Source organism: Bacteroidota bacterium (genome assembly GCA_013360915.1).
Classification (GTDB): Bacteria; Bacteroidota; JABWAT01; order JABWAT01; family JABWAT01; genus JABWAT01.
Map to the genome: position 1 here is coordinate 1 of JABWAT010000020.1, position 43380 is coordinate 43380.

At 50.4% G+C, this 43380-nt stretch carries 33 protein-coding genes; 19 read left to right on the top strand and 14 right to left on the bottom strand.

The genetic code is table 11. The features are described from left to right. Positions 1-596 precede the first annotated feature (596 nt). Both HUU10_13855 and HUU10_13860 read right to left on the bottom strand, forming a co-directional pair. Positions 597-1931 carry a hypothetical protein gene (locus HUU10_13855; protein NUQ82690.1) on the bottom strand — a complete coding sequence of 445 codons (1335 nt, stop codon included), beginning with the start codon at positions 1929-1931 and terminating at the stop codon, positions 597-599. A gap of 1 nt (position 1932) precedes the next feature. After that, complete coding sequence (locus HUU10_13860; protein ID NUQ82691.1) at positions 1933-3123, bottom strand: MFS transporter; 1191 nt, start codon at positions 3121-3123, stop codon at positions 1933-1935. Between the two features lie 113 nt (positions 3124-3236). Here HUU10_13860 and HUU10_13865 point away from each other — a divergent pair, with 113 nt between their 5' ends. Continuing rightward, a complete protein-coding gene (locus HUU10_13865) occupies positions 3237-6047 on the top strand; it encodes a T9SS type A sorting domain-containing protein (GenBank protein ID NUQ82692.1) in 2811 nt (936 codons plus the stop codon). Between the two features lie 39 nt (positions 6048-6086). On the opposite strand, the gene HUU10_13870 is transcribed toward HUU10_13865, so the two are convergent. The 4 genes from HUU10_13870 to HUU10_13885 all read right to left on the bottom strand — a co-directional run bounded on the left by HUU10_13870 (position 6087) and on the right by HUU10_13885 (position 12095). Next, complete coding sequence (locus tag HUU10_13870; GenBank protein ID NUQ82693.1) at positions 6087-6983, bottom strand: T9SS type A sorting domain-containing protein; 897 nt, start codon at positions 6981-6983, stop codon at positions 6087-6089. A 561-nt stretch (positions 6984-7544) separates the two neighbouring features. Next, on the bottom strand, positions 7545-8174 hold the full coding sequence (locus HUU10_13875) for a response regulator transcription factor (protein ID NUQ82694.1): 630 nt from the start codon (positions 8172-8174) through the stop codon (positions 7545-7547). Between the two features lie 43 nt (positions 8175-8217). Beyond that, on the bottom strand, positions 8218-11160 hold the full coding sequence (locus HUU10_13880; protein NUQ82695.1) for a hypothetical protein: 2943 nt from the start codon (positions 11158-11160) through the stop codon (positions 8218-8220). A 2-nt stretch (positions 11161-11162) separates the two neighbouring features. After that, positions 11163-12095, bottom strand: a complete 933-nt coding sequence (locus tag HUU10_13885; protein NUQ82696.1) for a DNA-3-methyladenine glycosylase 2 family protein — start codon at positions 12093-12095, stop codon at positions 11163-11165. A gap of 158 nt (positions 12096-12253) precedes the next feature. Here HUU10_13885 and HUU10_13890 point away from each other — a divergent pair, with 158 nt between their 5' ends. Both HUU10_13890 and HUU10_13895 read left to right on the top strand, forming a co-directional pair. After that, on the top strand, positions 12254-13903 hold the full coding sequence (locus HUU10_13890) for a hypothetical protein (protein NUQ82697.1): 1650 nt from the start codon (positions 12254-12256) through the stop codon (positions 13901-13903). Positions 13904-13991: 88 nt separating this feature from the next. Beyond that, positions 13992-14807 carry a glutamate racemase gene (locus HUU10_13895; GenBank protein ID NUQ82698.1) on the top strand — a complete coding sequence of 272 codons (816 nt, stop codon included), beginning with the start codon at positions 13992-13994 and terminating at the stop codon, positions 14805-14807. 1 nt (position 14808) lies between these two features. Here the strand turns inward: HUU10_13895 and HUU10_13900 are convergent, their stop codons facing one another. The 4 genes from HUU10_13900 to HUU10_13915 form a co-directional block, all read right to left on the bottom strand. Continuing rightward, positions 14809-15192 carry a hypothetical protein gene (locus HUU10_13900; GenBank protein ID NUQ82699.1) on the bottom strand — a complete coding sequence of 128 codons (384 nt, stop codon included), beginning with the start codon at positions 15190-15192 and terminating at the stop codon, positions 14809-14811. Then, positions 15186-15998, bottom strand: a complete 813-nt coding sequence (locus tag HUU10_13905; protein ID NUQ82700.1) for a 2-oxo acid dehydrogenase subunit E2 — start codon at positions 15996-15998, stop codon at positions 15186-15188. Before HUU10_13905 ends, HUU10_13900 begins: the two co-directional genes overlap by 7 nt. A 67-nt stretch (positions 15999-16065) precedes the next feature. Further along, the gene (locus tag HUU10_13910; protein NUQ82701.1) at positions 16066-17454 is read right to left on the bottom strand and encodes an oligosaccharide flippase family protein; all 1389 of its coding nucleotides are present in this window, start codon (positions 17452-17454) and stop codon (positions 16066-16068) included. Beyond that, entirely contained in the window at positions 17451-18038 is a 588-nt protein-coding gene (locus HUU10_13915; GenBank protein NUQ82702.1) for an acyltransferase, read from the bottom strand. Before HUU10_13915 ends, HUU10_13910 begins: the two co-directional genes overlap by 4 nt. Before the next feature lie 341 nt (positions 18039-18379). On the opposite strand from HUU10_13915, the gene HUU10_13920 reads away from it, so the two are divergent. The 8 genes from HUU10_13920 to HUU10_13955 all read left to right on the top strand — a co-directional run bounded on the left by HUU10_13920 (position 18380) and on the right by HUU10_13955 (position 29406). Beyond that, a complete protein-coding gene (locus HUU10_13920) occupies positions 18380-19291 on the top strand; it encodes a hypothetical protein (GenBank protein ID NUQ82703.1) in 912 nt (303 codons plus the stop codon). A 9-nt stretch (positions 19292-19300) separates the two neighbouring features. Then, positions 19301-20917, top strand: a complete 1617-nt coding sequence (locus HUU10_13925) for an alpha/beta hydrolase (GenBank protein ID NUQ82704.1) — start codon at positions 19301-19303, stop codon at positions 20915-20917. Then, a complete protein-coding gene (locus HUU10_13930; GenBank protein ID NUQ82705.1) occupies positions 20910-22121 on the top strand; it encodes a PQQ-binding-like beta-propeller repeat protein in 1212 nt (403 codons plus the stop codon). The genes HUU10_13925 and HUU10_13930 overlap by 8 nt, the downstream gene beginning before the upstream one ends. A gap of 450 nt (positions 22122-22571) precedes the next feature. Continuing rightward, positions 22572-23660: a PQQ-binding-like beta-propeller repeat protein gene (locus HUU10_13935; protein ID NUQ82706.1), complete on the top strand. Its 1089-nt coding sequence runs from the start codon at positions 22572-22574 to the stop codon at positions 23658-23660. Positions 23661-23888: 228 nt separating this feature from the next. Beyond that, positions 23889-25085, top strand: coding sequence for a PQQ-binding-like beta-propeller repeat protein (locus HUU10_13940; GenBank protein NUQ82707.1), 1197 nt, complete (start codon positions 23889-23891; stop codon positions 25083-25085). A gap of 425 nt (positions 25086-25510) precedes the next feature. Continuing rightward, positions 25511-28105, top strand: a complete 2595-nt coding sequence (locus HUU10_13945; GenBank protein NUQ82708.1) for a T9SS type A sorting domain-containing protein — start codon at positions 25511-25513, stop codon at positions 28103-28105. 217 nt (positions 28106-28322) lie between these two features. After that, positions 28323-28952: a hypothetical protein gene (locus HUU10_13950; GenBank protein NUQ82709.1), complete on the top strand. Its 630-nt coding sequence runs from the start codon at positions 28323-28325 to the stop codon at positions 28950-28952. Positions 28953-29061: 109 nt separating this feature from the next. Continuing rightward, positions 29062-29406 (top strand): DoxX family membrane protein, encoded by a 345-nt coding sequence (locus tag HUU10_13955; protein ID NUQ82710.1) that lies wholly within the window; start codon positions 29062-29064, stop codon positions 29404-29406. Positions 29407-29636: 230 nt separating this feature from the next. Here HUU10_13955 and HUU10_13960 read toward each other — a convergent pair whose 3' ends face one another. Next, positions 29637-30302 (bottom strand): hypothetical protein, encoded by a 666-nt coding sequence (locus HUU10_13960; GenBank protein NUQ82711.1) that lies wholly within the window; start codon positions 30300-30302, stop codon positions 29637-29639. Then, a complete protein-coding gene (locus tag HUU10_13965) occupies positions 30302-31834 on the bottom strand; it encodes an AbgT family transporter (GenBank protein NUQ82712.1) in 1533 nt (510 codons plus the stop codon). The genes HUU10_13960 and HUU10_13965 overlap by 1 nt, the downstream gene beginning before the upstream one ends. A 116-nt stretch (positions 31835-31950) precedes the next feature. Here HUU10_13965 and HUU10_13970 point away from each other — a divergent pair, with 116 nt between their 5' ends. Genes HUU10_13970 through hemN form a run of 7 tightly spaced genes read left to right on the top strand, consistent with a single transcriptional unit; the run spans position 31951 to position 38902 of the window. After that, a complete protein-coding gene (locus tag HUU10_13970; protein NUQ82713.1) occupies positions 31951-32697 on the top strand; it encodes a DUF1211 domain-containing protein in 747 nt (248 codons plus the stop codon). 25 nt (positions 32698-32722) lie between these two features. Beyond that, positions 32723-33151: a DUF4870 domain-containing protein gene (locus HUU10_13975; GenBank protein NUQ82714.1), complete on the top strand. Its 429-nt coding sequence runs from the start codon at positions 32723-32725 to the stop codon at positions 33149-33151. After that, positions 33148-34446, top strand: coding sequence for a glutamate-1-semialdehyde 2,1-aminomutase (gene hemL, locus HUU10_13980; protein ID NUQ82715.1), 1299 nt, complete (start codon positions 33148-33150; stop codon positions 34444-34446). Before HUU10_13975 ends, hemL begins: the two co-directional genes overlap by 4 nt. Beyond that, the gene (locus tag HUU10_13985; protein NUQ82716.1) at positions 34443-35771 is read left to right on the top strand and encodes a HAMP domain-containing histidine kinase; all 1329 of its coding nucleotides are present in this window, start codon (positions 34443-34445) and stop codon (positions 35769-35771) included. Before hemL ends, HUU10_13985 begins: the two co-directional genes overlap by 4 nt. Beyond that, on the top strand, positions 35764-36471 hold the full coding sequence (locus HUU10_13990; GenBank protein NUQ82717.1) for a response regulator transcription factor: 708 nt from the start codon (positions 35764-35766) through the stop codon (positions 36469-36471). The genes HUU10_13985 and HUU10_13990 overlap by 8 nt, the downstream gene beginning before the upstream one ends. Next, entirely contained in the window at positions 36468-37514 is a 1047-nt protein-coding gene (locus tag HUU10_13995; protein NUQ82718.1) for a uroporphyrinogen decarboxylase, read from the top strand. The genes HUU10_13990 and HUU10_13995 overlap by 4 nt, the downstream gene beginning before the upstream one ends. After that, positions 37514-38902: an oxygen-independent coproporphyrinogen III oxidase gene (hemN, locus tag HUU10_14000; GenBank protein NUQ82719.1), complete on the top strand. Its 1389-nt coding sequence runs from the start codon at positions 37514-37516 to the stop codon at positions 38900-38902. Before HUU10_13995 ends, hemN begins: the two co-directional genes overlap by 1 nt. A gap of 105 nt (positions 38903-39007) precedes the next feature. Here hemN and HUU10_14005 read toward each other — a convergent pair whose 3' ends face one another. Then, positions 39008-39448: a DedA family protein gene (locus HUU10_14005; GenBank protein ID NUQ82720.1), complete on the bottom strand. Its 441-nt coding sequence runs from the start codon at positions 39446-39448 to the stop codon at positions 39008-39010. Positions 39449-39453: 5 nt separating this feature from the next. After that, a complete protein-coding gene (locus tag HUU10_14010) occupies positions 39454-40710 on the bottom strand; it encodes a M48 family metallopeptidase (GenBank protein ID NUQ82721.1) in 1257 nt (418 codons plus the stop codon). A gap of 216 nt (positions 40711-40926) precedes the next feature. Between HUU10_14010 and HUU10_14015 the strand changes: the two genes are divergently transcribed. Further along, a complete protein-coding gene (locus HUU10_14015; GenBank protein ID NUQ82722.1) occupies positions 40927-42411 on the top strand; it encodes an amino acid permease in 1485 nt (494 codons plus the stop codon). The last annotated feature ends 969 nt before the right edge of the window (positions 42412-43380 follow it).

Below are 43380 nucleotides of genomic sequence, written 5' to 3' on the forward strand. Positions count from 1 at the left end.
TTGCATTCGCGGGTGGCCACCGGCATCGGTGGGCGGTGTGGGTGGCAAGGATCGCAGCTTTCAGATATTTTGTGAATCACTCATGGTTTTCTGTCTTCAAAGTACCCTGCGCATCAAAATATCTGGTAAGTGGGATGGGGGCGATCGTGCGTTTCGATGCCGGAAAGTTCTTTGCTACTTTCTTTTGAAGAAAGTTGATCACCACCAAGTGGAAAACAAACGGTTCCTGCCAGTTTGGGTTTGCTCCGCAAGGTAACTTTTTTCACAAAAAAGTCACCAAAAAACTGGGCCGACCGCCCGCCCTTAGGCTTCTTGTTATCGCTACGACCCTAACCGAATCTGAACTCGTCCCGTTTACGGGCCTCAAACAGCAGATTCGGTCTTAACGGGATCTCCGCTCACAAGGGCGCCGGGCGGCCGATGTCGGCGAAGACTACCAATTCAAAATTGCAGTGTTCAATGGGTTATTTTCCTTTGACTCCGAATGGGGTCGAACCATGAACTGCTCCCGATGTGGTCCCCGGGTGCCGAATTCGTAAAGTCTGCAGAAACCTGCAGGTTGATATGCTTCGCAGGGTTACTTTTGACGGCCTACCCTACAAATACCACGTCAGCCGGGCGATGGGGAGCGTAACAGGTGGTTCCGATTCCGGTTGTTTGAACCGGCTGGCCAGCAGCCAGTTTTCGGGCATGATCTGCACATCCCACTGTAGTTGACTGGTTGAGGCGGATCGTGAAACCATCCGCTTCCCGACCATGTAACCCGTCCAAAGACCGGCAGTGGCCAACGAGGGAGTCCATTTGTCGGCGGATACCGCAGCCGCAAATCCGAGTCCAACCAAACCGCCCCCGTAAATATATCGTTTGATCAGCCGGGCATCGTTGTAGGTGTATCCCTGATTGTCATTATCGGTGGTTCCCATCATCAGACCGATGGCGCTGCTGACACCCAATGCAGGTAAAAACCATTTTTCCTCGAAAGACTGTGAAGCTGCACCAAAACTGAAAACGGTGGAAATGACATTCAGATGGAAGTCTTCAACCAGCATGGCATCACCCAGACTCATGTTCCGTTCGTTGTACTTAAGAATTGACGGGGACCAGAACCGGGAAGTCAGGCTGAGAGCAAGTCCGGTGGCGGCCGCCGATTGTGCGCCCCGTTTGGAATCGGGCCACAGGGGATTCAGGATCAGGGCGGGCCAGAAAAGGGAGTACGTTTCTGCTTTCAGTTTTACGTAGCTGACAGAGGCTGGTTCTTTTGCGGCTTTAAAGGTCTTGAAGGAAGATACCGCGTGCAGAATTCCACCTGCGCTGGTGGCTCCGAGAATGAGGCGTTCATTATCCGGATTAAGGGCAAATCCGGCAAAGAGTCCCTGTCCCAGTCCGGCCAGATGACCATCGAAGGTGCCGGCGACAATGGAACGGTTAAGGGGTTCATCTTTTATCAGATGAGAGAGCAGGAAATAGCTGCCACCAGTGATCAGAAGCGGGGCTGCCACGCTGTTCATGCGGAACACGCCATTGGGAACGGCCACGGAATGGTAGCCAACAAAACTGACCTGTCCGATGATGAAGTCAAACTCCAGATCGGAACGGTCTTCTGTTTCAGCCAGTTCGGATTCTGAAGGTGAAATCGTAAGAAGCGAGTCAATCAGTTGACGGTTGGTCTTGAAAACCGATGGACTAACCAGCAGAAAATACCGTTGACCGGGATCGGTATACACATCGAGCACAAGGGTGGAATCGGGTTTCAGAAAAGCTTCAATTTTATAAAATCCGCCGACCGTCGGGGTCCAGACGGGTGCAAACCGGGAATTGTCATGGATGACCAGGATTTTTCCGTGTGAATCGAAGGATTGTTTACGATCGGATTGAGCAAATCCGATGATGACTGTGAGTAACAGAATGAGAAAACACAAGAGGCGTTTCATATCATCTCCTTAAACCGGGAAGCCGGTAAAACAGAAAGAGCAGCGGGATCAGCAGGATCGAGCAGGCGATCCAGAGTGAGTGAAAACCGGCCTGATCGGCCAGTGTGGTACCGGCCAGAGGTGCCAGAATCAGAGACACCCCATAGGCCATGGTGTAGAGAGCCATATATGACCCCAATCCGTTGCCGCCAGCCCGTTTGGTAATCCAGGCTGCCATAAAGGGCATGGCGAGCATTTCAGCGAAGGAAAGCAGAATTACCGACAGAAGCAAAAAGACCCAGACCGGTGGTGGCAGCAGAAACAGAAAGGCCAGAATCAGCAGAAAAATGCCACCGGGTATCAGCAGATGGTCTTTTCCTGATCCTTCCAGCCGGTTCACCAGAACCATTTCGAACAGGAAGACGAGAAATCCGTTTAAAGCAAGCAAGCCGCCAATCATGGGTTCGGTAAGATGGGCTTCGGTGCGGAAGAACAAAGGCATGGTGGAGAACAATTGGAAAAAGGCGACGGCAAAAATGATTACCAGCAGGATGAATCCCCAGTAAACGGCATCGCGGTAGGCTGGTCCGATCAGGGGAGGCCGGCCCGGGGCCGGAGCCGGTTGGCGGTGACGGAAAGCCCGGTAAAACACAAAGGCCGCGACCAGACTGGTGAGTCCGTCGGCCACGAAAATCAGACGGAAATCAATGACGGTGAGCAGGCCACCCAACGCCGGACCAATGGCGAAGCCAAGATTGGCGGCCATCCGGTTGAGAGAAAAAGCCCGTGCCACCGATTCGGGAGGTGAATACACCGCAACAGACGAGGCATTGGCTGGCCGGAACATATCCGAAAAAAAAGTGACAGTGAACAGTCCGATGGCCAGACTTTGGAAAGTCTGCAGCGGAATCAGACAGAAAAATCCGATGCCGGCGGCAGTCAGCGACACCACCTGAATTTTAAACACCCCGAACCGATCGACCAGCGCTCCGCCGGTGAGAGCGCCTGCAATGGATCCGGCACCAAACAGACTGACGAGGAGGCCGGCTTCGGTGAGGGAAAAATGCAGTTCACGGGTGACATACAGACTCATGAACGGCAGAACCATGGCCCCACTCCGGTTGATCAGCATGACGACCGCAAGCAGCCACGAGTCGCGGCTGAGGCCCGAGTAAGCAGATCGGTATTCCTGGATGATGTGTCGGAAGGGCATGTGATTGATTCCACAAAAATACTGCATGGTACTGCCACCTACATTTTCATGGGATACAGACAATCCGGGAAAAGCCGGAGTTTTGTTTCCGGAGTTTACAAAAAGGGGGTTACATGAAACAGGTCGTTACTGCAGGAATTCTTCTTTTCATTCTGGCATCAGCCGGTTTTACGCAGACCGATTCAGATTGGAGTTCAGCTTTTAATCTGTCCGGCGTTACCAATGGGGTGGTGTATGCCATTGCGGAAGACAGTTCTGGCAATGTCTGGATTGGTGGCAGTTTTTCGGGAGTGGATGGCATTCCATCAAAAAACCTGGCGTATTGGGATGGATCGAAATGGAATGGTTTTACGACGGGAGCCAATAACACGGTATTTGATATTGAAGTGGATGGAACCGGAACTGTGTTCATTGGCGGGGCTTTTTCCTCGGTGGAAGGGGTATCGGCGAATCTGGTTGCCAGATGGAACGGCGTTTCATGGTCGGCCTTGCCGGGCGGGCTTTCGGGTACCGGTGGACCGCAGGTGTGGTCGCTGGCCATCGACGAAAATGATGATTTATGGATTGGGGGATTTTTCCAATCACCCGATTCGAACCTGGTGAAATTTGACGGAACTTCCTTTACCGGATTTACATACTCACCCAATTCCACCGTGCGGGCTTTGCATCACAACGGATCATTCTTGTTTGCATCGGGGGCTTTTACTTCGGTGGGCGGACTTTCCACCGGCAGGCTTGCCAGTTATGATGGAAGCGTCTGGCGTGATTTAGGCGCTAACGCGGCATCCATGTCTGTAAACAGCATCACCTCGGTTTCCTCGGGCACCATTTATGTCGGGGGGACTTTTACTTCCATCGGTGGAGTTTCCACCACCTATCTCGCTAAAGCAGTCGTCGGAAAATCATCGGTTACCTGGAGTGGCTTTGGTTTTTCGGTGAATGGTTCCGTTCAGATGGTAGATTACAATGAAAGCCTTGGGTTGATTTTTCTCGGAGGGACTTTCAGCACGCCATCTTCCTATCTGGCCACGCTGAACACATCGGGAACCTTTAATCCAACCGGAACACCTGCTGCGCCCGATCTGGCCGTTTACTCGCTGAAAGCTTTGGAAAGTGGTGTTACCACCATCGGCGGAACCTTCTATGAAGTGGGAGGGAACGAATCGCCCGGCATTGCCCAAATCAAAACCAATCTGTCTTCCCGTGCCATGACGGCCGTGACCGGTGGCTGGGGTGCCAACAGCACCGTTGCGAAAATCGTGAAGCATCCGGTAACCGGATCGATCATCGTTGCCGGCAGCTTTACCCGGATCGGTGGAATTGAAGCGCCGTATCTCGCCAGTTTTAATGGCACTTCCTGGAGTGGGTACGGATCCGGACCCAATGGAACGGTGAATGACATCGATTTCATGTCGGATGGGGACATGATTATTGGTGGTCAGTTCACAGAAGTGAATGGGGTGTCTGCAAACCGTGTAGCCCGGCTGAACGGGAAAAACTGGGAGGCTGTTGCAGCGGATGGACCCAATAACACCGTTTACGCCGTAACTGTTACTCAACAGGATTCTGTTTTTATTGGTGGTGTGTTTACCCAAACTGCCGGATTTTTCTCTTTGCAGCGGTTTGCAAAATTGCACAATGGTGTCTGGGTGAACCGGGGTGCTTCGGGAACACCAACCGTTTTCGACCTGACGACCGGCCCCGATACCTCGGTGTATGTGGCCATGTCATCAACACTGGGACCTTTTTCCGGTGGAACGTTTAACCGGGTTGGAAACTATAAAAATGGGGTATATAACAATCTGCTGAATGGAACCACTGCCGGGATCGCCTATACCTGGGGTCGATCGCCCGACAATACCATGCTCGTGGGCGGAACATTTGGTACCATGTTTACCAGTGTTGGCAAAATTGCCGAATGGACCGGTTCCACCTGGGCGGCTGTTTCGATGAATTCCTCAACCGGATTTACCGGAATTTCCGATGAGGTTCGGGCCATTGCTGCACACTCCGATGGTCGCTTGTTTATTGGGGGATTGTTCACTGCTGGCTGGACTCAATCAGCTTCCAATCTGCTGATGGTATTTAATGATGTGGTGTACCCGATGGGATCGGGAACCAACTCGACCGTTTATACCGTCTGTGTGGATGAGGAGAACAATGAAATCTGGGTGGGAGGTACCTTTCTCACCGCGGGAAATAAACCGGCCGTCCGGCTCTCCCGCATGAGCCTGGCCAATACGGTGCCTGTTGAATTGGTTTCATTTACCGGAATCATTGCCGGTGATCAGTTCATCCTGAATTGGTCCACCAAATCGGAAACGACTAATTTTGGATGGGAAGTACAGAGGTTTCTTCCGGACCCTGAGGTTCTCGAAGGGACAGGAAGAAACCTTTCAGAAACAGACCCTTCGGACCCGGTCATTGAGCGAAGTCGAAATGCAGGGTCCGGAATTCAGAATTCGGAAGAGTGGGAGACCGTTGGATTTGTGGCAGGAAGCGGTACTACCAATTCTCCAAAATCGTATTCCTTCCAATCACCAATCATGGACCCTGAGCGGAGTCGAAGTGCTGCTCGCCAGTCACTGTTTCGTCTGAAGCAACTCGATCTCGATGGAACCGTGTCTTACAGTCAGATCCTTACCATTGACGCTTCACCTACCGGGTTCCACTTGCTGGGGAATTATCCGAATCCGTTCAACCCAACGACGGTAATCCGTTATCAGCTATCTGCAATCAGTGAAGTGAAGCTGCAGGTTTTTGATGTGACAGGACGACTGGTATCCACGTTGGTGAATGGAAAAGCAGAACCGGGAACGCATGCTGTTCCTTTCCGGGCGACCGGTCTGGCAAGCGGGGTGTATTACTATCAACTAACGGCAGGGAACCAGAAAGTGACCGGTAAAATGATGCTTATCCGATAACACGTCTTCGTAAACCTCCCGTTCAATGTCGGGAGGTTTTTATTTACTTAATATCACCACCTGAGAAGAAGCATACTTTCCGGCTTGTAACCGGACGATATAGGCACCCGAAGATAAACCCGATGCATTAAAGATTTGGGTGTAAATCCCGGGTGGCATGTAACCCGACCGGAGCACTGATACTTCCTTTCCCGTCATATCGAATACAGAAAGCCGGATAGTTGTACCAAAGGGAAGGGAAAAGGGAATTTTGGTAACCGGGTTAAACGGATTCGGATAGTTTTTCAACAACGATGGTGCAATGGGAACCGGTGATTCATCCTCTGTATCCAGGTACCAACCCGTGGTATCACCATAGGCGGTGCCGTCTATTATACAGCCTTTTAAAACGATCGATCCTCCACCTTCAGATTCTGTTTCCTGGAGTAAACCAAATTTTTCAGAATATAATTGTGTATGTGAAATTAATCCTATAGAACTCACACGAATTTCCACAGAATCATTTATGCCGAAAACATTTAATTGTTCGTTTCGAGAGTAGTAAAAGTCAATTGGCCATATTGATACAATTGTATCACCAGTTTCCTGGGTAATATACCTCGTAGTATCATTAAATGATATTATTTCAGAGATGTTTTGATTTCCATAAAAAAAAGGTATCCATCTGGAGTTGAGTGAATCAATGGGATCGTCAATATATGACCAGTATACATTTTGAGAATCAACTCTAATTGGTTGAAAAAAGGGGAGTGTTTTGATTTTATTATCAAATAAAAAGTATTCTGATCCATCATTGTGATAACTATCTATTATTTTACTACCCCATTTTTGAGTAAGGTTTGAGTAAAACCAGCCATTCCCAACTTTGTACGGTAATCTGGATTGGGAATAACAAAAAAACGGAATTATGAGAAAAATTGTTAAAATCGCTTTCATAAAGACTCCTTGAATACTAAAAAGCCTGATTTAGAAATAAATCCGGCTTTTTAGAATTATTTGGATAAAAGAAGTTTACCAGTTTTGGTAATCTGTTCAAATTGAACCTTATAGTAATAAACACCGGATGACAAACCTTGAGCATTAAACTCCAAAAGGTTGGAACCCTCAACACCATGTCCATCAAATAAATCACGGACTTTTAAGTTGGTTTGATAATTGGAAACATCACAATCTGAATCAATTTTAAATTCATATTTCCGAATGAAGAACCGCAGCAATTTACTTCATCAGTAGCGTTGACACGGTCATAATTTATCCAGTTTTTAAATGAAAGAAAAGATACAAACAAGTACCAAAATCCATTTACCAGCAATTTAATACCAGCTCAAGGTTTAGTGGTTAATTCAGAAAAACATATTACGAAAATAATCAAGCAATAATTGGTTGGGTGCTTAAAATATGTAACCAAAATAACTCTTAAAGGTTTAACCTCCGGCAGGCTGTTCGGGAAACCGGGTAGCCTTCTTTTTTTGCGAAACGGAAAAGAAAAACGGGGAATTAAATCTCGCGGTTCAGTTTCATCCGGATGATGTCGGCTTTGTTATCCACCCGGCATTTCCGGTAAATGTTCTTGATATGATGACGGACGGTTTCCAGTGAAATCTGATGCTGGTTGGCAATTTCCTGATAGGTCTGGCCATTGACCAACCCGTTTACAATATCCATTTCACGCGGTGTCAGCGGCTCGGTTTGTGTGGACTGCGCCGGTTTGCCAATAAAAGCAAGCACCTTTCTGGCGACAGAAGGTGACATGACCGATCCGCCTGCTGCCATCTGCTCCAGTGCGCGGCGGATCTCGGGAAACGGGGTGGATTTAAGCAGATACCCGGTCGCACCACGTTGAATCGCGGTGAAAATAGAATCGGCCTCTTCATGTACCGTCAGCATGACGATGGCGGAGTCGGGAAACTTAGAAGTCAGAACGGGCAGATAGTCCAGACCCGACATGCCGGGAAGTCCGATATCGAGTAAAATAACCTGTGGAATACCGATATCACCCGACTGTTTTTCAAAGGCTTCTGCCGAGGAAACCGACAACAGGCAGACCAGATCGGGCTGACTGTCGATGAATAATTCCAGTCCGTCGGAAATGACAGGATCGTCTTCAATTAATGCAATGGTAATCATACGGTGAAGGTCCGGGTTTTGCTGGCTATCCTCAATCCCATTTTCATGGGAAACGGTCCCCGGCAATGACCACATGAGTTCCATTTTGCCGGATAAACGTCAGGGTGGCGCCAATGGCCTGTGCCCGCCGGGTCATGTTCTTCAATCCGTTTCCGCGGCCTGGTGACTCAGGAAGTCCTTTTCCTTCATCGGCAACCAGAATGCTCCAGCGGTTGCCCTGCCTGATCAGGTGAACCCGGATGACCGGACTACCCGAGTGCTTTACCGCATTATTCACCGCCTCCTTCACCAGCAGATACAGATTCTGCCGTAACCTGATATCCATTTTATCGGAATGAGTCCAGCCTTCCTCCCGAAAATCGAGATGAATCCCGACGGGTCCGGTGAGGGATTCGGCAGCCGACCGGATTCGCCCGATCCAGTCGCCAACGGTATCCTTCCCGGCATCGATACTCCAGATCACATCGCTCATGGTTCGAAGCACGGCCTGACTGTCATCAATCAGTCGCTGGGCTTGTTGTTCCCGCTGATCAGGCTGAACCTGAGCTGCCAGCAGATTGGCCTGCATGTTTACACGGGTCAGTTGAGCTCCCACATCGTCGTGAAGATCCCTTGCAATCTGCATTCGTAACTGTTCCACCGCTTTCAGTTTTTGTAACCGGTTCAGAAGCAAAAGAAACGGAATTCCAATGATGAGCAGGACGGCCAGCAACCGGAACCACCAGGTCATGTAAAAAGGGGGCAAAACCCTGAACCGCAGGTCAACCGGTTTTACAGACCATTGACCGGCATGGTCGGCGCCGCGGATTTGTAAAGTGTAGTCGCCCGGGTCGAGATTGGTAAACACAAACCTGCTTTCGGATGAAGGAACCGACCACCCGGATTGAAATCCTTCCAGTCGCCAGGAAAACCGATGTCGTTCAGGATGGTTGTACCGCAAAACAGCGGCCCGCACATCCAGAATTTTATCGAGATACCCGATGGTCAGTCCGTCCTTTTCGCGCAGATTTACCGGCCGGTTACCAACCAGCACCGAAACCAGACCAACGGAAGGCGGTTGGGTGGGTTCATTGAACCGGGAGGGGTCGAAGGATACCGGACCGGTGATCGTTCCAAACAGAAGCGTTCCATTGGCACGAACCAGTGCTGCGGCTGTGTTGAATTCATCAGAAGGAAGTCCGTCAGTATGGTCAAAAACGGTTACCAGGAGAGGTCTTTTATTATCACTTTCCGGCCGGAACCGGACCAGCCCGAGATTGGTACCCGCCCAGAACCAGCCAAACCGGTCCTGACGAAGCGAATAAATGACTTCATTGGGTAAACCGGCATCGGACCCAAACCGGGTAAATCCGTTCAGTTCCTGATCAAAGCGGTTTAATCCCGATGTAGTCGCCACCCAGATATGATCCGAGGCGTCCTTTATCAGATCGAGGACTGTGTTGGCAGACAGGCTGCTCAGGTCATCCGGCCGGTAGGTAAAGGTCTGTGTTGGTTTCCAGCCGGCGGGTCGTCTGATCAGTTCAGTGATACCTTCATTCCTGAAGGCCATCCAAACCGTTGAATCGTTGATGAACAGCAGGTGCTCGGCATTCCGGCTTTTCAGACCAGCTTGTTCTCCTGAATTTATCAGGGTTCCTGTGGAAGGTTGCCAGGTGTACCAGCCGGAATTGGAGAGAATCCAGAGCTGATCTGCCGATACCCAGACGAGTTTCCGTATGGCGCCGGGAATCCGGGAAGAAAGCGGCCAGGGTGTTTCCTTTCGCGTAACCGGATCGATCGTTGCAACACCCTGATTACCGCCTGCCCAAAGCGTCCCGTTAAAATCTGCTGTCACCGTCAGAACATCGGGAAGCCGCTTCCCGCCGGATGTTGGTTTCCACGTCTCTCCGTCCGAAAAAGCGAGTCCTTCTTTATACCGTCCGGCCCATAACCGGCCGCTTGCATCCTGAAAAAAGGACCGGACCTGCGATCCGGCCAGTCCTTCCGGCATTTGAAATCGTTCCAGATCAGGCCGGAAGAGTGTGAGCCCGCCACCCCATGTTCCCACCCAGACATTGCCATCGCGGTCTTCGAGAACCCGGCGGATGTAATTCACCTTCAGATGACCGGTTTCTGCTTTCAGCCAGCAAAGTTCTTCTCCGTTACGGTTAAACACCCGTATTCCCTGATCGTAGGTTCCAGCCCACAGACGACCGCTGCGATCAACCGTCAGGGTGGTGATCAATGGTTTCCAGTCTGTCGGACCGAAAGAAGAGAACCGGTTGGTTTGGGTATTGAACAGAAGCAGACCCGTTCGGGTGGCCACGGCAAGAAACCGGTCATCCAGTCGGGTGGTTTCGACGATAAAATCGGTGTCGGGCCGGTTCACATCGCGGGATGGCAGCCATGATTGAAAACTGGTATCCTTCCAGCCCAGAAAATTCAAGCCTGATCGTGTAGAGACCCATATACCATCCTGAACGGCAAGCAGATGCCTGACGAAAGGATCAGACAGTCCGGATCGGAAATACCGGAACCGGTTGGAGGTTTCATCGAAGCTGGCAACACCTTGGCCCCAGGTAGCGAGAATCAATGACCGGTTTGGAGAGATAACCACATCGCGTATCACCGGCGAAGTCAGTCCGGTCAGAGAATCGGGTAACCAGAACCGTATTGAGTCGGCAGGAACATCCAACCGGTTCAATCCGCCGGCCTCGGTCGCCAGCCAGAAAACCCCGGGTTCTGCTTCTGCAATACGGTTAAACCAGTTATCAGAAAACGACCGCAAGTCGGTGGAAGACCGTCTCCACGTGGTCCACTGAACCCCATCAAACCGGGAAAGTCCGTCCTGAGTCGCCGCCCAGATAAATCCGGCCGAATCCTGGCGTACATCCAGAATAACCGACTGTCCGGCATTCAGATGCAGTGGGGGAGTCAGTCGTACCGGTTGAGCAGTCAGGCTGAAAACACCCAGCGTGGTAAGAACCAGAAAAAAAGGAAAACGCATGGCTACGTTGATTTCTTTGGCAGCTTTCCTTCCGATTTCAACCGGTCGTACTCGCTCCAGACGTAGAACATGGCCAATTCCCTGAACTCGCCCCAGGAATCGAGCAGGATTGCCCACCCGGAGTCGGTGGTGGATTCGGGACCGTACACCGCATCGACCACTTTCCGGAATCCGCCTTCCATGGGTACCCGGGCATCGAGTTTTCCGAATCCGAAGGGAAGGGCAAAGGCGGCGGTGAATTTTCCCACACCGCGAATGGTTTGCAAGCGGGTCAGAATCTCTTCGGAAGGCAGATCAAACCAGTCATTAAAAACCAGATCACCAGCGGCCAGACGTTTCGATAATCCGCCGAGATAGTCAATCTTCTGACGGCTGAGCGACATGCTTTTCAATTGTGTTTCGGACAGTTTTGCAAACTGATCGGGCCGCGGAAAACACCAGAAATCCATTCCCTGCCAGTGAACGTGCGTGCCTGCCTGTTCCATGAGCGACTCGAGAATCCGCTGGGTAAGTCGTTCACTGACCTGGCTGGAGATAATGCTGTGGGCAATGCATTCCCACGGCGTGGGGAATATGACCGGGTGATAGCCCCAGCGGGCTTTCACAAGCTCTTTCAGTATCGGATCGGTTTTGCTCTTTATCACCCGGTTGAGATCATACGGCAGCGAAAATTGCCGGCTGACCGCCTGCCGGACGGCTTCCACCTGTTTTACAGACAGGTCGGATGGAACATCCAATGCCAGTTCAGGTTTTTCCACCGATCCGTTCCAGGTCAGTGAAAAAACGGTTGAAAACTGATCAAGAGACAGGCTCTGGAAATACGTTTCACCGGTCCAGGCGTGAACGAGTGACAGGGACCAGGACTCGATTTGTCTGATTGATTCGTGAAATTGAAAGGGGGCGACCGGTTTTAAGGTGATGGTCTGAATGGACATGGGTGACTGATCCTGATTACGGTGGTGTCAACAATAAATTACAGCTAAAATCCCTCGTTGCCAATTGGACCGCATTCCCGGGGTTCCCGTTTTGGAAAAATGGGTTGGCATGATTTTCGTCTGATTGTTTCCATTATTAACCAGAAACGGAGTCCGGTATGAAGCGTGTAGTGTCGGGTATTGCGTGTGCGGTGTTGCTTGTTCTTCTTCCCGGTTGTGCCCAGATCGGGTCGGTGGTGGGAAATCTGATGACCCAGAAAACCAGCAATCTGGGTGATGTGGCCATGCAGGTACGGCTGATTCAGAATTTATATCCGAAAGAAGCAGCCACCACCGAAGTAAGTTATGCCAGTGATAAGTGGGTGCCGGGTTCGAACAGCCTGGTGGTCAATTTTACCAAACGGCAGGGGATTGGGATGTACACCATCGATGGAGTGATTAAAAACGGAGCGGATACCTTGCCCTACTGGTCCAATGGTGTGTATGCCAGAACGGTCAGTGATCTGGGCCCGCAACCGGTCGAAGTGGTGACCTCCAGCGGTCAGACCTTTAAAACCACGGTAACACCCGTTGAACCCATCAAAATCAAATCGGTGAATGGCGGCACGGGAACCATTGATTTTAACAAAGACCTGGTATTGGAATTCGAGCATCCGAAAGGTGCTAAGAACACCGAGGGGAAGGCCTACCTCATCCTGGATGTCATGGGAACAACTTCTTTCGTGGAAATTGCCTCCTTCCGGCTGAAGGATAAAGTGACCATTCCTGCGGTGGCTTTCCGGAATATTCCCAATCTGAAACCACGGACCGGACCGACCTGGCTGCTGGTTGAGCGGTTTAAGGTGGAACCCGTTCAACGGGGTGTGGTAGGGGCCTGCCAGGTGATTTCGGTGGCCTGGGATCATGCACAGGTCACGGTAACCGGTGAACTGGATAAGGTTGATTTCATCAATACGAAAATTGAAAGCGGTGAAGATGATAAAAAGCTGGTGGCCGAACTGAGCAAACCCAATGCCTATACCGGAAAACCATTTTCCACCGCGAAGAAAATGGCGCTGGTGTCACTGAGCGTCCGTGCCACCAAACTCATGCAGACCCGTACGTCGACCAACACAACGAAAACCTATGGCGGCGGATACGTGACCACCACAACCACGACGACCACTTCCACCCGGAAATTCCCGACCCTGCCCGATGCTTACTGGGACAAATTGCTCGATAATCTGTATAAGGATGTCTCCGGACTGATGAAAAAACGGTACAATATTGAACTGATCCCCATGGAAAAAGTTCTGGCATCGAAAACCTATCAGGATCTGGAAGAGATTAAGGATGAAGCGTCGGTGGTCGAGGTTTCCAAATCGTACAAAGGAACCAAAAGCCTCATTCCGACCAGTCTGTCTTCCATGATCAGCAGTGTGTCTTCCACCTTTGCGGCGGATCGGACCGATGCACGACTGATTGAGGAACTGGATGTGGACGGACTGATTTCGGTCACCCTTGATCTGGAAATGCCCTGGTTTGATGAAGCAGCCAAGGCCACCCTTGCTCCGCGTCTGGCCATCCGGATTTCGGGTGAACCCAATGGATATCTGTACGGACCTACCATTTACACCCAGGGTGTGGTGTATGGAATGGGCGATCCCATCAGTGATGCCATCATGGAATCTGGGAGTTTTCCCGGTGAGTTTCTGGAAGGGGTGGTCCGGTTAAAGGATCTGAATACGTTGCTGAATAAGGCTTTGGATGAACAGGCGGCCCGGGAAAAGGAATTGGGTTATCAGGAGATCTGGAATCTCCGGAAATAATTTCCCGGTGACCGGCAAAGGGGGCTTCAGGGCCCCCTTTTTGTTTCGGCCGGTTCTGAAAAATACCCGGCTGGTCTATTTTTGCGGAATGTCTGCTTTAATTGGTCCATCATCACCCATTGGTGTTTTCGATTCCGGCATCGGCGGATTGACCGTTGTGAAGGAAATACACCGGTTACTTCCGAAAGAATCCATTGTATACTTTGGCGATACCGGTCGGGTTCCGTATGGAAATAAAAGCCGGGATACCATCATTGACTACTCGCTTCAGATCACCCGTTTTCTCGAATCAAAAGGGGTGAAGCTGATCGTCATTGCCTGCAACACGGCCACGGCCTTTGCCCTGACAGCCGTTCGTGAAGCCACCCGGCTTCCGGTTATCGGAGTGATCGACCCCGGTGCACGCGCAGCCATCCGCAAATCGAAAAGCGGTAAAATTGGTGTGATCGGAACGGTTGGTACCATCAATTCGAAGGCGTATGAAACCGCCATCCGTCAAGCCAATCCGGCAGTGGAGGTTTTTGGGCAGGCGACCCCGCTTCTCGTTCCGCTGGTCGAGGAAGGCTGGCTGAACCATCCGGCAACGAAGCTGATTATCCGGGAATATTTAAAACCTCTCGAAAATCATCACGTCGATACGCTGGTGCTCGGCTGCACGCACTATCCGCTGCTGAAGGAAGCCATCCGCCGTGAAACGTTCGATTCCATTTCACTGGTCGATTCGGGCGAGGAAACCGCCCTCGATGTGCAGACGACCCTGAAAAGCAACCATCTGCTTTCCAAAGCATCCAGCCGGGATCCTTACCAGTTTTATGTGAGTGACTTCAACTTCCGCTTTGGTGACCTTGGCCGGATGTTCCTCGAAGAACCCTTCGACCATGTGGAACGGGTCGAAGTCGGCTGAGTCAGGCGAATACGCCCGATTTTTTGATAATCAGGACGGCGACCACGGTTTCCAGCATGCTCAGCGGCAGGGCAAACGGTAAAATCCCCCAGGGAAGCACACCCAGATTCCCGATCACCAGCCACATCATCGGAAATGCCAGCACCCATGCCCAGACGGAAGTAATTGCCCAGTTGCGGTGTTTGCTCAGTTCAATGATCACGAGCGTGTAAACCATCGTCCAGATGCCCCAGACGGCGCCGTTCACCGGGGCCTCGGGAAATACCTGACCCATGGCCTGGTAATGTTCCACCCAGAAATCCCTGAGCAGAAATGAATTCCGGATAAATTCTGACAGACTGATCCATGCGGTGACTGCCAGGAAAATGCCCACTTTTTTTAACATATCAGCACTCCTTCCTGATTCTTCAGAAAATCCAATTCGCGGCCGCTTCTTATTTCATCGGTCAGGTCCTGCATGAACCGGGCCGCGGGGGCGCCATCCACCACATCGTGGTCGAAGGAAACGGTCAGACAGAGGTGTTCCCGGGTTTCATACCCGCTGTCTGTTTCCACCACACGGTTAATCATACTCCCGACTGTCAGAAGCACCGTGGCACTGCCATGCGGAATGAACCAGACAGGTGACTGACAATGCATTCCCACCGAGGTGATGGCCAGCTTTCCGTAGCGAAGTCCCATTTTTACCGAGCGGTCCGCCAGACGGATCATCGCTTTCATGAGAAACCCGGGAATCAGCCGGAACCAGCGATTGCCCGAAAGTGCACCCAGCCGGGAAGGTGGTGTCTGTTGTGCGTTTCTGATCCGGGTGTGGATCGCATCAACCGGCAGGGCCCCGCAATCGTGAATAACCAATGGTTCCGGATACCGTTCCCCGTTGAGTTCCCGCTCGACCAGGACGCTGATGGTGATCTGATCCGGAAAAATCAGTCGCCCTCCGGCGATGAACGCATTCAGTCCCGGGTGCCGTTGTATGGTGACGGCCAGACACCTTGCCAGATAGGCCGTGAAGGAAATCCGGATTCCGGTACGGGATGCATGGTCTCTGATCTGTTGTCTGGGAACGGAGACATCGGTTTCGGTAAAGGCGTGAATGGCATTTTTCTGCCGGGTGACCGATGCAGAGGCGATCACCGCTTTCCTGAGCAGGCTTAATGGCTGACTGGTAAATCCGGTACTGGCTGAACTCATGGGTTCTATGACTCTGAAAATCCTTCGAAAAACATTGCTTTCACTTTTAATGGAACATCGTGTTGGTTCACACCTCTTGATAATTTCTTTTCAGATCCGACCGGAAAAACCAGATGGTCAGACCAGACATGGCGATCAGGGACGGAAGCATCCGCAGCCAGGAGTCGGTGTTCGCGGTGAGCAGGGACATCAATCCGATCAGGAAACCGGAGAGGAAAAAGCGTTGCAGAAGGGATTTCAGGTCCATGAGGCCGGTGAGCGGAACCGAGGCGGTCCGTGAGGTCACCACGAGATAATACCCTGCCTGAATCCATGTGGAAAGAACCAGAGCCAGTGCAATGCCGGCCAGCCCCAGAAACGGATACAGACTGAACATGAGACTCAGCGATAAAGCCAGATCGAGAATGGCGCCGGTGACGAGCCGCCGGCTGTCCCCGCGGACCTGCAGCAGCGAACTGAAGGACCCGATCCGGACCGGAAGCACCCAGCAATAGATTCCGAACAGAACAGCCGAGGCCGCATAGGTTTCCGAGAAGAGCAGGGTAATGACCCAATCCCGTTGCCAGAAAGCGAAGAAAAACAGAGGGAACACCAGTCCGGCTGTCCAGCGCGTGGTGATCCGGAAAACACGGAACGGATCGGTCTGATGGCCATGCAGCGACTCACTCATCTGACTGGTGGCCACAGCAGCCACGCTGGTCATCAGCATGGTGATAAAGGGAATCTCAAATGTGCCATTGAAATAAACGGCGAAATCGGCAGGAAGCACCAGGACCGCCACCACCAGTTTATCGAGCCAGCGGGATACAATCTGCAGGGCGTCATTCAGCCCGAATCCGAACCAGACACCGGCCACATTTTCAGTTCCGGTCACCTGATCGGCTGCGCGGTCGGGAATCTGCCCGAGAAGATAGGAAAGGGCCATGAGGCGCAGCCCGGAAACTGCCATCCAACCGGTGAGCAGGTTCACCAGTGAGTAACCGGTTTGCCAGACCAGGATGTGCACAGCCAGAAATCCCACCGACCAGACAGAATTGATCAGTTGCAGCGACCATTCCTGATTGGCCCGGATGGCACGCGATTCAAGAACAGCAAACCACGATTGAATCAGCACCAGTCCGGCAGAGAGCAATGAAACCGGTAGCGGATAGCCGCCCGCCAGATAGAGAGTCAGGCCGGTGATCAGGGCCAGCAGGGCAGACAGAAGAGAGGCCGACCGGAAGAGTGAAGTCCGGCGATCAGCCGTCCAACGGACCGACTGACTGAGGACCAGCGAAGGAAATCCCCAGGCGGTTAACACCGATGCCACCGACAGATGCACCCACAAGGTCGTGTAAACGCCATAATCGGCGGGCGGCAATACCCGGGAAAACAGCATGCCGACCATCAGAATGGTAACCGATGGGATAAACCGGGAGAAAAACAGACCTGCGATCCGGCCGGGAGAAACCATCATGAACGCGAGGCTGCAAAATGACGGCAGGCGGCTTCATCTAACTGCCGGATCACAACGGCTGGATTTCCTGCAAGAACGCAGTACCCGTCGGGAAAGGATTTGGTGACGACCGCCCCTGCCCCGATGATGGTAAAGTCGCCCAGTTCCACGCCGGGAAGCACGATGGCACCCATCCCCAGCCAGCAGAACCGGCCGATCCGGATGGGAGGCGCGGGAACATGCCGTTGGTTGTCAATGGGATCATGGTTGGCCGAGATCAGGCCGACGTTCGGACCGATATTGGTGAAATCGCCGATTTCCACGCCGTTTTTGGCGTTGATATACACACCCGGACTGTCACCGGGATACACCGACCGGCCGCATTTGATCCTTTCCGGATTTCCGATGGTACTGGTGAAATGCACCGGCCAGGGTACGGTCGGATTGAGACGAAGGATTTTCTTAAAAAACTGATCCTGCAGGCAGAAACGCAGACCGACATCGGGGGGAAAGCCGAACAGCCGTTTGATCAGCCGGAAACGCGGGGTGGCAGGGGTGCTTGGCCCGGCCGGGGCAACCTGATAGGGAGTTTGTTCTTCAGACACAGACCGAAGTAAGCAGAAAAACAGGGAAAATTCAATTCACGGTTACCGGGGGAATATGGACGCCAAGACGCCAGGACGCAAAGGTTCAATTCGTTTTAACACGAAGAGCGCCAAGGGTTCATAACCAGGAACGCAATGGTTATTAGTACAGGAAACTCAGCGCCTTAGCGTCTTCGCGTACATATTTTAAACCCTCCCTTTCTGATTGAATCTTACAAACCGTAAAACATCTACATGCATCTCCTTGCCTTTTTCTTGTGCCACTTATTGACATCTGATGTTTTTTTTTTTCTTAATATTAATCATCGAGGTGCTTGTAAGTGTCAAGATTGGGAGTTAAAATGAAAAAGAATCGTTTATTTGGTCTGCAGATACTGGCTTTGGGAATGCTGGTATCTGCCTGCGTCGAGCCCAAATTTGCCGAGGAAACAGCGCAAACAGACAGAAATGCGGGAGTTCGGTTAAGGCCAAGCCAGGCGTATGCTGCATTCTACGAAGAAGAGGTTTTATCGGTAAAGCCACGGATCAGAGGGAGCATTCTTGCCAAAGGAGCCAGTGAGGCGGAAGCCCCCATTCTGACCCGTTATGAAAAGGCCATGGTCGTGGAAAACTGGGATAGCACAGGCCGTTTTTCCTACGAAAAAACCTTCGTGGATGGCACCTACGAAGGGAAAGCCTTTGCTCCTTCCAAGAGAGGTGAACCAGGACCGGGAGAAATTAAAGAATCTGAATTTCACAAGGGCATGAAAGTCAGACGATTGGTTATAAATGACCACGAATCAGTATCCTACCTGGATAACGGAGAGGTGAAAAGGACTCCCATACCCGATGCAGTTTTAACAGAAATTGAACGGATTAAACAGGAAACGGGTGAGTGGGTCCCTTCCACCGGACCCGATACCACCGGTGGTCTGAACGGTAAATGGTTGGAGCAATTGGAAAAGTCTGTGACCCGTAATGGTGGAACACTGAGCATTAACAATAAGAATCAGATTTCAGCCATTTTCAAACAATCCCAATCAGATGACTACCTGCACATCCTGATGGATGGTAATACCGGAATGACTCTACAGGAAGCCTTGTATGTAGGAGGATCCCTTTCACTGCTGACCAAATATGCCTATACCGAAATTGGAAACCGGTTCTTCCCGGTTATGATATCGACCCGGTTATTCGATAGGGTGGATGGCAGGTTGACCCTGATATCTGAGACAATGGAAACACGCAACAAGTACCGGATCATGCCGAAGTAGGAGTTACCCATGAAAACCATTATTACTTTTATTATTTTGTTTCTGTTAACAGCAGCCAGCATTGCCCAAACCAAATATGGAATCATCTTTCTACCCGGTGTGGGAGGAAGCTCGTATGAAACCTATATTGGTCAACCAGACGCGCCAGACTTAACTTATGATCACAACCTCCTCTTGAATCAATTAAGAGGCACACTCGGACAGGATTTGCGCGTTATTGATAACCTTACCTTTCAACATGTCGCCCTTTCTGTGAGGGCAACACAGTTGAATCAAAAGATTGGTGAATGGATGCAGGATAGTGACTTTGCCAACCGGGAATGGTTTATATTCGGACATAGCATGGGAGGCGTGACCGCAGCCTATTTTAACAAGGTTGCCAATACGAACCCGCAATTTAAAATTCGTGGCACCATTGCCATGCAGTCACCCTTTCAGGGAATAGAAACGCTCAAGGGGGGGAAATATTTTTTGGAACAGAAGTTTAACCTACAAATGAATGAACTTGGTATGGGGGTCAATGGTGACAATCCGTGGTTGCTGACGGATTTAATAGATGTTATTCATGTTCCAATCGATTTATTTAATGCTATGATTAGTGGCGGGAATGGACCACAGACCCCACGGACACCACTTGCGTTTGAATTTATGGTAGATTTTATACGGGAAGAGTTAAAAAATAAAAAGAATGAAGCATCTGTTGGCTTCTATGATCTGATGGGTGATGATCGAACAGATGTAAAATCCATGCAAAAAGGGCATCCTGATATTGAAACCATCAGAAATAATACATTTGCTACTGATTACCTGATAATTGGGGCGACAGACTTTAACTTGACTGCTATCCGATTGGTAGGTTCCAAGCCTAATTATTGTTTAAGTAAACCGGAAATTAAGGATTACTGGAAATTTATTATGGCTCCTACTCTTGGTATGAGTTTAGCTGGAAATGATGATTTTAATGTTAGAAAACATCTGGGACCTGCGCATTCTGTCGCAATGACCTATGCGCTAAGAACATTTTTTGATAACAGAGTTACAGAATACCGGGCCTCTGAGCATCGGTTTAAAACATTATACGACGTAAGTCTTCAGTTAGTCGGTGAATGGAGATATCAAATGAATAAAGCGAAGGCAGCAAAAGAAAGATACATCGTTTCAAGAAGGGCGGTTGAGAACCTTGATATTGCCGCACAGGATCTAACCAATGATCTTGATATTGAAACGGAAACCGTGGTCATTCATCACTATGGTATCAGCAACCAGTGGTTACAGGCTTGCCAAACTGCCAACACCGACGTTGGATTCAAAGTGGAAAATTACTCTGTTCTTCCTGCCCTTCTGACATATGATTGTGATGATCCGCTTTTCGTAAATTGGACAGAAACAAGGACAACCATTCTTTCCATCAACACGGTTGAAACCGATGGGATGATTGCCTTGAAGAACCAGAAACCAACCAATGCTGCAGGTTCGTGGTATGAGGCACCAAACACAAACCCAAACGATGGCCATAACCATGCCGCTGCCCTGTGGGTCGTAAAACCCTGGAACAAACAGGAAACCGAAACCATGCGTGAAACGAAAAGGTGGATTCGTGAAAAATATAATGAAGACAATGAGTAAATTATTACTATTTATATTTTCACTAGCATTCTTGGTCAGTTGCAATAATGATACAGATGACAAATATTCATCTAAAATCTTGAAGTTTGTTTGGAAAGTAGATTTAAAAAAAGTTCAGGGCTATCAGGGTTTTGAATTGCCATCCATCGATGGTAACTATGCTTACTTTCCGAATGGTCCAGATATTGAATGCAGGGAACTTTCCACGGGAAGGTCAATCTGGAAAAAGCGTGTTACAAACGGAACAGTTGATTATATTGGAACAAACTTTAGTTTCAATAGTGAAAACATATTGATTGATGATGCCTTTTCAACACGCTTATTAAACAAGTTAACTGGAGAACAAATCTGGATTGCACCAGATTCGGGTGTTCAACGTGTTTATGGTTCACTTGGAACAATAGATAACATACATGGTTATAGATTCCCTTCAATATATTTACCAAAGGAACTCCAACAGTTTGATTGTAGGACTGGTAATAAAATACAATCAATTTATTCTGATTCAGGATCGTTCAATTCAGTAGTTGCCAATTCATTTGGTGTCTTTGCAAATACTTTAGCTGCATATCGTGATAAGGTCACTGATGAACGAATTAGCTTCGGGACACTTGTAAAGATTAACCCAGAGACCGGTAATCTTGATTTTAAGATCCGAATTCAACCACGATGGTTTAAAGATGTTGGTTATGGATTTTATTTATCAACTAGTTCAGAACTTTTTTCAAAACCCGCCTTTGATCAACAATTTGGTTATTGTTCTTTTAAAGATGGAACAACAATAAAGTTCATTCCTGAAACAGGTAATATCGTTTGGAAATATGAATTACCCATCACCAATTACCGTCGTGACTTTCCGGATGCCATCAGTGTATTCCCAGATGAAGAGAAAGGCCTTGTCTTTGTCACCGGCGGCCGTGATAGCTGGTTCTGTCTGGATATGGAAACCGGCAAGCAACTCTACTGGAAACGTCTGTCGGAATACGATGGAATGATTGATCCATCCAGTTACGATGGCAACCGGTATGTGTTTAAACCGCATACGTATGGTCAGTATGAGTGGTACATCATCGACATCACCACCGGCGAAGTGGTCGAGGAATTCGATATCCCCGATGATTCCATTCTCTCGCAGGATGTGAAGAACGGGTACGTGGCTGCATTCGGGGTCGGGAGTTTCTACGTATTTAAAATCGTCCGGTAAAATACATTTTAACGCGAAGGACGCAAAATGTTCATTACCAAGGGCGCAAAGTTTTTCAATTTTAAAACGCTGCGTCTTGGCGTTCCTTCCTGGCGACTTTGCGTTTAAATCCTTTTGCCGCTAAGGGCGCAAAGTGTTCATAACCAGGAACGCAAAGATTATTTGTAGTTTTCAATTCAGGAATCTCTGCGGTCTTTGCGAATTCTTTGCGTCATTGCGATTAAATGTCTGCACTGTGACGGTCCCTGAGCGGAGCCGAAGGGACCCCTGGAACAAACAGGAAACCGAAACCATGCGTGAAGCGAAAAGGTGGATAGAAAATAAGAGTAGGCCGTGATAAAGCTATCCCTATTAATCCATCTTTGTTTTTGTTCCTTGATAATTTCAGGCTGTTCTGAAAATCCAGAAAGTGCAAATTCAAAGTTTTTAAAGCTTGTGTGGAAAGCACCATTGACAAAAATTGAACCATCACAAGGATTTGAACTACCCACAATTGATGGTAACCGGGTTTATTTTCCAAATGGTCCTGATGTAGAATGCAGGGAGTTGTCCACTGGCAAAATCATTTGGAAGGCCAATATAACCGGTAAAACCAGAGATTATAATGGAACCCGTTTTTTGATTAACAACTCAATTATTGTTGTAAACGACACCTATTCTACCTCTGCATTTGATAAGTATTCTGGAGAAAGACGGTGGATCGCTCCTGATTCAGGTGAGTTCAGACGATATGGCATCATGAATTGGATTGACAATGAATTTGGTTACAGGCGAGGGCAAGCAAATTTTATTCAATTTAACTTAAACGATGGAAATACAATTAAAATGTTTCCGATTGACACTGGCGCTGCCCGGGCAATAAATACCAGTAAGCATGGTGTATTCTGTTCGACATTTGCTGGTTATGTTAACGATCTGGGAAAGGAAATTTACGAGTTTGGTACACTTAAAAAATTTGATCCTGTAACTGGTCAGCAAATTTTCAGTTTCCGGTGTACCCCACGTTATTTTAATTTTGGTGGTTACTCTGACTACCTGTCGACCATTACCAATCTCTTCGCAGTGCCGGTATTGTTAGATTCAGTTGGGTATGCGGTTTTTCGGGATGGAACGGTTTTCAGGTTCAGACAATCCGATGGGTATTTGTATTGGAAATATGAATTACCCATCACCAATTACCGTCGTGACTTTCCGGATGCCATCAGTGTATTCCCAGATGAAGAAAAAGGCCTTGTTTTTGTGACCGGCGGCCGGGATAGCTGGTTCTGTCTCGATATGGAAACCGGCAAGCAACTCTATTGGAAGCGGTTGTCGGAATACGATGGAATGATTTTTCCATCCAGTTACGATGGCAACCGGTATGTGTTTAAGCCACATACATACGGCCAGTATGAGTGGTATATCATCGACATAACCACTGGCGAAGTGGTAGAGGAATTCGATATCCCCGATGATTCCATTCTCTCGCAGGATGTGAAGAACGGGTACGTGGCTGCATTCGGGGTCGGGAGTTTCTACGTATTTAAAATCATCCGGTAATTCGTTTTACCGCAAAGTCGCAAAGGGTTCATATCCAAGTACGCAAAGATTTTTTAGTTTTTTATACATGAATCTCTGCGGTCTTTGCGAATCCTTTGCGTCATTGCGTTTAAATGTCTGCCCTGTGACGGTCCCTGAGCGGAGTCGAAGGGAACCCTGGAACAAACAGGAAACCGAAACCATGCGTGAAGCGAAAAGGTGGATTGATGAACGTCGAGTAGGTCAAAAGTGAAAATGCACTTTGTTTTGCTTGCTGGTTTGATTTTCAGTTCATGCACAGAACCCAACGAGGATTCGCTGAACTCAAAATATTTGAAATTGGCGTGGAAGGTTGATCTTAAGAAGATACAGGGTTTCCAGGGCTTTGAGTTACCGTTGATCGATGGTGACCGGGTTTACTTTCCTAACGGTCCCGATGTTGAGTGTCGAAACCTGTATAATGGAAATCTCATCTGGAAGGCAAATATAACTGGAAAGGAAAGGGACTATACCGGGACCAATTTTATGGTGAACAGTTCAATCCTGGTGGTCAACGATATCTACTCAACATCGGCCTTTGATAAGATTACCGGGGTAAGGAAATGGATGGCACCCGATTCTGGTATTCACCGGTCATCGGGGACAATGAATACCATTGACGAAAATTTTGGATACAGAAAGATTCATTCAGACTTCATTCAATTTGATCTGTCAACCGGATTGACAATTAAAGAATTTGATGTTGATACTGGTGGAGTTCGATCCATTATGTCAAATATGAATGGAGTATTTGGATCAACAATTGCAACTCGGTATGGTGAAGGAGGCACTGAAATTTATAATTTTGGTGAATTGAAAAAATTTGATCCAATTACAGGAAATCAAGTATTTAGTATACGCGCAGTACCACGGTGGTTCAAGGATGGTGGGTACGGGTTCTATCCACAGACCATTACTAATCTCTTCGCAGTTCCGGTATTGTTAGATTCAGTTGGGTATGCGGTTTTTCGGGATGGAACGGTTTTCAAGTTCAGGCAATCTGATGGGTATTTGTATTGGAAATATGAATTACCCATCACCAAATACCGACTTGATTTTCCGGATGCAATCAGTGTATTCCCAGATGAAGAAAAAGGCCTTGTCTTTGTGACTGGCGGCCGGGATAACTGGTTCTGTCTCGATATGGAAACCGGCAAGCAACTCTATTGGAAGCGGTTGTCGGAATATGATGGAATGATTGATCCATCCAGTTACGATGGCAACCGGTATGTGTTTAAGCCACATACCTATGGCCAGTATGAGTGGTACATCATCGACATCACCACCGGTGAGGTGGTAGAGGAATTCGATATCCCCGATGATTCCATTCTCTCGCAGGATGTGAAGAACGGGTACGTGGCTGCCTTCGGGGTCGGGAGTTTCTACGTATTTAAAATCATCCGGTAAAATACATTTAAACGCGAAGGACGCAAAGTGTTCATAACCAAGGGCGCAAAGTTTTTCAATTTTATAACGCTACGTCTTGGCGTTCCTTCCTGGCGACTTTGCGTTTAAATCCTTTTACCGCTAAGGGCGCAAAGTGTTCATAACCATGAACTCAAAGGTTTTTTGGTTTTCAATTCAAGAATATCTGCGGTCTTTCCGAATTCTTTGCATCATTGCGTTTAGGCATTTAAAATCATAAGGATTGGGTGGTAGCAACCACACCTGTTTCCTGATAACACTTCACCTTTTTCACCTCATTGAAACATTTCCTGTTCTTTCTTTTGGTTATCGGATTTGGGTTAACCGATCTGGTTGCTCAACACCAACCGGTCAGGGTTCATTTGCCTGTACCTGGGGGGGTGCAAAAGGTCTCTCTGCCTAAAAAAATGGCCCCTGCCGACACGGCAACGGTCCGGTCATTTTTCGTCAGGAATATTCAGGATCAAAGTAAATGGCATTCCATCCGCTTTAACCTGGCGGCCCGGTTCGATGGGATCCATGTGTGGGTGGATACCAGTTCGGTTTACCGGAAAATCAATCCAATCCAGATGGATTCTCTTCTTTACCTTTTTCACTATCATCTGGTGGAAAGGACATCCTCATTTTCGGTAGATTCCACCAAGGGAATTGTTCCCCTTTCCATATCCCTTCTGGGAAATTTACCCAATCGTGCTGGTGATGAGGTGTTGAATATTCTGCTACTCGATATCCGGGATGATTTTCTGGTGACCGGGCAATACATCGCCGGGTTTTTTGATCCGGTCGATCAATTGGAATACCCAACCAGCAATCAACGTGATATTCTCTACATTGATGTCTTTCCGACCCTGATTTTTAACCAGACAATAACGGTTGAGGGCTCTCTTCAAACGGCCGCTCACGAACTTCAGCATCTGGTCCATTCACAATATTCCGATCCGGACAATCCGGAATGGGTGTCCATAAATGAGGGGTGCTCTGAACTGATGGAATATCTGTGTGGTTTTGAGCCAAGACCCGTCACCCGATTCCAGAAAAATACAGAAAAAAGCTGGGCAATCTGGAAGGATCAGGATGCCATTTTATCCTATGAACAAAGTCTGGTTTTTATCAGTTGGTTTTACTTCAGGTATGGGCTTTCTGCTTTTCAGCAATTGATCTGGTCTAGATCGGTTGGCCTCGACGGGTTTGCAGCCAATCCAACCCTACCCGATTATACAACGCTGAACCGGCAATGGATATCCGATTTATTCCTGCGCCCATTCAGACCGGATCAAACTCCGTTTCCACCCCGTTGGCAACCCGATCTGTCGTTGCTACCCACTGAACCAAACCGGTTTTTCCCTGTTGAAGGATTCACGAAACAAGATCCGGGTGGGTTTTCCTCACTCTTGCTTGAGGGATCTTCCATCTATTCTATTGGGGTAAGTTCACTGATAAAAACCGACTTGTTATGGTTACCATTCACGACCGATAAAGAACCGCAGTGGTTTTCATTCAAATCTGGTGAGACCCTATCCATCCAAACCGACTCTGAAAAACCAGTGCTGATGGTTCTTGTCAATGCTGAACATCCCGATGTAAACGAGCCTTCATTGGGTAATCAGATCAGTTATCGGATTGAAGGGGAACCGGAAAGGGTGGTATTGACCATCCGTCAGGATGACGGGAAGTCGGATGAATTTATGGGTTCGGCCCGTTTTCTTCGTCTGCCCGATTCCATCCGGTCCTTTGCCCAGTGGATCCCAATCGATCACCCGGATTATTCCGGTATCAGGGATGTGTCGTTCCTGGGTGGATTTCTTTCTGAGTTCGACGGGACGGAGGTCGATTCGGATGCTCCCAGACAATTTGAACTTCAATTCTTTGATTCACTGTGCAGGCAGATTGGTGATCAGATTTTGTGCAAATCGGGACGTCCTTATGCGCAAATCCGTTTCGAAACCATTTCCTTGCCTGTTGGTCATGCCGTTCAGACCTATACCGGGTCTGGTGTGTGGGTCGTTTTTTCATCCCATGCACCCTCGAAAAATGGGGTGGTGTTGGCCATGGATCGGGCAGGTCAATCTGGTTTCATGGTTATAAACAATCATGGGGATTGGAGAAAACCATCCGATGTCTGGCCGGTGTCTTACGATCTGGCCGGTTTCATTCCCATGATCAGGCTTGGGGTGTCGGTCAAAGCCGTTCAACCAACTCTGCCCACACCTTTTACCTGCACCTTTGACCGGGATTCTATATACTTCTCATTCACGCCAGGAAAGGGTTCCCTTTCTGTTGAATTAACCAGTCTGTTTGGTTGGGATAAACTGGATCTGAATCCGCAAATGGGAAAAGCAGCAGTTTACTTTCCGGTATCGGGCCCGGTTTTCATTCGCTCCGACTATCAGAACGGAGATACGATCCGGACGGCTTCGTTTAAAATGGTTCGATTTCCCTGGCATGATCAGGAGGGCTTTTTTCAGTGGTCAGTCGGCAAACAATTGGAATTGCAGGTGGCATCTGCAGGTATTCCTGCTGATAAACTCTGGGGGTTTGTCAGCAGGGAAACCAATGCGTCGATTGAATTGAATCCGGTCAGAAAAACACCGGGAGGTCCGGGTATCCTGATCACCTGTTCAAAACCGGTTCATGTTTCGGGAACAGGCATCCGGCAGATTTCCCCAACCAGCTTTTACTGGTCGCTTGAAGGCCATGTGGTGATTACTCCAGAAGAGAAACAGGTGATATCTGGTGTTCCTGACTGGTTTACGGTTTCCGGTGCCTTTCCGAATCCGGCTAATCCGTCAACCACTTTTGAAATTAAAAGCGATCGCGTGCAACCCATTCAGATAGGGGTTTACACAGTGTTGGGTCAATTGATCAGTAAAGAGGAGATGATGGTCAACCCCGGCAGGCAATGGTATGCCTTGTCGTTTGCAGGTAAGTCAACGGGTTTCTATTGGGTACAATTTGATGGTGCCGGAATCCGTCAAACGCAGAGGGTGCTGCTCCTGAAGTGAGGTATTAAATGTTTTTCGTGGTGAAGCCAGTTAAATGCAAGGGCGCAATTAATTCGTAAAGACCTCAGAAGTATTTGTATTGAAAACAAAATAATCCTTTGTGTTCTTTCTTAAACGCTTTGTGACCGTTGTGGTAAAGGACCAGAGTTTCCCTGAAACCCAGCAGACCCTTTTGTCGTAAACCTCCTCTGTTTTTCAACCAGAAAGGATTTATCTCATGAAATGGCTGCTCTCTCTTCTTTTCCTCGTTCCGGCCGGACTGGCTTCGGCGCAGGATGAACCAGAAACCCTGTTTAATGGCAACATCCACTCCATCAGCGGTTTTGGCGGACCCACCACCCGGTTCACCCGCATTGCCGGTGATGGTGCCCTCATGACCGGTGGTTATGGCGGTGTGCTTCTGAATAATCAATGGGGAATCGGAGGGGGCGGCTTTGGTCTGGCCACCGAGATTAAAGCCCCTGCATCCATTCAGAGCACCAGCATTGAACCCCTGTATCTGCGCCTCGGCTATGGCGGTTTTTATCTGGAATACACTCAGAATCCCAATAAATTGCTTCATCTGAATTATGCCATGCTTATCGGTGCCGGCGGATTTACCTACACCACAAAGAAAATGGATGACTGGGATTATGACGGCCACCACAACACCTTTTTTGTGGCAGAACCCTTTGTTGGAATGGAACTGAATGTGACCAACTGGTTTCATCCATCCATCGGTGCGAGTTACCGGTTCATCGCCGGTGAAAACCTGAAAGGATTCGAAAGCAAAGACCTCTCTGATTTCACCCTCGCTCTGAATCTGAAGTTCGGATGGTTCGGAAACCGCTCCTGGGACGAGGACTGAAAAAAATTTGAAAGCCGGGAACTCCCCGGCTTTTTAGTGGGTTATTAAGTGTTATGACAACTAATGTCATAACAACCATAACCAAAACAGGAGGTTTCTCATGAATAATCTGTCACTGACCGGACGTATCATCATCGCCATTCCCATGCTCGTATTCGGGATTTTCCACTTTGCATTCGGTGCCGGTATGGCCGGTATGGTTCCATCGTGGTTACCAGGCGGCGTACTCTGGGTTTATCTGACCGGTGCAGCCCTTATTGCAGGTGCAGTTGCTCTTTTCATCAATAAACAAGCCCGTCTGGCGGCTCTTCTGCTGGCTGCCTTTATTGCCATCGTTATTCTGACGGTCCATCTTCCGGGCATGCTGGGTGGAAATCAGGTTTCCATGTCGATGCTGCTGAAGGATCTGGGTCTGGTTGGCGGTCTGCTGCTGGTTGCCCACACCACGAAATAACCGCCCCTGCAAAAAATTTGTACGCTAAGTCGCCAAGGCGCTAAGTTTCCTGTACTAAAAACTTAGAAAAAAACCTTTGCAGCTTTGCGTTGAAAGGTATTTATCCGCAAAGACAGCAGAGAATTTGCAAAGACCGCAGAGGTTTTTGCATTGAAAACCAAAAAATCTTAGCGCCTTTGCGACTTAGCGTACATATAAAAAACCAACCGGGTGTACCAGTAATCCCGTGGCTAGCCACTCATTTCCACTTCCAGTCCGACCAGACTCAGCCGGGTCTGCGGCATGAACTGGATCCGGTCGTAATCATACACGCCCACCACATCTCCCGGACCTGCGATATCACCACCGATCTGACACGTTCCTTCCAGAAAGACTAATAACAATCCGTTATCCGGATTTGAAAGTCCGAGAGAGGTTTCTTCAAAGGGAAACAATTCCCCGCTGACCATCCGGAAACCTCCCGCCTGTTCCTCCAGAAATCCACTCAGACCTTCCCGGTGATGAAAACGGGTGGTCACCAGCGACGACCGGTCAAACAAAGCGGTGGGAAGCAGTTGAAACTCGGTGATCATTGCGCCGGCATCCGGATCGGTTTCCAGTGAAATCGTGGTTCCTCCTCCTGAATGCCAGGACAGTACCGATTGCGGCTGAAGGGTCTGATAAAATCCGGTCGAGGTTTTCATGAGCGGCAGGCCGGAATGAACCGTCATGAGATGGATAGACTGACGGTCGAACCGGAAAAGACCGGTTCCCGGCGGGAGGTGATGCTGCTGAATCTGGATGACCGGTCCGAACCGGAGAATTCCCGGACCCCAGTCACCAAAGGAAGACCAGGATCGGACTCCCTCCTGATCAGTTCCCGGCCGCAGATTGGCCGGGATTCTGAAAAAGGGCATCAGGGAACAGCCGGATAGCTCATAGGAGCACCGGGACCCACGGGAATGCCAAGGAGGTACCAGATCGAGAAAAAGATGGCCCATCCGATTCCGAAAATGATGGAATAGGGAATCATGGTGCTGACCACCGTCCCGATGCCGGCCTTTTCATCATATTTCTGAATGAAGGCGATGATAAGCGGGAAGTATGACATCATGGGTGAAATGATATTCGTGACCGAATCGCCGACCCGGTAGGCCGTCTGAGTGACCTCGGGAGAAATCCCCAGCAGCATAAACATGGGGATAAATACCGGAGCCATCACGGCCCATTTGGCTGAAGCGGAACCCATGGCCAGGTTCACCACGGCGGTTAGTAACATGAAGCCCAGCATGAGAGGAATCGGTCCCAGACCGGATGCTTTCAGCAGAATGGAGCCTTCCACCGCGAAAATGAGTCCGAGATTGCTCCATTTGAAAAAGGCCACAAACTGAGCAGCCACAAAGACGAGCACCATGTAAGATCCCATGGTTTCCATGGATTTGGACATGCCTTTGATTACATCGCCATCCGATTTGAACGTACCGGCCACCAGACCATACACAATTCCGGCCAATGCAGCAGCCACAAAAATGACCGCCACCACACCCGACAGAACCGGCGAATGCAGAATGGATCCATCCTTAAGAGAACGCAGAAATCCCTGTTCCGGGACCAGTCCCATGACGAGAATTCCGGCCAGAATCAGAACCACGATTAATGCAGCCCACAAACCGCGCTTTTCGGCAGGTTTCAGGTCTGAAAGCGTATCGGAATCATCCTTCCCGTGAAACGGCCCCAGACGCGGAATGACAATGGCTTCGGTGATCCAGGTTCCCAGTGCGGTGATGATAAAGGTGGAGGCGAACATGAAGTAAAAATTGGCGGCAGGATTCACCAGATAGGTGGGATCCACAATCCGGGCGGCTTCGGTGGAGAGTCCGGCAAGAAGCGGATCGATGGTGCCCAGCAGCAGATTGGCTGAATATCCACCCGACACCCCGGCAAAGCTGGCGGCAATTCCGGCGAGCGGGTGCCGGCCCACCGCCAGAAACACCAGTCCGCTCAGAGGAACGAGAAGTACATAACCCACCTCGGAGGCAGCATTAGAAAGGACACCTGCAAATACAATGACCATGGTGAGCATGCGTTTCGGTGCCGAGGTGACCAGGACCTTCAGCGCACTTCCGATCAGTCCGGATCCTTCAGCGATCCCGATCCCGAGCATGGCGACCAGAACTGTTCCCAATGGAGCAAATCCGGTAAAATTGGTCACCATTTCATTCATGATCCGGTGGAGTCCTTCCACCGAGAGCAGGTTCAGAGGCCGTATTTCAGCGCCGGTGGTGGGATGAACGACCACCAGATCCAGCCAGGCAGCAAGGGCGGATGCCACCAGAATCAGGACGCAGAAAAGGAAAAACAAGGTTACCGGGTGAGGAAGGGCATTCCCGGTGCGTTCAACAACCGAGAGGAAGCGATCGACGGCCGATCGTTTGACAGTGGTCTCCATTCAGACTCCGTTTTGGTTAGAGGTTGATGCTGGCAAATATGTGCCAGAACAGTCAGACAGACCAAATCCGTTCCCTCCATGCGGAGTTGCAGTGGTTACCGGTTTATCTTTGCAGGATGAAACTGACCGATCAGACCAGAGAATCCACCGGATTTGTTTACCGTGGACTTTCCCCTTCGCGGCTCGAGGGATTCACCGATGCCGTCTTCGCTTTTGCGATCACGCTGCTGGTGGTGTCGCTGGAAGTTCCCAAAACTTACGCCGAACTGAAATCCATGATGGCAGGGTTTATCGGATTTGCCTTTTGTTTTGCCATGCTGGTGTTGCTGTGGTTCATGCATCAGAAGTTCTTCCGGCGGTATGGATTGCATGATACCATCACGATGGTGCTGAATTCGGCACTTCTGTTTATTCTTCTGTTTTATGTCTATCCGCTGAAATTTGTCTTTACACTGACGGCTGCCATTTTTTTTGGTCCGGGTGTGCTGGGTGATTTATCCGATGTGGAAGGACCGATCATGCCTGCCGATGCCGGGTCGGAAATGATGACGATTTACGGTTTGGGATTTGCCGCGGTTTTCTTCCTGTTTTTTATGCTTTACCGGCATGCATGGGCCCTTCGGGACGTGCTTCATCTGACGCCGGTTGAACGCTGGCTCACCCGCGAGGAACTCTGGGCCACCGGGACCATGGCAACCATCGGGCTTCTGTCAGTTCTGATTGCCTGGCTGCCTTTTCCGGCGGCCTCTGCCTGGGCCGGATTCTTCTACTTCCTGATCGGGCCGGCCATGTTCGTCATTAAATATGTCTCCCGTTCCCGTCTCGTTAAAAAGTTTCCCGAACGGGAACTTCCTGCTGCCTGATTTTCCTTCATTTTCTGGTCGATTTATGGATTCTTTTTCCGATTTATCCAAGCAAGAAAAGGACACGCGTCTCTGGGCAAGTGTCTGTCATTTTATTCCGCTGGTGGTGGTGATTGGCGACTGGTTCAGCCATTCACTTGCCAATATCTGGGCGCCGGCTCTTATCTGGCTCTTTTTCAGAAACCGCGATGAATTTGTGGTGGCCAATGCCCGCGAATCGGTAAACTTCCAGATTGCCATCACCTCGTATCTGGTAATTTTCTTCCTGCTGCTTTACAGTCCGCTGAAAGTGGGTCTGATTCCACAGGGCTGGTATTACGGCATCCTCGTTTTCATTGTCACGCTGGCGCTGGTCTTCGTGGTCATGATGATTCAGGCATCGGTTCTGGCCATCCGGGGTGAATCGCACCGGTACGTTCTCATTTACCGTTTATTCAGATCAAAATCCGTATGAAATCCTATCCGCAATCTGCTGCCTTGTTCGACCGGGCCCGGGCCGTTATTCCCGGTGGCGTGAATTCCCCTGTCCGGGCGTTTAAATCGGTGGGCGGAACTCCGGTTTTTATGAAATCGGGATCGGGATGCTACCTGACCGATGTGGATGGAAATACCTATATCGATTACTGCGGATCGTGGGGCCCACTTATTTCGGGTCATGCACATCCCGAAATTTTGAAAGCGGTGATGGCTTCTGCACAGAACGGTACCAGTTTCGGAACCCCGAATCCGTGCGAAGTGGAAATAGCTTCTCTGATTACCGGTTTGCTGCCGCATGCAGAAATGATCCGGTTTGTGAATTCCGGAACCGAGGCGGTCATGTCAGCCATCCGGGTGGCCCGCGGGTTCACCGGCCGGACGAAAATTATCAAATTTGATGGATGCTATCACGGTCATGCCGACAGTCTGCTGGTCAATGCCGGATCGGGACTGGCCACATTCGGAATTGCCTCAACTCCCGGTGTTCCCGAGTCTCTGGCAAGGGAAACGCTGGTGCTTCCGCTGGATGATGAAGACCGCTTCCTCGACCTGATGAAATCGGTGGGTGACCAGGTGGCAGCCGTGATTATTGAGCCGGTTCCGGCAAATAACGGCCTGCTTCTTCAACGTCGTGAATTCCTGCAGACCCTGCGTGATGCCTGTACGCAATCGGGCGCCCTGCTCATTTTCGATGAGGTGATTTCCGGATTCCGGGTGGCGTTAGGTGGTGCAACCGGGGTGTATGACATCCGACCCGATCTGGTCACTTTCGGAAAAATCATTGGGGGCGGATTCCCGGTAGGTGCCTATGCCGGCCGCCGTGATATCATGTCGGTGATTGCTCCGGTCGGAAAGGTCTATCAGGCCGGAACCCTGTCCGGAAATCCGGTAGCCATGGCAGCCGGACTTACCCAACTGAGATTGCTTACTGAACCCGGTTTCTATGACCGACTGGAATCACTTGCAGCACGTCTGGGAGAAGGAATGGCGTCGATCATCAGGAACCTGAATATCGAAGCGGTGCCCATCCGGATGGGCTCGGTTTTATGGACGTATTTCGGTGCGGCGGACCGTCTGCGACGGGCAACCGATATAGATCATGCCACCATGGATCGTTACCGGCTCTTTTTTCATCACTGTCTCGAAAATGGGGTCTACATTGCGCCCAGCGGCTACGAAGTAATGTTTGTTTCCTCGGTTCATCAGTCAACCGATCTGGACCGTACCCTTACCATCATGGAATCGGCGTTCAAAGTGGCCTACGGCAAATGAATCCGCTTGTCCGGCGAAACAAACTCTTCCTGGCTGTCTTTGCGCTGATTGTTCTGATCATTGGCGCACAGCTCACGTGGTGGGTGTTTTTTCACATCAATTCCAGCCGGACCTGGCATGATCAGTCCCTGCGGATGGCCGACCAGCAGCGTTTCACAGCCTCTTTCCGCCTGAATCAGCTCTGGTCCGATTTTCCGGGCAGCACCACCATGGACATGACCGCCGCCAGGATTGAGGTCACCCCTCAGGGTTTCCGGTTGGTGAGTGGTGATTCTTCGGGATTCGGTGCCATCAGGCAGAATCTGAAACCCGAAGGAAACCGGTACATACGGACCGGATGGTGGATCGTGACCAGCGGAGAAAATGGCCCTGTGACCTACATCCGCCTCGATAGCATGCGGCTGGCGTATTGGCTCGATCAGACCTATCCGGCGCTCCGTCTGGGCATGGTTCGGAACCAGATATATGACGGAGTTCTTCACGCCGATGATCTGGTGGTGAATCCGGACTATCTGCATGCCATTGAGGAGACATTTTATTCGAAGAACCGCATGTTTCTGGCTGAGGGGACGTTTTTTATCATTCTGCTGACCGTAGCGGTGGTGATTTTATACCTGAGTCTGAGCAAAGAATGGCGTTACACTCACCAGTCCCAGAATTTTATGCTGACTGTGACCCATGAACTGAAATCACCGCTTGCCGGTGCACGTCTCAATCTGGAAACGGTGCTGAAACACAATCCGCCACCCGATCGCCGTGATGTGTTTCTCCGGCAGGCGCTTTCTGAACTGGACCGTCTGACTGCCCATGTGGATAATATTCTGGCGGCTGCACGGCTCGAAAACCATCAGGCCACCCCTGCCATGACTGAACTGAACCTGACGGAACTGATTGAAAAATGGTTTTCTGAACCAGCCGGTGGATTTGACCGCGTTCAGTTCGGCGATGGTATCCGGCAGGATGCATGGGTATCGGGGGATGAAGTCCGGTTGCGGTCGGTGTTTATCAATCTGGTGGATAATGCCCTGAAATATTCGGATGGACCGGTTTTTATAGATGCCAGGCAGGATGAAGCAGAATGGGAATTTTCGGTAACCGATCAGGGAGCCGGTATCCCGGAAGATGCCCTTCCTTACATTTTCGACAAATTTTTCCGGGTGGAAGATGAGCAGACCCGTCAGTCGCCCGGTGCCGGTCTGGGATTGTATATTGCCAGAGAAATGGTAAAACTGCACCGCGGAACCCTGACAGTGGAGTCGGAACCCGGCAAACGGACCTGTTTCAGGGTGCGGTTGCCAAAACTGAGTGAGGCTGACCATGACTAACCGGATTTTATTGGTCGAGGATGAAAAATCCCTGGCAACCACCCTTCAGTACAATCTGGAAGCCGAAGGGTACACGGTTACCCTGTGTGGTACCGGACTGAAAGCCCTTGAAGCATTTAATGAAGGCAGGTACGATCTGGTGATTCTCGATATCATGCTTCCCGGGATCAGCGGATTCGACGTGCTGGAATCCATCCGGGTGAAGGATGAAACCACTCCTGTCCTGGTGCTCTCTGCGCGGTATCAGGATCCGGACCGGATCCGCGGTCTGAAGAGCGGGGCCGATGATTACATGACCAAACCATTTAACCTCGAAGAATTGCTCCTTCGTGTGGCCCGGCTGATCCGCCGGACGGCGGCCAAACCCGATGTGGCCAAATTTCTGACCGATACTTTCACCTTTGGCAAAAACACCATCTACTTCTCACAGCATGAAGCCGCCACCAGCAACGGCCGCATTGAATTAACGGCCAAGGAAACGGAATTGCTTAAACTGCTGATTCAGAATGAAGGACAGGTGGTTTCCAGAGAAATTATTCTGTCCCGGGTCTGGGGATACGATGTGTACCCGACCACCCGGACCATCGATAACTTCATTTCCCGGCTTAGAAAGTACTTCGAGGACGATCCATCCAATCCAGTCTTTATCCACTCGATCCGTGGAGTCGGATATAAATTTACCGGGGATCCGAAAAAATGAGTATGATCTTGAAGAATGACCGGTTTCTGCGGGCTTGCCGGCGTGAATCCACCGACCGCACCCCGGTCTGGATGATGCGGCAGGCTGGCCGGTACCTGCCCGAGTACCGGGCTGTGAGACAAAACGCCGATTTTATGACCATGTGCCAGTCTCCTGAACTGGCTGCCGAGGTAACCATTCAGCCCATTGACCGGCTGGGAGTCGATGCCGCAATTTTATTCTCTGATATTCTGGTTATTCCCGATGCCATGGGTCTGGAACTGGAACTGATTGAAAGCCGGGGTCCGGTTTTTCATAAGCCACTCAGAGAGGTGTCCGCCATCAGACAGTTACCAGTCCCTGATCCCGATTCCGATCTGGGCTATGTCATGGAAGCCATCCGTCTGATTCAGAAACGTCTGGACGGGCGTGTTCCGCTCATCGGCTTTTCGGGCGCCCCCTGGACGCTGATGACCTATATGGTGGAAGGTCAGTCCTCGAAAACCTTCCGCTTTTCCAAATCCCTGTTGCTGGATGAACCCGCTGCAGCCATCGATTTACTTGATCGGTTGTCCGAGTCGGTGGCTTCCTATCTTCTGGCTCAGATCAGGGCAGGCGTTCAGGCCGTTCAGATTTTTGATACCTGGGCCGGTGCATTGCCTCCGCATTTGTATCTGGAATTTGGCTGGCCCGCACTGGAGTCGGTCATCCGGGCCCTGAAACCAGCCGGTGTGCCGGTCATTGTGTTTGCCAAAGGGGCTGATTTTGTATTGGAAAGGGCCATTGCGGCAGGGGCAACGGTGTTTGGAGCCGATCACTCGGTTCCCATCGGCGAACTGGCCTCGCGAACAGCCGGAAGGATTGCAGTTCAGGGAAATCTCGATCCGTCGGTACTGTACGGATCTCCCGACGCCATCCGACGTGAAGTGAACCGTCTGCTGACGGAATGGGGCGGCAGGCCCGGTCATATTTTTAATCTGGGGCATGGCATTCATCCCGATGTGAATCCAGATCATGCCAAAGCCATGGTGGAAGCCGTTCAGGCTTTCAGAATGAAGGAATAATGGAAACGGAACAAACCAGTAAACTGGACTATCTGCTTTCCCGGTACAACAAACCCGGTCCGCGATACACCAGCTATCCGACCGCACCCGTCTGGCCGGTGGTAACCGATCCGTCCTCTTACATCAACCAATTGAAAAAACTGGCCCGCTCGGCCGGCGGACCCATCAGTGTGTACCTTCACATCCCGTTCTGCGAGGACCGGTGTCTCTATTGCGCCTGTAACGTGTCCGTCCGGGCGGATCATTCCGTGGCTGACCGGTTTCTGCAGCATCTCGAAACCGAGATAAAACTGGTTGCAGATCAACTGGGATTTAAACCGGTGGTCGATTCGCTCCATCTGGGAGGTGGCACGCCAACCTACCTGTCACCGGAACAGATTCACCGGCTCATGGCGCTGCTGAATCATTCCTTCGATATCAACTTCCTGTCGGGAGAGTTGTCGGTGGAAATCGACCCGGTGGTGACCACCAACGACCATCTGGATGCCCTGTCCGATGAAGGTTTCCAACGCTTCTCGTTTGGTGTGCAGGATTTTAATCCGGCCGTGCAGGAAGCCGTTAAGCGCATTCAGCCCTTCGAGGATACCTACCGGCAGGTTTCAGAAGCCCGGCGTCGGGGAGCCCAGTCGGTGAATGTGGATCTGATTTACGGATTGCCGCTTCAAACGGCGGCCTCATTCAGGGAAACCCTTAAGAAAACCCTCTTGCTCGATCCGGATCGTCTGGCTTTGTTCTCTTACGCTCACGTTCCCTGGATTCATAAACATCAGCAGGTGCTTGATCAGTATCAGCGGCCGGAGGGATTGGAAAAACTGTCGCTTCTGATGGATGCAAAGGATTTTCTTGAATCGGCCGGTTACCGGCTGATCGGAATGGATCATTTTGCAAAACCCGAGGATGAACTATCCGTGGCGTTGGATGAAGGTCGTCTCCGCCGGAATTTCATGGGATATACAACCTTGCAGACCGAAACCATTCTCGCCTTTGGTCCCTCTTCCATCGGCTTTATCGGTGGAGAGTATGTTCAGAATCAGAAAAATCTGAAACAATGGGAAACGGGTCTGTCTGAAGGTCGGCTGCCCATCGAACATGCCTACCAGATGACGACCGATGACCGGATCCGCCAACGCGCCATTATGGATATCATGGTTCAGTTTGCTGTTTTTTACGATGATTTTAAACGGCTGACCGGTGAAACCTTCACCGACTATTTCAGGGAAGAACTGGCGGGCATGGATGACCTGGAAGCCGATGGTCTGATCACCCGCTTTAACGACCGGCTGGTGGTGACCGATCTCGGTGAATTGTTTGTGCGGAATGTGGCCATGCGGTTCGACCGGTATCTCATGGGTGAAACCGGACCCCGCCGGTTTTCACAAACGGTGTAACTATGCTGACGATGATTTGGAATGCCATTAAAACCCGGATCAAGTTGTTTATTATCCGCCGGTGGATCCGTTACAACTTTAAAAACCGCTCAGGGGATAAATACATCACCCGGTAACGGCTTCTGACAGAAGGATCAGGATGGCGTAACGTCCGGCCTTTCCGGTGAAGACCAGCAGACAGAACCGCCAGAACCGGTAGCGGAGACTGCCGGCTATCATGCAGAGCGGATCTCCGATGACGGGCACCCATGCCAGCAGCAACGTCCAGCCCCCCCAGCGGCCGAACAATCCTTCCGCCCGTTTCCAGCCCGATGATTCGCGGTTGACCTGTTTAGAGAAAACCCACCGGCTTCCCGCACCGATTCCGTATCCCGCCACCGATCCGAGTGTGTTTCCGGCAGTTGCCACTGCCCAGATGGCCAGCGGCTGATAGCCACCAGCCAGCATCAGAAGAACCATGGCCTCGCTTGAAACGGGGACCAGAGTGGCGGCCAGAAAGGCAATCAGAAACAGTCCCGGCCACCCGGCCTGAAAGAGAGCATCCATTCTGATTATGGATGGATGGGTTCAGCCGGTGCCATCCGGTCAAGGCGGGCAGCCAGTGGCGGATGAGAATACTCCACAAACACGGTGAACGGATGGGGAGTCAGGTTTGAAAGATTCTGCCTGCTCAGTTTTTTCAGCGCTGAGGCCAATTCCTCCCTGAGACCGGTTACCCGGATGGCATAGGCATCGGCTTCAAATTCATGTTTTCTGGAAAGCACCGACATGGCAATTCCCAGAATCAGTTCCACCGGTGTGAATAACATCCCGAAGAAAATCAGTCCGGCCGCAACCGACAGAGTGGTCATACCGAAGGCAGCAAACAGACCGGGGGCCGACAAGGCAACACTGAGGAGTGCCATCAGAACGCCTGTGTGAAGAAAACCGATGACCATGTTCAGCGGAATGTGGCGCAGTTTATAATGTCCGATTTCATGGGCCACCACCGCCAGGATTTCCTTCTCATCCTGATGCTGAATCAGCGTGTCATACAAGGCAATCCGTTTGTTCTTCCCGAATCCGGTGAAATAGGCATTTCCCTTGGTGGACCGGCGTGATCCATCGATGACGTAAATATCCTTCAATGGAAACTCAACCTTCCCGGCCAGCGCCATGATCGATTCCCGCAGAGACCCGTTTTCGAGCGGCTGAAACTTATTAAAGAGGGGCATGATCCAGACGGGTGCCACATATTGAATGATCAGGGTGACCAGAATGATGGTTCCGAAGGCATACAGCCAGCCCCACGATCCGGCCCAGGTAAAAAAGAAAATCAGTCCGGCCAGAATCGGACCGCCAATGAGAATGCCGAGGGCCAGGCCTTTCAGCCGATCAGACATCCACGTTTTCCAGGTGGTTTTATTAAAGCCATACCGCGCTTCGATGGAAAAAGTGGCGTATACACTGAAGGGAGTGGAAAGGAGACTTTTAAGTGCCATCAGGCCGGCTGTAAAGATCAGGCCCTGCCAGACCGGGTTTACCGAAATATTACCTGCGAGTGACCACATCCAGGGAAATCCGCCCGCCAGCCAGAAAAGAAGAGTGGCTGCCAGACTGACCGTTCCGCTTAAAAATCCGAACCGGATACTTTCTGCCTGATAGGCCTGAGATTTCCGGTACTGTTCCTCATCATACAAACCGGCCAGGGAGGGAGGAACCGGACGGGAAAGAGCCTTCAGATTAAGAAAATCCGAGACCAGGTTCAGCAGATAATCGGCCAGAAGCGCAACCAGTATCAGCCAGAAAAAAACATTAAAGTCGATCATTTACAGAAACCTTTCAGGATAAGGGCAATCATCAGAACGAAAAAAGCCGGCGATTCGCTCCGGTCAGAGCAGAAACCCCGATTGGCCAAAGAATTGAGGGGTTAAAACCCGCCGGCGACTGAAATCGGGCCACAAAAATACCGGATGGTCATGGCTGAATCGAAAAATTATGCTATTTTCCCGTTTTTCAAAACCGACCTGATGAGGGAGACAACCTTGCTGAAACAACTGTTCCGCAAAAAGAAACTCGAAGATGTTCTGGCTGTCATTGACAAGCAGGAACACAAACTGGAAAAGAAACTGGGCTGGTTCGATCTGACGGCGCTGGGAATCGGAGCCATCATCGGGACGGGGATTTTTGTGCTGACGGGAACGGCTGCTGCCGGCGGGGCGAATCACATTGGTGCCGGACCGGCTTTATCGGTCAGCTTTGTCATTACGGGAATTGCCTGTGCACTGGCGGCCCTGTGCTACGCAGAATTTGCCTCCATGATGCCGATTTCGGGGTCGGCATACACATACAGTTATGCTGCTTTTGGTGAAGTGGTGGCCTGGATTATCGGGTGGTGTCTGGTGCTGGAATATGCCATCGGAAACATTGCCGTAGCTGTGGGATGGTCGGGCTATTTTGTTGATCTGCTGCGTGGCTTCGACATTCATCTGCCAGCCTGGATGATCACCGACTACGTTACGGCCGGGCACCGGTTTGCCTACGGAACCGAGACGCTGATTATCGATACCGCTCCCAAAGTGGCGGGCATACCGATTGTGGTGAATTTTCCCGCCATTTTTATCAACGTGGTGGTCTATGGATTGCTGCTCATCGGAATTAAGGAATCCTCCCGTGCCAACATGATGATTGTGGTTCTGAAACTGTCGATGGTGTTGTTGTTTATTGCCGTCGGAGCTGCCTATGTGAAACCCGAATTCTGGGGACATGACTGGAACAGTTTTGCTCCGAACGGATTTAACGGAATCATGACCGGAGCAGCACTGATCTTTTTTGCCTACATTGGTTTTGATGCCATTTCAACCGCCGCAGAGGAAACCATCAATCCCGGCAGGGATCTGCCACGCGGCATTATCATTTCCCTGGCAGTGGTCACAGTGCTGTACGTGGTGGTGACGGTGGTGCTGACCGGTATGGTCGATTACCGCACACTGAATGTACCCGAACCGGTTTCCTTTGCCCTCCGGTCAGTGAATGCCGATTGGGCCGCCGGCATCATTTCGGCTGGGGCGGTCATTTCCATCACCTCGGTCCTGATTGTATTCGGATTGGGCCAGCCCCGGATTTTCTATGCCATGTCACGGGACGGATTGCTCCCCAAATCACTCAGTAAAGTCCATCCGAAATTTCACACGCCACACGTGGCCACCCTGATCACTGGCTGTTTTGTGGCCTTCTTTTCCGGATTTATCGATGTGGGACAAGCCGCCGAACTGACCAATATCGGCACACTGGCCGCCTTTGTGCTGGTCAGCCTGGGAGTCCTGGTGAAACGCTATACCGATCCAGGCATGCACCGTCCGTTCAGAACCCCGATGGTTCATGTGACCGCCGTGGCCAGTGCGCTTGCCTCTGGCTACATTGCATACAATCTGCCTTCCATCACCTGGAAAATGTTCTGGATCTGGCTGGTGGTCGGACTGACGATTTACTTCCTGTACGGCTACCGGAAAAGCAAGCTGAGGGGTTGACTGCAGGAGACAGGAGACAGAATAGGAATTCAGAATTCAGAATACAGAATTCAGAATACGGAAAAACCCGGACCCTGAGGTTCTCGAAGGGTAAGGGTTTTTCAGTGACGGGTGGGCAGAGATCGGAATTCGGCCCTTCGACTCCGCTCAGGGACCAAGTCGAAATGCAGGGACCGGAATACGGAATTTCACCCTCTCCGCCGGTGAGGGAAGGGGTGAGGGTCTGTTGCCGGTTTTAAAATGCAAAAATCTCAATTTTCGCAGATTTGCATCCTGTCCGTTGAATGTTCCTGTCCCCCGGGTGCCGAATCCGGTGGCTGCATGTCGACTGCGCTTGGTCCCTGCATTTCGACTGCGCTCAATGACCGGTCGCAGGGCAATGACCAATGTTTACCCCGATGAAGTCGGGGAAGCCACAAGGATGGGGTTCTGAAAGTCTGGCCTTGACGGATTTCGATTCCCCGGTCCCCGAGTGATCCCGTAATCGGGATCGTATCGAGGGGCCCGGTGGCTTGTTCTGTCTAATGCTCAAAGTCTTTAGAAACCTGCAAGCTGGTATGCTCCGCAGGGTGACTTTTTTCACAAAAAAGTCACCATCCCTCGGCTCCGCTCGGGAACCGGCGAGGCCGACCGCCCAGCCTGAGACTCGTTCGTGGCACTCCAGGCCTAAAACGATTGAACTCGTCCCGGTGGGCCTCAGATAGCAATCGTTTCTGACGGCCTTCCGTTTCTCAATTCGTCGGCTGGCCGATGTCGGCAAAGCCAAAAATCCTGGAAAATGGACTTTGCATTCGCGGGTGGCCACCGGCATCGGAGGGCGGTGTGGGTGGCAAGGATCGCAGCTTTCAGATATTTTGTGAATCACCTAAAGTTTTCTGTCTTCACAGTACCCTGCGCATCAAAATATCTGGTAAGCGGGATGGGGGCGATCGTACTTCGACCTGGCTCAGCACAAGTGCGTTTCGATGC

Coding starts and splice junctions, on each gene's coding strand:
- HUU10_13855 (NUQ82690.1), bottom strand. CDS start 1,931: ATGAAACGCCTCTTGTGTTTTCTCATTCTGTTACTCACAGTCATCATC.
- HUU10_13860 (NUQ82691.1), bottom strand. CDS start 3,123: ATGCCCTTCCGACACATCATCCAGGAATACCGATCTGCTTACTCGGGC.
- HUU10_13865 (NUQ82692.1), top strand. CDS start 3,237: ATGAAACAGGTCGTTACTGCAGGAATTCTTCTTTTCATTCTGGCATCA.
- HUU10_13870 (NUQ82693.1), bottom strand. CDS start 6,983: ATGAAAGCGATTTTAACAATTTTTCTCATAATTCCGTTTTTTTGTTAT.
- HUU10_13875 (NUQ82694.1), bottom strand. CDS start 8,174: ATGATTACCATTGCATTAATTGAAGACGATCCTGTCATTTCCGACGGA.
- HUU10_13880 (NUQ82695.1), bottom strand. CDS start 11,160: ATGCGTTTTCCTTTTTTTCTGGTTCTTACCACGCTGGGTGTTTTCAGC.
- HUU10_13885 (NUQ82696.1), bottom strand. CDS start 12,095: ATGTCCATTCAGACCATCACCTTAAAACCGGTCGCCCCCTTTCAATTT.
- HUU10_13890 (NUQ82697.1), top strand. CDS start 12,254: ATGAAGCGTGTAGTGTCGGGTATTGCGTGTGCGGTGTTGCTTGTTCTT.
- HUU10_13895 (NUQ82698.1), top strand. CDS start 13,992: ATGTCTGCTTTAATTGGTCCATCATCACCCATTGGTGTTTTCGATTCC.
- HUU10_13900 (NUQ82699.1), bottom strand. CDS start 15,192: ATGTTAAAAAAAGTGGGCATTTTCCTGGCAGTCACCGCATGGATCAGT.
- HUU10_13905 (NUQ82700.1), bottom strand. CDS start 15,998: ATGAGTTCAGCCAGTACCGGATTTACCAGTCAGCCATTAAGCCTGCTC.
- HUU10_13910 (NUQ82701.1), bottom strand. CDS start 17,454: ATGATGGTTTCTCCCGGCCGGATCGCAGGTCTGTTTTTCTCCCGGTTT.
- HUU10_13920 (NUQ82703.1), top strand. CDS start 18,380: ATGAAAAAGAATCGTTTATTTGGTCTGCAGATACTGGCTTTGGGAATG.
- HUU10_13925 (NUQ82704.1), top strand. CDS start 19,301: ATGAAAACCATTATTACTTTTATTATTTTGTTTCTGTTAACAGCAGCC.
- HUU10_13930 (NUQ82705.1), top strand. CDS start 20,910: ATGAGTAAATTATTACTATTTATATTTTCACTAGCATTCTTGGTCAGT.
- HUU10_13945 (NUQ82708.1), top strand. CDS start 25,511: ATGGCCCCTGCCGACACGGCAACGGTCCGGTCATTTTTCGTCAGGAAT.
- HUU10_13950 (NUQ82709.1), top strand. CDS start 28,323: ATGAAATGGCTGCTCTCTCTTCTTTTCCTCGTTCCGGCCGGACTGGCT.
- HUU10_13960 (NUQ82711.1), bottom strand. CDS start 30,302: ATGCCCTTTTTCAGAATCCCGGCCAATCTGCGGCCGGGAACTGATCAG.
- HUU10_13965 (NUQ82712.1), bottom strand. CDS start 31,834: ATGGAGACCACTGTCAAACGATCGGCCGTCGATCGCTTCCTCTCGGTT.
- HUU10_13970 (NUQ82713.1), top strand. CDS start 31,951: ATGAAACTGACCGATCAGACCAGAGAATCCACCGGATTTGTTTACCGT.
- HUU10_13975 (NUQ82714.1), top strand. CDS start 32,723: ATGGATTCTTTTTCCGATTTATCCAAGCAAGAAAAGGACACGCGTCTC.
- hemL (NUQ82715.1), top strand. CDS start 33,148: ATGAAATCCTATCCGCAATCTGCTGCCTTGTTCGACCGGGCCCGGGCC.
- HUU10_13985 (NUQ82716.1), top strand. CDS start 34,443: ATGAATCCGCTTGTCCGGCGAAACAAACTCTTCCTGGCTGTCTTTGCG.
- HUU10_13990 (NUQ82717.1), top strand. CDS start 35,764: ATGACTAACCGGATTTTATTGGTCGAGGATGAAAAATCCCTGGCAACC.
- HUU10_13995 (NUQ82718.1), top strand. CDS start 36,468: ATGAGTATGATCTTGAAGAATGACCGGTTTCTGCGGGCTTGCCGGCGT.
- hemN (NUQ82719.1), top strand. CDS start 37,514: ATGGAAACGGAACAAACCAGTAAACTGGACTATCTGCTTTCCCGGTAC.
- HUU10_14005 (NUQ82720.1), bottom strand. CDS start 39,448: ATGGATGCTCTCTTTCAGGCCGGGTGGCCGGGACTGTTTCTGATTGCC.
- HUU10_14010 (NUQ82721.1), bottom strand. CDS start 40,710: ATGATCGACTTTAATGTTTTTTTCTGGCTGATACTGGTTGCGCTTCTG.